The sequence below is a fragment of the Agrobacterium sp. NPDC058088 genome, from assembly GCF_042885035.1.
GTDB lineage: Bacteria > Pseudomonadota > Alphaproteobacteria > Rhizobiales > Rhizobiaceae > Agrobacterium.
The window spans coordinates 226,321-282,215 of sequence record NZ_JBHVSU010000005.1; the positions used below are offsets into that span (position 1 = coordinate 226,321).

Genomic DNA, 55,895 nt, shown 5'->3' on the forward strand with positions numbered 1-55,895 from the left:
GGCTTCCCACCAGTGCTTGGGAACGATCAGCAATTGCCCGACAATCTGCGGCAATTCGCGATTGTTCTTTTCATCGAAAGTGAAGGTAATGTCCCTTTCGCCGCTCACCTCCGCCTTGGTGACATGGGTGTAATAGGTCGCAAGCTGCGGGCTCAAATCCTTGGCCTTTTCGAAGCTGAAGACGACATCCTCCGGCGTCACCGGCTTGCCATCCGCCCATTTCGCCTCCGCGCGCAGCCGGAAGGTGGCTTTCGAAATATCGTCCGGATAGCTCACGCCCTCCGCCAGAAGACCGTAGGAAGCCGACAGCTCCTCTTTCGTCGATTTCATCAACGTATCGAAAACGAGCGAAAGGCCGGTCGCCGCCTCGCCCTTGGCGAGCAGCGGATTGAGGGTATCGAAGGTGCCCGCCGTCGACAGGCGAAGGGTGCCGCCTTTCGGCGCTTTTGTATTCACATAGTCGAAATGATCGAAGCCATCGGGATGTTTCAGTTCCCCGACCGTCGAAATCCCCTTTCGCCATACATCGGCCGATTGTGCGGAGGCCGCCGCCGGTATCAGCAGGGCGGATGCCGCAAGAGCGATGAGGAAGCGGGATTTCAGTGGTGCCAATATCATTGGGGGAATGTCCCTGTTTTCGTGTTTGTTGGAGAGAGCATAAAACAAAGATTGGCAAAAAACAGATGCACTGCCTCACAAGCTCTTTATCGGCGTCTTTATCCTCATGCTTTGGCGCCAGCGGTCGAAACATGGTTTCAACAAAATCCCGTTCCAGTTTATCTTGAGGGGAAGAGAATCATCTGATCGGACGGGCACGACTATATGACGGCGGGATCATCCAGAGTTTTCAAGGCGGCCATGCTGGCGATTTCGGTTGTTTCCGCGGTGCAGCTGCAGGCGCAAACCGCATCGGCTGAAGACAGGCCGGCGAAAGAAGTGTTTGGCCACATGGCTCTGCCTTCCGCCGCAACCTCGCAGCCGATCGGCTCCTATGCCAAGGGATGCCAGTCCGGCGCGATCGCCATGCCGACGGATGGTCCGGGCTGGCAGGCCATGCGCCTTTCCCGCAACCGGCGCTGGGGCCAGCCGCAGCTGATTTCCTTCCTCGAGCAATTTTCGCAGGACGCCCAGAAAATCGGCTGGCCGGGGCTGCTGCTGGGCGATATTTCCCAGCCGCGCGGCGGGCCGATGCTGACTGGCCATGCCTCGCACCAGATCGGTCTCGATGTCGATATCTGGTGGCGGCCGATGCCCACGCCCCGGCTGAGCGTGGAGCAGCGTGAAACGGTGCCTTTCGTATCCATGCTGGACAAGAGCAAGTTTCTGACGGTGGACGACCGCAAATGGTCGCCGCTCAATGCCCGGCTGGTGATGATGGCCGCAAGCTATCCGCAAGTGGAGCGGATTTTCGTCAACCCGGCGATCAAGCAGAAACTCTGCCAGACCTGGACGGGCGACCGCACCTTCATGGGCAAGATCAGGCCGATTTACGGTCACGACGAGCATTTCCACGTCAGGCTCGAATGCCCGCCCGGCGCGCCCAACTGCAAACCGCAGGCGGCCGTGGGCAAGGGTGATGGCTGCGACAAGTCGCTGGCCTGGTGGTTCAGCAAGGAGCCCTGGGCGCCGCCGAAAAAGGATCCGAACGCCAAGCCGGTAAAACCCCGCCCCGTCATGGTTTCCGACCTGCCATCGGCCTGCGCTGCCGTGGCTGCCGCTCCTTCCGCCAATCCGGAGGGTTTTGCCGCCCAGGCCTATTCCCCGGCCCAGGCCGTGCGGCAACAGAGCGTCGAACAGGTCATCCAGAATGCTCCGGCCATTCAGCCGCCTTCAGATATTCCGCTTCCGACCCAGCGTCCGACATTGAACTGATACAGAAATGCGGCATTCAACAGCTTCCCTTTTCAAATGGCGGCAAGCTGTTATAGAAGGCTTCAAATCGATTTAATTCTTTACCGGGAACAGGCTGGGGACATGGCAGGGCAACGCTGTATCGCACTCATCGCTCACGACGAGAAAAAAGACGATATGGCGGATTTCGCACGTCACCATCAAAAGGCGCTGGCCGGATTCAGGATCGTCGCCACCGGCACGACCGGCGGGCGGGTTCAGGAAGCCTGTCCGGGGCTGGATGTCATTCGCCTCAAGAGCGGGCCGCTCGGCGGCGACCAGCAGATCGGCGCGATGATCGCGACAGGCGAAGTGGACGTGCTGATCTTCTTCACCGACCCGCTGACCGCCATGCCGCATGATGTCGACGTGAAGGCGCTGACCCGGCTTGCCACGGTTTATGATATTCCCATGGCGCTCAACCGCGCGACTGCAGAAAACCTGATCGACTTCAATTCCGCCGACTGACCCACACCAACATGGAACAGGCAATGCCGAAGACGTCCGATACCGAATATCTGTCCTTTCCGATCCTTCTTGGCGACATCGGCGGCACCAATGCCCGCTTTTCCATTCTGATCGATTCCTTTGCCGAACCGGTGCACCTCACCACGGTAAAGACGGCGGAATATCCGACAATTGACGACGCTATCCAGCAGGCGGTTCTGGACAAAACTTCGCTTCAGCCGGTCTCGACCATTCTTGCCATTGCCGGCCCGATCGAAGGCGATGAAATTCCGCTCACCAATTGCCATTGGGTCGTCAAGCCAAAGGACATGCTGGCCAGACTCGGGCTGAGGGATGTCATCGTCATCAACGACTTCGAGGCGCAGGCGCTGGCGATCGCGGCTCTCGACGACGACAACCGCGACGGTATTGGCTCCGGCAAAAAGGACGTTTTGGCATCACGGGTCGTTCTTGGACCCGGCACGGGGCTCGGCGTCGCCGGCCTGGTCTATGCCCGCCATATGTGGTTCCCGGTGCCCGGCGAAGGTGGCCATATCGATATCGGTCCGAGAAGCGCGCGTGACTACGCGGTTTTTCCCCATATCGAAACCATCGAAGGCCGCGTCGCCGGTGAGCAGATTCTGTGCGGGCGCGGGCTGGTCAATCTTTACCGCGCCGTCTGCAAGGCCGATGGCATCGAAGCCATGTTTTCCGATCCGGCTGATATTACCGCGCAGGGGCTCTCGGGCCAAAATGCACAGGCCAAAGAAACGCTTTCGCTTTTCAGCACCTATCTTGGCCGCGTGGCGGGCGACCTTGCGCTGATCTTCATGGCCAAGGGCGGCGTTTATCTCGCTGGCGGCATTTCGCAGAAGATCATTCCGGCGCTGAAGAGCCCGGAATTCCGGGCCGCGTTCGAAGACAAGGCGCCGCACAGCGCGCTGATGCGGACCATCCCCACCTTCGTCGTCACCCACCCGCAGGCGGCCCTTTCCGGGCTTGCCACCTATGCGAGAACACCCTCCGATTTCGGCCTTGCGCTGGACGGGCGGCGCTGGCGAGCCTGATCGCTTTCTCCTCAAACGGGCGACCCTTCCGACGGGATACTTGCGAAGCGGGCAGACGGTCTTTAACGTCACCATTGCAAACATCAAACGTCCGATACCGGCGGGTTTCGATCCGCCCGACATGAAAAGTGAGTGAAAACATGGGCAGCGGCATGAAACTGGTTGTAGTCGGTGCGGCAGGCCGCATGGGACAGGCGTTGATCCGCCTTATTCACCAGACGCCGGGTGTCCAGCTGCATGCCGCCGTCGCGCGTGAAGGCTCTGCCGTTGTCGGTCGCGATGCCGGCGAGATTGCCGGTCTCGGCCCGATTGGCGTCGAAATCACCAGCGACCCGTTACAGGCCTTCCTGCATGCCGAAGGCGTGATTGATTTCACGTCACCGGCAACCAGCGTCACCTTTGCCGGTCTCGCTGCACAGGCCCGCATCGTGCATGTCATCGGCACCACAGGCTGCTCCCCCGAAGATGAGGAAAAATTCAAGGCAGCGTCGCGCCATGCCCGCATCGTCAAATCGGGCAATATGAGCCTCGGCGTCAATCTGCTCAGCGTTTTGACGCAGCAGGCCGCGCAGGCGCTGGATGCGCAGAATTGGGATATCGAAATTCTGGAAATGCACCACAAGCACAAGGTGGATGCGCCTTCGGGCACCGCACTTCTGCTTGGCGAAGCGGCCGCCGCCGGCCGCAAGGTCGACCTCACCGCCTCCTCCGTGCGTGTACGCGACGGACATACGGGCGCGCGTGAAACCGGCACCATCGGTTTTGCCACGTTGCGCGGCGGCTCGGTGATCGGCGAACATTCTGTGATATTCGCCGGTGAAGGCGAGCGCGTCGAGCTTTCCCACTATGCCGGCGACCGCTCCATCTTCGCGCGCGGTGCGATTACGGCAGCCGTATGGGCCCTGGACAAGAAGCCGGGCTTCTATTCCATGCTAGATGTGCTCGGTCTTTCGCAGACGGAATAAGCCGGTATTCTAATTTTCGACCGTGAATTCGACCGTATCGGCGGAAAATCGGCTGACCGCATATTGCACCGGCACGCCATCCATATCCGCGTTCAATGCCTGGGTGACGAGCAGGATAGCCCCGGGCGATAGTTCGAGATCGGTGAGATCCTGCGTATCCGCGTGGATAGCGGAAATGACGGTTGAGATACGCACATAGTCCTCCACGCCAAGCATCTTGAAAGCAGCCGTGATCGAGCCGCTTTTCTGATAGGCTTCGCCTATTCCGGCAAACCGATCCGCCGGAAACCATGTGGTCGAGCGGGACACCGGCCGGGTGTCCGCCTTGCGCAGGGTTTCAAGACGGATGAGCGGCGCACCCAACGGCATTTGCAGCCGGGTCGCAAGATCGGCACTTGCCGGCTCGGTGGTGTGAGAAAGAAGCAGCGCCTCCATCTCCTTAACCTGATCTCCGATGCCTGCCGTAAACCGCGTGCGCAGCGAAATGGGAAAGCTCAGACGTTCCTTGCGGGCGATCAACGTGCCGCGACCCTGCATCGGCTCGAGAATGCCTTCACTGGCCAGCGCGGCAATGGCACTGCGGACGGTGTGGCGGTTGACACCGAATTTTTCGGCCAGCGTCATTTCTGGCGGCAACATGCCGGTTTCGTCGTGATCGCCAGCCGCAATCTCGCCTCTGATCCGGTCGGCAATCTGCCGCCAGAGCGCCACGCCGTTCTTTCTTTTCATCGCTGCCGCAGGGCTCATGTCACACGCTTGTCATTCATCGTCGTTAATTGTAACTTATATTGTATAGTTGTCTATATCAATAGACATTAGAGGTCAAGCGATGAATAACGAAGCTGCGAATATAGATAGTGAAAGGAAACGGGTGGCGGCCCTTCTTGCCCGCGCCACCGTTCAAGAACTCGAAACTCTCTGGAACCGGCAGGATGCCAGCCCGCAGACGGAAAACGTGCGCGGGCCTGAAACCGGCCTCGTCATGGTCAAGGGCCGTATCGGCGGCGGTGGCGCGCCCTTTAATCTCGGTGAAACCACCGTAACCCGCGCAACCGTCAAGCTCGCCTCGGGAACCGTTGGCCACGCCCATGTTCTCGGCACCGGTCGCAAGAAGGCCTGGTATGCCGCCGTGTTCGATGCACTCTGGCAGGAAAGCCAGACCCGGGACTTCATCGAGAGTGAGCTTCTTTCACCTGTCGAAAAAAGACTGAGTGAAGAGAAGGCGCGGAAAACAAAGGAAACCGCTGCCACGCGGGTCGATTTCTTCACCATGGTTAGAGGAGAGGATTGATGGGTGTGAAAGCCGAAGCATTGACGGGCGGCTTTTCCAGCGCCGTGTTCGATTCCCAGCGAATTTTCAAGAAGCTGATGGACGGCATGGCCCGTCCCGGCACGCCGCAGACAATCGAAACGGCTGTCGCCCCGCCGCTACCGCTTGCCGCGGCCACCGGTGCGGTTCTGCTCGCGCTTTGCGACCACGATACGCCGGTCTGGCTGAGCGGTGCATTGCGCAAGACCGTAGTGCCGGGCTGGATCGGATTTCACACCGGCGCACCTGTGACGGAAGAAAAAGGCGCTGCGCATTTTGCCGTCATTGAAGCGGGCAGCGCCGTCGCGTCCTTCGGCCTTTTCGCCCAGGGCAGCCAGGAATATCCAGACCGCTCCACGACGCTCATCATCGAATTGTCCGATCTGGACGGTGGGCGGGAATTGCTGCTTTCCGGACCCGGCATCCGCCATATCAACATTATCAGCCCTTCCGGCCTGCCGGATATATTTCCGCGGCTTTGGGCAGAGAACAACGCCACTTTCCCGCGCGGCGTCGATGTCATCCTGACGGCCGGCGATAAATTCGTCTGCCTGCCGCGCACGACGCGCATCAAACCCGTGGAGGCATAAGAGATGTATGTTGCTGTCAAAGGCGGGGAGACCGCCATCGCCAACGCACACCGGCTTCTGGCCGACAAGCGTCGCGGAGACCGTGACCTGCCCGCCATGACCGTTGCGCAGATCGTTTCGCAGCTATCGCTCGCCGTCGACCGCGTGATGGCGGAAGCCTCGCTTTATGATCAGTCGCTTGCGGCCCTCGCCGTCAAGCAGGCGCGCGGAGACATGATCGAAGCCATCTTTCTGTTGCGCGCCTATCGCACCACGCTGCCGCGTTTCGGTTATTCGGTTCCGGTGGATACCGCCGAGATGGCGGTGCAGCGGCGTGTTTCCGCGACCTACAAGGATCTGCCCGGTGGGCAATTGCTGGGACCGACCTTCGACTACACCCACCGGCTACTCGATCCCTCCCTTCTCGAAGACGAGGCCGTCGAAACCGCAAGCCAGCGGGAGGGCGAGCCGGAATACGTCATGCGTGTTTCCGATATCCTTACTCAGGAAGGGCTGATCGAAAGCGACGGCGACATGCCAGATGACCATATTGCCGGCGACCTGACACGGGAACCCATGGAGTTTCCGATGCCACGCGACCTGCGCCTGCAATCGCTGGCGCGCGGCGACGAAGGCTTCCTTCTGGCGCTCGCCTATTCGACGCAGCGCGGTTATGGCCGCACTCACCCCTTCGTCGGTGAAATCCGTATTGGCGAAGTAGAGGTCGAACTTGATGTACCGGAACTCGGCTTTTCAGTCTCGCTTGGCGATATCAAGGTCACCGAATGCCAGATGGTCAATCAGTTCAAAGGCTCGGCCAAGGCACCGCCGCAATTCACCCGCGGCTACGGTCTGGTCTTCGGTCAGAGCGAACGCAAGGCGATGGCGATGTCGCTGGTCGACCGGGCGCTGCGCGCCGGCGAACTCGGCGAAGATGTCGTCGCGCCGGCACAGGACGAGGAGTTCGTCATTTCACATGCCGACAATGTTCAGGCGACGGGTTTCGTTGAGCATCTGAAACTGCCGCACTACGTGGATTTCCAGGCCGAACTCGGTCTGGTGCGAAAGATGCGCGCAGATTTCGAGGCGACCAATGCCAATGGCGCGGAATGGATGGGCGAAGCGGCCGAATAGCTCAGCGGCTGCCCTGCTCCCCAAACCAGTAAGCGCAAAAGACGGTCGATGCTGCAAAAACAGCAAAGAACACGGCTGCAAGAATTCCAATCTCCATGAGCTTGTACTCCTTTTTTCACAAGGCTAACGCGCAATGCTTAAAGAAGTTTCATTTGACGACGGACTGGCCGCCTACAACTTCGCCTATCTGGACGAACAAACCAAAAGGATGATCCGCCGGGCGATCCTCAAGGCAATTGCCATTCCAGGCTATCAGGTTCCCTTCGCTTCCCGCGAAATGCCCATGCCGTACGGCTGGGGCACCGGCGGCGTGCAGGTGACGGCCTCCATCCTCGGTCCTGATGACGTGCTGAAGGTGATCGACCAGGGCGCCGACGATACGACCAATGCCGTTTCGATCCGCGCCTTTTTCCAGAAGGTAGCGAATGTCAATGTCACCACCCGCACCGGCGATGCCACCATCATCCAGACGCGGCACCGGATTCCCGAGGAGGAACTGCATTCGGGCCAAGTCCTCGTTTATCAGGTTCCGATCCCCGAGCCCCTGCGCTTCCTCGAGCCGCGCGAGACTGAAACCCGTGTCATGCACGCGCTCGAAGAGTACGGCCTGATGCACGTCAAGCTTTACGAGGACATCGCCCGCAACGGCCGCATCTCCACCACCTATGCCTATCCGGTGAAGGTTGCCGGGCGTTACGTGATGGACCCCTCTCCGACGCCGAAATTCGACAATCCGAAAATGAATATGTCGGAGGCGTTGCAGCTGTTCGGTGCCGGGCGCGAAAAGCGCATCTATGCCGTACCGCCCTATACCGACGTCGTCAGCCTGGATTTCGAGGATCACCCGTTTGAAGTCCAGCGCTTCGACAAGCCTTGCGCACTGTGCGGCGCGGAGAATGTCTATCTGGACGAAGTGGTGCTTGATGACAAGGGCGGACGCATGTTCGTGTGCTCCGATACCGACCATTGCGAAGACCGCCGCGCCCATGGCCACAAGGGCCACCTGCTGGCGGATGTGAAGGAGGCCGCAGAATGAGCGACGCACCGCTTTTGAAAGTCCGGGACGTTTCCAAATATTACGGCGACCGTGCCGGTTGCCGCAACGTCTCCTTCGAGCTTTACCCTGGCGAGGTGCTCGCCATCGTCGGTGAATCCGGTTCCGGCAAGACCACGCTTCTCAACTGCATTTCCACCCGATTGATGCCAACGGCTGGAAGCGTGGAATATCGCATGCGCGACGGCTCCATGCGTGATCTCTACCACATGGGTGAGGCTGAACGACGTTTCCTGATGCGGACCGACTGGGGTTTCGTGCATCAGAACCCGGCGGATGGCTTGCGCATGGCGGTGTCTGCCGGCGCCAATGTCGGCGAGCGGCTGATGGCTGTTGGTAACCGGCATTACGGTAATATCCGCCAATCGGCCAGCGAATGGCTGGAGCGGGTGGAAATCGGCACCGACCGTATCGATGACCAGCCGCGCGCCTTCTCGGGCGGCATGCGCCAGCGCCTGCAGATCGCCCGCAACCTCGTTACCTCCCCGCGTCTCGTTTTCATGGATGAGCCGACCGGTGGCCTCGATGTCTCGGTGCAGGCGCGCCTGCTCGATCTCGTACGCGGCCTCGTCAACGATCTCGGGCTTGCCGTCGTCGTCGTCACCCATGATCTGGCCGTCGCGCGGCTGCTATCGCATCGGATGATGGTGATGAAGGGCGGCGACGTCATCGAGCACGGTCTGACGGACCGGGTGCTGGACGATCCGCGCGAGCCCTACACGCAGTTGCTTGTTTCCTCCATTTTGCAGGTCTAGCCGCGTTGCTCTGAAAAGTGGTCCCCGGTTTTCGGATAAAGTCACGCGCAGAAAGAAAGAACCTACCATGACGACGCCTCTCATCGTTTCGGAAGTCTTCAAAAGCTTCACCATGCATCTTCGCGACGGTATCGAGCTGCCAGTCGTCCGCGATGTCAATTTCTCCGTTTCGGGCGGCGAATGCGTCGTGCTCGGCGGCCCTTCGGGCATTGGCAAAAGCTCGATCCTGAAAATGCTCTATGGCAACTACGCCATCGACAGCGGCCAGATCCTCATCCGCCATCAGGGTGATGTCATCGATATCGGCAGCGCCTCGCCGCGCACGATCCTCGAAATACGCCACCGCACGATTGGTTATGTCAGCCAGTTCCTGCGCACCGTGCCGCGCGTTCCAGCGATAGACGTCGTCGCCGAGCCGCTTTTTGCCCGCAAGGTTGCGGTCGAGGAGGCGCGCGAGCAGGCAGCGACGCTGCTTTCGAAACTCAACCTGCCGAAGGAGTTATGGTCGCTGCCGCCGGCAACCTTCTCCGGCGGTGAGCAGCAGCGTGTGAATATCGCACGCGGTTTCATCACCGATCACGCGATCCTGCTTCTCGACGAACCCACCGCCTCGCTGGATGCCGCCAATCGGCGGGTCGTCGTCGAGATGATCGCCGAAAAGAAGCGCAAGGGGACCGCCTTGCTCGGCATTTTCCATGATGAGGAAGTGCGCGAAGCCGTGGCCGACCGCATTCTCGACGTCTCGCAATTTTCTCCCCGGAAGGCAGCAGCATGAATTCCAGAGTCGGTCTCGAACCCGTCATCCACGACAGTGCCCGCGTCACCAATTCATCGATCGGCCGCTACACCGAAATTTCGGAGCGCTGCCGGATCGAGGAAGTCGAAATGGGCGATTACTCCTATGTCATGCAGGATGGCGCCATCTGGTGCGCCAGCATCGGCAAATTCGTCAACATCGCCGCTTCCGTCCGCATCAACGCCACCAATCATCCGATGTCACGGGCCACGTTGCACCATTTCACCTATCGCGCCCACAACTACTGGGACGACGCCGAGGATGAAAAGGACTTCTTCGCTGCCCGCCGCGCCAAGCGCGTCGTCATCGGCCACGATGTCTGGATCGGCCACGGCGCAACCATCCTGCCCGGCGTAACAATTGGAAACGGCGCGGTGATCGGCGCAGGTGCGGTCGTTTCAAAAGACGTTGCCCCTTATACCATCGTCGGCGGCGTGCCCGCCAAGCTGATCCGGGAACGCTTCCCGGCTGAACTGGGCCGGAAAATGGATGATCTGAAATGGTGGGACTGGAACCATGCAACTCTGCGTGGCGCTCTCGACGACTTCCGCAATCTGGCGGCAGAGGATTTCGTCGCGAAATATGGCGGATAAAACCTTCCTTTTCTGAAACAGCTAAAAATCCCGGAGTAAAACTCCGGGATTTTTTGTCTTGAGGCCTTTGAGAGATGTGCGGATTCCTGCGCACCGAGATACCTCCTGAAAGCTTTGTCGGCGAACAGGCGCAGGCAGCACCGCGGAAACCTGTAATATTTTATTCATCAAACTGACATTCGCGCTTCACGCACCGCTGTTACGTGGAACCCCGTCAAAAGAAGATTGGACGGGGAAATGAGCTTTCACCTGAAGCAAGTCACGCGCCGTTTCGGCAACCACACTGCGGTCGATTCCGTAAATGTCGAGATACCGCAGGGTCAGATGGTCGGCGTGATCGGGCGCTCCGGTGCGGGAAAATCGACGCTGCTGCGCATGATCAATCGCCTCGTCGACCCTTCCTCGGGCTCCATTCATTTCAACGATACCGAAGTCTCGGCGCTGAAGGGTGCGGCGCTCCGCAACTGGCAGCGCGACTGCGCCATGATCTTCCAGCAGTTCAATCTGGTGCCCCGCCTCGACGTGCTCACCAACGTCATGCTCGGCCGCCTTAATCACCGTTCGACGGCGCTTAGCCTCTTCAACATCTTCACCCATGAGGAGCGGCTGATGGCGATCGCCGCGCTGGAGCGGCTGGGCATCGAGCATGTGGCCATGCAGGCGGCAGGCACTCTTTCCGGCGGCCAGCAGCAGCGCGTCGCCATCGCGCGTGCGTTGATGCAGTCTCCGAAGATGGTCCTGGCCGATGAGCCGATCGCCTCGCTCGATCCCCTCAATGCCAAGATCGTGATGGACGCGTTGCGCGACATCAACGAGCGCGAAGGCATCACCGTCATCACCAATCTGCATACGCTGGATACGGCGCGCAATTATTGCGAACGCATCATCGGCATGTCTCAGGGCCGCGTCGTCTTCGATGGAACGCCCGCCGAGCTCACGGCTGCTGCCGTCACCGAAATCTACGGAACCGATTCTCAAGGCTCCGGCATCGACGAGACAATGACCTCGACCAGCATCAATATTCCCGGCGCGCAGCTTGCCGCGCGTCCGGTGCAGCAATCTGCCGGCCCTGAACCGCTCGCTCTCGCCGGGCTCTGAGGAACCGCTCAGCATCGTTTGTGCCCGCGTCAAGGGCCAATATTTCACAACAAACTCCGGCTCGCCGGGAAACAGGAGAAAGTCCATGTTGAAGAAATTGCTTCTTTCGGCAGTCGCCCTTGGCGTTCTGGCCGGTTCCGCCATGGCTCAGGACGTCAAGGTTCTGCGTATCGGTCTCGACGGTTCCGAAAACGAAGCCGACCAGATCCGCAACACCAAGTGCGTTGCCGATGGCCTCAAGGCTGCGACAGGCGTTTCCGAAGTTCAGGTCTTCCCCTCGCCGGACTATAACGGCGTCATCCAGGGCCTGCTCGGCGGCACCATCGACATCGCCTCCATGGGCGCGTCGTCCTATGCCAAGATCGCTATTGCCGACCCCAAGGCTGTCGATCCGATTCTGACCTACACGGGCTCTGACGGCTCCAGCGGATATTACACCATCATGATTGCCCGTAAGGACAGCGGTATCAAGACGCTGGCCGATGCCAAGGGCAAGAAGATCGGCTTCGCCGACCCGGACTCCACCTCGGGCTTCCTTATTCCGAACGTGGCGATCCCGAAAGAAACGGGCGTCCCGGTGAAGGAATACTTCTCTGAAACCGGATTTGGCGGCGGCCACGAGAACCTCGTTCTCGCCGTTCTCGACAAGAAGTTTGACGTCGGCACCACCTTCGGTTCGGGCGTTGGCAAGTGGGAAGAAGGCTATTCCGGCGGTAACCTTCATCAGATGGTCAAGAAGGGTAACCTCGACATGGACGATATCGTTCAGGTCTGGAAGTCGCCGCTAATACCGAACGGTCCGCTGCTCGTCGCCAACAAGATCGGCGACAACATGAAGCAGAAGGTAGAAGACTTCTTCATGGAACTGCCCAAGAAGGACCTTGCATGCTTCCAGGGCTTCACCCAAGGCAAGAACACTGCCTACATCAAGGTCGATCCGTCTTTCTACCAGACGATCATCGACGCTCGTAAGTCCGTCATCGGCGGCTAATCCTCAGCTCTCATCCGGAGGCGGCGGTGCTTACGGCGCCGCCGCTTTTGCCAATAAAGGAAAAGCGGCATGGCGATCACACTGCACAATGGGACCCACGCGCCCGAGGGCTTGAGCGCATCGTCCAAAACGGTCATGCGTCATTATCAACAGCAGTTGAAGACAAGACGCATTTATACCGTCCTTTCGCTCGTCATCTTCCTCATCGTCCTCGCCGCCTCCCTGAATTTCGCGAACGAAGCAAACTCGGGCAAATTCTTCGAGCGCCTGCCCTATTTCTTCGATTTCATGAAGACCTTCGTGCCGGATAGTCCGCTGGAAATCTTCCGGGCGATGTTCGACCTGCCCTCTCCCTATGCGGATGGTTCGCTGAAATACAACTATGTCGCAGATCGCGTTTACATCGCCGACGGCTTCTACATACCGCACTTCATCTACCAACTAGTCATCACGCTCAATATCGCGCTGGTCTCGACGATCATCGGCACGAGTTTCGCCTTTGTGCTCTGCTTCTTCGCCTCGACCAACCTCGTTGGCGCCGGCCTCGTGCGCTGGGTGGTGCGCCGGATTATGGAGGTGTTGCGCGCCTTTCCCGAAATCGTCGTCGCCGGACTGCTGACTGCCATCCTGTCGATCGGTCCGATCGCGGCCATCATCGCGATTTCGGTCCATACGATCGGTGCGCTGGGCAAGCTCTTCTTCGAAGTCGTGGAAAATGCCGACATGAAACCGGATGAAGGCCTGCGTGCAGCCGGCGCCAACTGGCTGGAGCGGGTGCGCTTTGCCATCGTGCCGCAGGTTTTGCCCAATTTCGTCTCCTATGCGCTGCTGCGCGCCGAAATCAACGTACGCGCCTCCACCATTATCGGCGCCGTGGGCGGCGGCGGCATCGGCGAGGTCTTCCGGCTGTCGATCGGTAACGATCACGCGGCGAAGACCTATGCCATCATCATCCTTCTGCTGATCACCATCATTGCCGTCGACCAGTTTTCCAGCTGGCTGCGCCGCAGGCTGATCGGCCAACAATCCTTCGAATTCGGACGGGGAGCGGCCTGATGTCGTCCAGCTTCATTCTCAACACCGCTGACCGCGAGAGGCTGACGGCTGCACATCCACACGTGTTCAACCGCAGTTTCATGCAGCGATATGGCCTGCTCGTTGGCCTTCTCGCCGTCACCGCCTACCTCATCGGCTGCTTCTTCTTCTTTAATGTCGGCCCGGCTTTCATGCAGGGTCGATGGGATCGCGCCTCCAGCTATATTCAGGACTGGTATTCCTGGCGTGCTCAACCGCGCCTTCGCTTCGAAGACGGCAAGGTTCAGCCACAATGGTCGAGCCGCGGACAATATCCAGCCGACGCCAAGATCGACTGGCTGCAGCCCTTGCCGGATGGCGGTTACAGCGTTTTTTATGCGGGCTCGGACAACCGCCTCGATGTGACGCCGACGCGGGTCGATGTCTATGTCGATGGCAGGAGTTATCCTGTCGTTATCAATGGTGATCAGGCTTTAGCGCCGCAAAACGCACCGGAGGAAATCCGGCAGGACGGCAATAAGGTGCTCGTCCATTACGGCTTTGCGGGTCAGGCCGAGATCCGCACCAGCCAGGTCTATGTGCAGCGCCGCTTTCTCGGATGGGCGAACTTCTTCTTTGACACCCATTCAGAATTCTGGGGCAAGAGCTACGGCCAACTGGCAGCACTGGCTCTGTGGGGAGAGAGGCTCGATCCCGCACGGTCCAATATCGGTCACATGGTGGATGATTTCCTCGATAACAGCGTCTGGCAACATGCGGATATCCTGTCCAAGCTGATGCAGACGCTGGTGATGGCATTTGTTGGCACGCTGTTCGGCACGCTCGTCGCCCTGCCGCTCGCCTTCATAGCGGCACGCAATATCACCGCAAACAAGGCAGCAAACTGGGGCATGAAGCGCCTGTTCGACTTCCTGCGCTCCATCGACATGCTGATCTGGGCGCTGTTCTTCACCCGCAGCTTCGGTCCGGGGCCGATCCCCGGCATTGCGGCGATCTTCTTCACCGATACCGGTGCACTCGGCAAGGTCTATGCCGAAGCGCTGGAGAATGTCGACGACAAGCAGCGCGAGGGCGTCAAGTCGGTCGGTGCATCGCCGATTGCGGTCAATCGCTTCGGCGTGTTGCCGCAGGTCCTGCCGGTCTTCATTTCCCAATCCCTTTATTTCTGGGAAAGCAACACTCGCTCCGCCACCATCATCGGTGCGGTGGGCGCCGGCGGCATCGGCCTGAAGCTGCTGGAAGCGATGGGCACCAATGCCGACTGGGACAAGGTCGCCTATATGGTCCTGCTCATCCTCTTCGTCGTTTTCCTGTTCGACCATATTTCCAATTCGCTGCGTTCGCGGCTTATCGGTAAAACACAGCATTAGGCCTAACGGGCTGGATAACGAAAGTCGCAACGATGTTCGTTATCCCTCGTCCCGAACGTTTACGCAGTCCCGATTTGCGCCGGCCTTATTTCTCCACCATCTTCGTCTGCGCCTTCATCGTGGTGGGAGTATCTGTCACGTTTTGAGTGCGCTTTTTTTCCATCTGCATCATCATTCTGTCACGGAAAGCGATTACTCGCACTCCTGACCTTGCGGGAAGCGGGCGAGTCACGCCAAATAGCTTCTCATCCCTGGTTTTCCATGACACCGAAGAGTGCTTGCCGTGCGCTACGCCATCTATTTTTCTCCGGCTAAAGATCATCCGCTGACTGAAACGGCGTCGCGCTGGCTGGGCCGCAATGCGTTTTCCGGCACGTTGCACGACGACCACCACGACTATGCCGATTTGACGGAGGAACCGCGCCGTTACGGTTTCCACGCGACCCTGAAGGCCCCCTTTGAGCTTGCCGAAAAATACAGCGAAGCGGAGCTTCTCGCGACCGTCAAAGACTTTGCGGCCAATCAGTCCGCCTTCGAGATACCGCGCGTCGTCGTCGGGGCGCTTGGGCCGTTTTTCGCGCTGGTTCCAGACCGTATTTACCAGCCGCTACAGGATTTTGCCGCCGACGTTGTTGATCACTTCGATCGGTTCCGCGCGCCCCTGTCCGAGACCGATATTGCCCGCCGACGGCCGCAGATGCTGACGGAAAGCCAGCGACAAAATCTCTCTCTCTGGGGTTATCCGCATGTGATGGATGACTTTCGTTTTCATATGACGCTGACCGGCCGTATCGATGAAGATGAGCAGCCCGCCATACAAGAGGTTCTCTCGACGCGGTTCGCTGAATTCACCGACCGCCCTCTCGCCATTTCCGGCCTCGCCTTGTTCATTGAAGAAACGCGCGGCGCGCCCTTTACCGTTCATAGCTGGCACCCCCTTGCCCAGCCACCAAAGAAAGATGCGAACCCATGACCGAGCACGCCCTTTCCAATGCCCGTATCGTTCTGGAAGACGATATTATTCTGGGATCTGTTCTGATCCGTGACGGCAAGATTGCTGATATCAGCCAAGGCGCTTCCAAAACCGGAGAAGACCTCGAAGGCGACTTCCTGATCCCCGGTCTGGTGGAACTCCACACTGACCATCTGGAGCAGCATTATTCGCCGCGCCCAGGCGTGATCTGGGACAAGATCGCCGCCATTCAGGCACATGACGCACAGGTGGCCGCCTCCGGCATCACCACCGTGTTCGATTGCCTGCGGCTTGGTTCAGATGAGGATGGCGGCTTCGAGAAGGGCGAAATGCGGGCGATGGCTGATGCCATCGAGGCGGCAGCGGATCAGAATCGTCTGCGGGCGGACCACCTGCTGCATCTGCGTTGCGAAGTGGCCTCTGCCGATGTGCTCGAACATTTCGAGGACTTCGAAACCGATCCGCGCGTGCGGCTTATTTCGCTGATGGACCACTCCCCGGGTCAGCGCCAGTTCCAATCCATGGATCAGTATATCTTCTATTATCAGAAGAAGCGCGGACTGAGCGACGAGGCCTTTGCCGAATTCGTGCGGCGCCGGCAGGCCGCATCGGCGGAATATTCCACCAAGCATCGTGATTATCTGGCTGCCCGCTGCGCCGAGCGTGGTATCACCGTTGCGAGCCATGACGACGCCACCGAAGCCCATGTCGGCGAAGCGATCGGCCATGGCGTGAAACTGGCGGAGTTCCCCACCAGCGTTGAGGCTGCAAAGGCCTCGCACAGCGCCGGCATGAGCGTCCTGATGGGCGCGCCGAATATCGTTCGCGGCAAGTCGCATTCCGGCAATATCGCCGCGCGCGATCTTGCGGAGATCGGCGTTTTGGATGTTCTTTCCTCCGATTACGTGCCTTTCAGCCTGCTCTTTGCACCGTTCCTGCTCGCCGATCAGGTTGAGGCCATCAGCCTGCCGGAAGCATTGCGCATGGTTACCGCCACGCCGGCACGCACGGTCGGCCTCGTTGACCGGGGCCGTATCGCCACCGGATTGCGGGCCGATCTGGTAAGGGTCCACCGCGAAGATGGCGTGCCGGTCGCCCGTTCGGTCTGGCGCCAGGGCAAGCGTGTGGCATGACCACCGATGGAGACGATAGCCGGCGCACATTGTCGCCCGGCACGATGATCGTGATTGTCGGCCCGAGCGGGGCCGGCAAGGATACGCTGATGGACTATGCGGCGGCGCGGCTGTCCGGTCGCCCGGGTTTCCATTTCACGCGTCGCGTCATTACCCGCAGTTGCGATGCGGGTGGCGAGAATCACGATGCCGTTTCGATGCACGAATTCAGCCAGCTGGAGGATGCAGGCGCCTTTGCGGTCTCCTGGCAGGCGCACGGTCTGAAATACGGTATTCCGGCCGCCGTCTATCGCCATCTCGAAGCGGGAGAGGTTGTCATCGCCAATGGTTCGCGCTCGGCCCTTCCCCATTTTGGCGCCGCCTTTTCCCGCTTGAAGGTCGTGAACATCGTTGCGCGGCCGGATGTGCTGGCAAGGCGGCTGGAACAGCGCGGACGGGAAAGCCGGGACGATATCCTGCGCCGGCTGGAACGCAGCTCGCTGGCCGTCGCAGGGGATTTCGATGTCACGACCGTCGACAATAGCGGCGCAATCGAAGACGCCGGAGAAAGCATCATGCAGGTGTTGCAACAAAGCGCCGGTTTCAATCACCCTTAAAATGCCGCAGCCGGGCTGCTCGACAAACACGCTTTCAAGGCTTACCATCAGGCGACAATTTCCAAACATGGTACGCCAAGGCGAGGAATGCCCGAAAAAAGGGTCAGTGACGAGATATCTGTGGTCGCCGGTCTCGCCGCCGGCGTCAGTAATTATGCCCGGTCACGGGGCATCGATATTGTTCCCATCTGCAGGGCTCTGGATATTGATCCCGCCACATTCAGCAGTCTGACGGAACGCATCAGCCTCGACAGATTTTCCCGCCTGCTCGAAACCTGCGCACTGATTTCCGGCGATGACGCCTTCGGCCTGCAATGCGCCGCCACCTTTCCACCCGGTGCATCCGGCGCGTTTGGATATGGGCTGATCAGCGCTCCAACGGTACGCTCGTTCCTGCGTTTTCTTCAGGACCATGTTTATTACGCCACCAATAACAGCAATTTCACCATGGTAACGGATGCCGCGCAGGTGACCCTGTCTTGGTCCTTCGCGCCCGCGATCCCCAAGCGCGATCAATATGTGGATTTGTCGCTTGCCGTTCTGATGCAGCGGCTGCGCGATATTCTCGGAGAACGAGTGAACCAGATCGAGATCGGTCTGGAGCGACAGAAACCAAATAATATTCAGCTATTTAAAGACAGATTGACCAGACGGGTCAGCTTCTCCCAAGCCATTCACACGATGCGACTTCCGGCATCGCTTCTGGATGTTGCCAATCCGAATGCGGATGAACGCCTGTTCGAATTGATGAATCTGCAATGCCGCATGTTGCGGCCGGAAACGTCGGCGGACGCGACCCATTTCATCGATCAGGTGAAACGCTATATGCAGATGCGGCTGTCGGACGCGGAACTTTCACTCGGAGAGATCGCCCCCTATTTCAACCTGTCGGAACGGAGCTTCCAAAGGCGGCTCGCCGAGCTTGGCACCAATCTCAACGAGATAAAGGACGCCATTCGCAAAAATGCCGGTTTCAAACTCCTCGTCGAAAGCGATCTTCCAGTATCCGACATCAGTTACAGGCTTGGTTATTCCACTCCCGGGGCCTTTTCGCGTTCCGTTTCGCGCTGGTTCGGGGCAACACCCACGGATATTCGCAGGAAACACGCGCATCATTCCGCCGGCTGACAGATGTTATCAGCATCAATATTTCGGAAACACCCATAAAAATTAAGAAATATGTCGGCGTTTTTTGAAAGATGTGCCGAAACGTAACAATAGAAATACAAAACTTGGCGCCCGATGTTATTTTATCGGCTCGGAACATCGCTTATTGGAGCACCCCATATCCCCGGGATATGACGAAAAACATTCCAGAGCTTTGAACCTACATTCTGCGCACGACCCGTGATTATGGTCTCGGCAATGGCGCGGCACTTCTCTCAATGCCCCGAAATATCGTCTACACCGGGACCGGCTGGCCGCGAAAGCGGCTTTTTACTGCATAATTCCTGATGCGAGATGAAACCTATTGGCGAAACTGACGTTTCTGTTCGCGTATAAACCGAGCGGTCAATGAGCCGGTTTCGGGGGCGAGATCACCAGATGGTCGTACACCCGGGACAGGTCAATCTCTTTTGAGGCTGAAAGAAAATGTCTTCAAAAATGCCGCATGAACATCATCAGACGCGCGACATCGTCCTTTCGGATCGTGAGCGACATTATCTGGGACTTGTCGCACGGGGTAAACATCCTTCCCACGTCGCTCTGATAACCGGCGCGGACGAAACGGAAGTGAAGGAAACTTTGGAGCGGGTGCGAAACAGACTGGGGGCGGCCAATCTGCTGAACGCCGTCAGCATTGCTCTGCTTCGTGGGCTGATCGAACACGACGCATAATCGATCTTCTGCTTTTTCCCGGCTTACGCGAAACGTCCCCTCCCGTAAGCTGAAAACCGAATGAGCGGCTTTTTTGCGTCAGATCCCTCCATGTCTATGGAGGGATGGCGGACCAAAAGCGGGCTGGACATGATGTCCGGTCCTTTCGACGCAAATGCGAAGCAGCCATATCGGGTTTGCCCGGCGGATCATATTCGATCCGCCGGGTTTTTCTTGTCGCTTCAGAGCGATTGAATCTCGGCGAGGATATCGCTTTCGATTACGATGCCGCTTTCCAAAGCCTGTTTGCGGATGCCCTGGCTGCGGCGACCGGGCAGACGCACATTTTCCTGCTTTTCGATCTCACCGGCGATGAGTGCCAGCCGCTGGGTAAAGGCCGCGCCACCAGAGAATGCCGGGTCTATGGCGATGATCGTGTGGCCGAGAGAGGGCGGCGCGCCCTTGTCGTCCAGGAGGGAAGATGCCTGGAATCCGAAATTTCCACCCGTCACCGCGGCCGCCATGATCTCCACCATCAGCGCCAAGGCAGCCCCCTTGGCTTCACCCGCAGGCACCATCGTTCCGGCAATGGCCTCTTCGGGATCGGTGGTCGGCCGGCCGTTTCTGTCGAGCGCCCAATCGCCGGGAATGGTTTCACCCTTCTGTCGTGCCGCCATGATCTTTCCGCGCGCGACCTTGGACAGGGCCAGATCGATGACCAGCGGATCGGCACCGCCGATAGGCGCCGCAAAGGCGATGGGGTTGGTGCCATAAAGCGGCGTGCTGCCGCCCCAGGGCGCCATGGAGGCCGGTGCATTGGCGAACATAAGCGCGACAAGGCCCATTTCCGCGAACCGCTCGACCGTCAGAGCCATGACACCGGCATGATGAGAGCGATGGATCGCTGCAAGCGCGATACCCTGCTGTCGGGCCATTTCAGGCAATTCGTCCAGAGCGCAGTCGATCGCGGGATAGGCATAACCATGATTGGCATCGATGGAGAGAACGCCCGGCTTCACGCGCTTCACCATGGGACGCGCCTGGCCGTCCACCTTTCCAACCCGCGCCTGGCGAACATAAACTGGGATACGGCGAAAACCGTGGCCGCCCTGACCAGCCGCCTCGGAAGCGACCAGCGCCTTTGCCACCGAACGAGCATTTTGCGGCAGAACGCCATTACGCTCAAAGATAGAAGATACGAGATCCTCCGCCTCTGCGATTGAGAATTTCATGATTTTCGTGATTCCTGTTGGATTGCATGCGATGGGACGGATTGGTCCTACTCTGCGGCATAGGACCGCTGCAAATCAACATGGATAATAAATAAGGCATCCCATCCTTTCCGGAGCTGGGATGCCTGAGATAATCGTTCAGTTCCAGCCTACTTGAAAAGAATCGGCAAGGTAAAACTCGTATTTGCGCCTGGCGGCGGCGGCGAGACGGACGCCTTCTGTATGACGGCCAGAAGCTTCTGGTCCATCGCCGAGTCGCCGGTGGATGAAACAATCCTCGCCCCGCCGACGGATCCGCCGCTGTCAATCTTGAACGAAACCGTAATGGTCATTCCCGATTTTCCAGCTGAACGCACCAGTCGCCGTTGCATCGCCGAGCGCACTTTCGCACCCCAGTCGGCATTTGACATGGACGAAGACGAGAAGAAACCGGCATTGCTGCGCGATGCCGCCGTCCGGTCGGACTGCTGGGCTTCCGCCTTTGCGGTTTCGCGCAATTCCGATGCCTGCTGCGGTTTGGGGCGCTGGCGCTCGACCTTCTTTTTCTCTTCCGGCTCTTTCTTTTCCACCTTCTTTTCGACGGGTGGCGGCGGAGGCCTTACGACTGGCAAGGGAACCTCGACATTTTCGAGCTCCGCCATCATCTGCTCCTGAACGGGATCGATGGGTTCCACGGGTTCGGGAATTTCCTGCGGTTCGACGATCTCCTCGACCGGCGGCTCAGGCGGCTGCACCGGTTCAGGCGGTGGTGGCGGCGTTTCCGCAACCGGCTCCGGTGGCGGCGGCTCTTCCGGGGCGGCTTCTTCCACCGGTTCGCTGCTGTCGCTCTTCACCTCTTCGGCGTCTTCGACATCCTGCGCCGGCGTCGTTTCTTCAGTCTTGACGGCTTCCGGTATCGCCGCCATTTCGATCATGATCGCGGCAGGAGGCGGCCCGCCGGCTTCCTGCTCCTCGGGCTCCTGCATCAGATAATAGGCAAAACCGGCATGAACGCCCAGCATGAGCAGCGCCGCGGCGGACCACAGCGTCACTTCCCCGAGACGGGAATGCCGGGCCTGCGGGTAGCCGTTTTTAGTCATGGCGCGGTTCCCTGCGCTGCCAACGCCACGGGTTGGCCAGTAGCGACGGGCTGCGACGCCGCAGCCGCGTTTTCCAGCCCTACCAGGGCGATCTTCAGATAACCGGCATCTCTCAGCAGGTTCATGATTTCCATGAAGTGGCCGTAGTCGACGGCCTTGTCGGCGCGCAGGAAAATACGCGTATCCTTCTTGCCGCCGGTCTGCCTGTCGATGGCTGCCGCGAGCGCCTCGCGGGCAACCGCATCATTGCCGAGATTGAGCGAGAGATCGTCTTTGACCGTCAGATAAAGCGGCTCTTCCGGCCGCTCCGCCGGTTTGGCGGTGGATGCTGGCAGATCGACATTCACATCGACGGTCGCGAGCGGTGCAGCCACCATGAAGATGATGAGCAGAACCAGCATCACATCGATGAAAGGTGTAACGTTGATCTCATGGTTTTCGGAGAGATCGTCTCCGCTATTTTCGCGAATGCCGCCAGCCATGACCGGTCACCGTCCAACCAGCGATACGGCCGGCTTGCTGGTGCTGCCTGGCGGAACTCGGCGGAAATCGAGATCGCGGCTGACGAGGCGCTCCACACCCGCTGCGGCATCCGCCAGCAGGTGACGATATCCGGTAATCGAGCGGGCGAAGACGTTGTAGATCACCACGGCCGGAATGGCCGCGACAAGGCCGATGGCGGTTGCGAGCAGCGCTTCCGCAATACCTGGCGCGACGACGGCGAGATTGGTGGTCTGCGTTTCCGAAATGCTGATGAAGGAATTCATGATGCCCCAAACCGTGCCGAAGAGGCCAACGAAGGGAGCGGTGGAACCAATGGTCGCCAGAACACCCGTTCCGCGCGACATGCGGCGGCCCGCATGGGTTTCGATCCGCGACAGCGCCGAGGAGACGCGCTCCTTGATACCGCCGCCGTCGGTATGCTCGACCACCGCATCGGAAAGCTGCATTTCGTGGGTTGCCATGCGCAGCATCAGCGCGGCAGGCCCGCCCTTGTTTTCGACGGCATCGGTGGCCTCATCAAGTGTTTTTGCCCGGCGAATGACCTTGAGCGTCGCGCCGGCACGCACCCGTGCACCTGCGAGCTCGATCGATTTCGCCACCCAGACCGTCCAGGTGACGAACGAGGCGAAGGCGAGGCCGATCATGACGCCCTTGACGACCCAGTCCGCCGCCATGAACATGCCCCAAGGAGACAGGTTGTGCGGAATGTCCGCGCGACGTTCGGCACTGGTCGGCTGGGTGCTGACAGGTTCGACCGGGGTGGCAATTTCGCTCGGCGAGGCCGTCTGGTTCGTCTGTACTGGTTGCCCGGTCTGCGCTGGCTGCGGCGCAATGCCTTCAGGTGCCGGCGCGGGATCGCTTGCGGACTGAGCGGGCGCGGCCTGGGGCGATGACGGCTGCGCGGTTGCGGAAGGTTCGGCGGCTGGTGGGCTCGGCGTTGCAGGAGCTGTCGGCGCCTGTGAGGGCTGAACCGTTTCCGCCTGTGGCGCGGATTGAATCTGGGCTTCAGGAGCGGACTGAGCAAAAGCCGCACCGGCACTCAGGCCCGTCAGCAAGGCCACAGTCATGGCAAGGGAGGCATGCCGTATTGCGTTTGCCTTAGTGGAGGGCGCGGAAGAGGTGAAGGTCGCAGCTGACATAGTTTTTATCCCGGATTTCCGTCGATGAACTCATCCGCAGACTGACCGGTCCTGAAAACCGGGGCCATCAACGGACATCGTCGTATAAGCTCGACGTTCCGATAATAAACCTGAGTTCTTTTAACAACTATTATATCGTCAAAAGACGACTCGCAAACTCTTCTTTACGAAAAATTGATCGCCCAGACAGTTTTAGCTGTTTTGTGAAGGCGAAAACTGCGCAACCAGCGCATGCCGGTCCCCGGGATAGCTAACCCGGACACTGGTGATGTAATCTGTCCCGTGCCAGGTGCGGCGATCGATAACCAGACAGGCCGCACCGGAAGCAATACCCAACGCCGTGGCGTTTTTGCGGTCTGCGGAAAGGGCGCTGATGCGATGTTCGGCAGCGCTCCAGGGTACCATTTTCAGCAGCCAGGTTCCCGGTCCGACCTGCGAAAAATCAGCATGTTCCGCCTCGGGAACAGCGGTGACATTGATAATGCGTTCCTCAAGGCAAAAGGGCACACCACCGGCAAAATGCGTGCAGGTGAGCTCCAGAACCGGGTCATCGGCGGCAAGCGCCATGGCGACGCCATCTTCCTTGCCCGCAGGGCGCAGCCGTTGCTTATCAAGACGGTAGCCGTAAACGAGACCGAGCGCCTGCACCTCCCGCTCGATATCGTGGATTTCCAGTACGGCGGATTGCGCATGGGGCTGGCGAACAAAAGTGCCAAGACGCCGGCGCCTTTCTATCAGGCCGCGTTGTACCAGCTCGCCAAGCGCCTTGTTCACCGTCATGCGCGAACAGGCATATTGCCGGGTCATCTCGTGTTCGAAAGGAATTCGATATCCCGGGGGCCATTCGCCCGACATGATATGGCGCTCGACATCGTTACGGATGCGCTCGTGCAGCGATTTTTCCTGAAGATCGGCGCCTGTGCTCCTCATACCGATACGTCTCTCCTCCCCTCTTGCCGGATCAGCTATCCATGGGCAGCAGCGGCAATTGCCTCGCTGCGTATTTCCTCCGTGAGTTTCGCACGCAATTCGGAAAACTCCGGGCTGGCCTTGACGGTATAGTGGCGCGGATGCGGCAGATCGACCGGCGTGATCGACTTGATGCGGCCCGGCCTTGCGGACATGGTTACGACACGCGACGCCATGAAAACGGCTTCCTCGATATCATGGGTGACGAAAATGACCGTCTTCTGCTCGCGCTCCCAGATGCCGAGCAGCAATTCCTGCATCAGGCCGCGCGTCTGGTTGTCGAGAGCCCCGAAAGGTTCATCGAGCAGCAGGATTTTAGGACCGTTCGCGAGCGCACGGGCAATGGCCGTGCGCTGTTGCATGCCCCCGGACAATTGTTTTGGCCAATGGTTTTCGAAGCCGCGCAGACCGACCTTGTCGATATAGCTATCGACGATCTCCCATTTTTCCTTCTCGGCAACGCCGCGTTCGCGCAGGCCGAAAGCGACATTCTCGCGGATCGTCAGCCACGGAAACAGCGTGTAGGACTGGAACACCATACCGCGATCCGCTCCTGGGCCCGTCACCGCTTTGCCGGACAAGAGCACCTCGCCCGTGGTCGGGCGGTCGAGACCAGCGATGATGCGCAGCAAGGTCGATTTCCCGCATCCCGACGGGCCGAGGATGGTGACGAAATCATTACGCGGGATTTCCAGATTGGTTGGCTGCAAGGCCAATGTCGGCTGCCCACCCTGCACGCCTGGAAAGGTGCGGCTGACGCCCTTGATAACGAGTTCGCTCATCAGGCAAGCCTCCAGGCGAAAAGCTTCCGGTTCAATGATTTGAACGCAAAATCCGAAATGAGGCCAATAACGCCGATGACAATGATGCCGAAGATGATCTGCCCGGTCGCCATCAGCGCCTGGCTGTTGATAATCATATAACCGATGCCCGAGGAGGCGCCGATCAGCTCCGCAACGATGACATAGGTCCAGGCCCAGCCGAGGACGAGGCGAAGGATTTCGGCAATGTCGGGCGCATTGGCGGGAATGAGGACACGGCGCACCACACCACGGTCTTTCGCCCCCAGCGTATAGGCGGCCTCCACCAGATCACGCCTTGTGCCGGCAACCGCCACGGCCACCATCAGGATGATCTGGAACACCGCGCCTATGAAGATCACCAGCAGCTTCTGCATCTCGCCTATGCCGGCCCAGAGGATGAGAAGCGGCACAAAGGCTGAAGCCGGCAGATAGCGCGCGAAGGAAACGAAGGGCTCAAGCAGCGCCTCGATCGGCTTATAAGCCCCCATGGCAATGCCGACAGGCACGGCGACGAGGGATGCCAGCACAAAACCGCCCACGACGCGCCAGATCGTCATGCCGATATCGCCGGCAAATCCCTGATCCGTCAGCAGATAGATACCGTCTTTCAGCATGGTGATCGGGTCGGCCAGAAAGGTCGGCGACACGAAACCGCCCAGGGTGGCAAAGCCCCAGACGGAGAAAAACAGCACGAAGAACAGGATGCCGAGAGCAATTCTCGTACTGTTCCTGATGGGTTGAAGAGGTTGCATTCTGTCGCCTGTCCGAAAAACCGGCGCGGCACTTTCGCCGCGCCATCAGAGCGCCTTGCGCCTTTCATGACGCACAATCGACGCTCTCACTCATCTCTGGCCGCGATATTCCCCGCTGGGAATGCGGCGGCTTATTCCGTCACTTGATGAAGGACGTATCCGCAAGCGTCGAAAGATCGGGTTTCGACTTGATCACACCGATTTCCAGCAGCAGGTCGGCCGCTTTTTCAGAGAATGTCTTGAATTCACCCTCGAAGAATTTCTGGTTGGCGGCCTTGTCCTGCCATTCAAGGAATTTCGCCGATGCAGCGAAGGCCTCGCCCGCCTGCTTCACATCCGCTCCCATCGTCTCATAGGACTTTTCCGGTTCGGACTTGATGAGTTCCAGTGCCTGGAAATAGCTGTCCGCCAGAGCCTTGGCCGCCTGCGGATTGGCCTTCAGGAAATCCGGCGTGCAGCCGAACGTATCCATGACAGCCGGATAATCCAGCGTTGTCGCAAGGATTTTGCCTTTGTCAGGGGCGGCACGAACAGTCGAGAGATAGGGCTCATAGGTCATGGCCGCATCGTTCTGGCCGGCGACAAAGGCCTGCGCGGCCGGTCCCGGTTCAAGGTTGACGACCTTGACATCTTTGAGGGTCAGACCGTTTTCCTTGAGAATCCAGGCAAGGAAAAAATAAGGTGACGTGCCCGGCGCAGACGCTGCAATCGCCTTGCCCTTGAGGTCGGCAACCTTTGATACGTCGCTGCGCACGGCAATACCGTCCGCACCGTGCGATTTATCCATCTGGAAAATCTGGGTGGATTTCACGCCGTTGGCGTTCCAGGCAATCCAGGTTTCCACCGTGGTGGCGGCACACTGAATGTCACCTGACGCAAGAGCCAGATGGCGGCTGGCCTGCGGGATCTTCTTGATATCGACCTTCAGGCCGTTCTTTTCAAAAATGCCTGCCTGCTTGGCAAGCGTCAGCGGCGCAAAGCCGGTCCAGCCGGACATGCCGATCGTTACCGACGTCTCGGCATAGGCAGAAGCGGATGAGGCGAGCGCTGCGATGGCGGCGAGAACCCACGTTTTCGTCATGATCTGAACCCCTTTGATTTATTTTTGTGCGATGTTGTTTTTCGCTTTATTTGAGGCATGGTAGGCAGGGATTTTATATTTGTCTAGACAAAATAGAGGCCTCCGAATGCCTCCAGAAAGATTGCAGATGCGCCGTCCGGCATTCTAGAGATAGGATAACACTGCCCGCGCCGGGCATGCTGTGTTTTCATATCGAGCTTTTTCCATGACCCGACAAAGACGTCGCAATATCATCAGGGCAAGACGAACCGGGACCGGAATTGCACTGGTTGCCGCCATTTCCTTTATTGCGGGGATGACTGATGCGGTGGGCCTCCATATTTCCGGCGACTTCGTGTCTTTCATGACCGGCAACACGACGCGCGCCGCAGTCTCTATGGAGGCTGGCCTCTATTCCCATGCTGCGAAACTGCTTCTTGCGATCGTTGCCTTCGTGGCCGGCAATGCCGGCGGCATCGTGGTGGCGCATAAGTTCGACCGGCGCATCTTTGCCGTTCTGATGGCTGTGGGATCGCTCGTGGTCATTTCCGCCTTGCTCGGCGGTGAAGCTTTCGCTCTTGCCCAGTTTTATCTCGTCGTTTTCGCCATGGGCATGGTCAACGCCGCCGTCGAACACATAGAGGGGCTGCCGATCGGGCTTACCTATGTAACCGGTGCGCTTTCCCGTTTCGGCCGCGGCATTGGCCGTTTTCTTCTTGGCGAACGGAGCCTCGACTGGGGCATTCAAATCGTGCCCTGGCTGGGCATGATCTGCGGCGCGATCTGCGGCGCCGTTCTCGCCGCCACGCTGCAAGCGAATGCCCTTTGGGTGGTTGCGGCCATGGTTTTCGCCGTTGCCATCGCCACCTTCCTCATTCCGCGCTCGCTTCGCCAGCGCTACAATCAACGGGTCAAAATCCGGCGGATTACGCCCTGAAAATCGCCGCCGTCACTTTCGTGAAATGGTGACGAATTTCGTGCCGCGCACACGCACCGTCATCAGGCAGGGCTCCTTGTCGGTGCGCTCACAATAACGCGGATGCATCTTCAGCACGAAAACCATGTTGCCGAACCGCTTGATGAAGTCATAACCGTAGATCCGCGCCGTCGCGATCATCAGATAACCGCCCTCTTTTACCTGGACGTAGAAATTATAGGGGCATCCCTCATCGTCGCAGGCGCGGCCTTTTTCGCCGTCGCAATCCAGAACGCCATGATTGACGACAGCATCCATCAGCCCGTCATTGTTTATATCCAGCCGTGTAACAAAATCGTCGCCGAAAGCCGCCACCTTGCACTCGGTGCGGAAATGGTCCTTTTCATAGATTTCGGGGTCGCTCACCAGCTGCTGCTGCGCCGAAAGCACCGCCGGAAACATCAAGAGAACCAGCGCCTGAACAGCGGCAACGAGAGCGATTCGCACGGCATTTTCCTTTGCATCCGTTTGGGTTATGGATGTTGCGATCATCCGGGCGGCCAGCCTAGAGTTTAGTGCTTGCGCGACACTGACGTGTTCGCAGCCCGTATTTCCGGGGGGAACCTTTTCATGACGCTTCTGGGTTTTCTCGATTATGCCGGTGTCGCCGTGTTTGCCGCAACCGGCGCACTCGCTGCCTCGCGCAAGCAGCTCGACTTGATCGGCTTCCTGTTTTTCGCAGCCGCGACCGGCATCGGCGGCGGCACGGTGCGTGATCTCGTGCTCGGCAGGGCGCCGGTGTTCTGGGTGGTAAATCCCACTTATATTCTCGTCTGCGTCTCGGTCGCGGTTCTGCTGTTCTTTACCGCGCATCTCTTCGAATCCCGTTACCGAGTATTGATCTGGCTCGATGCACTCGGTCTTTCCGCCTATTGCGTGATGGGGGCTGCCAAGGGTCTTGCGGCAAGTGGCTCAGCAACCGTGGCCATCGTCACCGGCGTTCTGACGGCGACATTTGGTGGTGTGCTGCGCGATGTTCTCGCCGGGGAACCTTCCGTTCTCCTTCGCCCGGAAATCTACATTACCTGCGCGCTTTTGGGCTCTTCCACCTTCATTGTCGTCTATTTCCTTGGCGCACCGCTTTATGCCGCATCAGCGGCGGGTTTCCTCACGGCTTTCTGCGTGCGAGCGGGCGCGTTGATCTTCGGCTGGACTTTTCCGCCCTATAAAGCCAAGCCCGGCAGGCCGCCGGAAGATGTCATGAAGTGATACAGGAAATGACCGCTGAAAACAGAAATGGCGCCTCATGGGCGCCATTTTCATCTCCGTCATCGGGCAAAAGCTTCAACCGCGCTTGCGGCGAAGGCGGATCACCACGTCCACATGGGCGATTTCCATGCCCTCGGGCGCTTCCGGCAGATTGTCGATCTGGAGATTGTTAACGGGAATATCGAGAACCTCGTTCTCGCCTTCCACGAAGAAGTGGTGGTGATCCGACACGTTGGTATCGAAATAGGTGCGCGCGCCTTCGACGGCGAGAACGCGGATCAGGCCGGCTTCCGTAAACTGATGCAGCGTGTTGTAAACCGTGGCGAGAGAAACGGGCACGCCAGCGGTCACCGCCTCGTCATGCAGTTCCTCTACCGTCAGGTGGCGATCACCCTTTGCGAAAAGAAGATCGCCCAAAGCAACGCGCTGGCGCGTGGGCCGCAGCCCCGAGCGCCGCAGCCTCGTTCCGATATCCAATGTGGCGTCAAATGCCATGCAATCCCATTCCAAACAGGGGTATGAAACCCGTCAATTGCAATAGCATATATCTTTTGCAGGGAATGCTTTCAATAGTTTCAGCGCCGCCGAGTGTCGCAAATGGCTGTAAACCGGCCATTCTTGCAAATTTCCTCTGGTTCCAGCCGGATGCTTCCTGTATGCGGACGGCATATTGAGGTAATGACTTCGGCAAAGAAGGTTATGAAGACAAAGAATGGGGGCGAAACCGCCTCTGCCCTTGCAGCGCTTCATTTTGAACCTAACTTGCTCTAGTGAAGTCGATCAACACCAGTAATTGGGAAGTGAAAGCGGTATGGCAACGAGGCAATCAAGTTACAATTACGAGGAGATCCTGTCCTGCGGTCGCGGCGAATTGTTCGGCCCGGGAAATGCACAGCTCCCATTGCCCCCCATGCTCATGGTCCATCGCATCACCGAAATTTCCGAGACCGGTGGCGCGTTCGATAAAGGTTTTATCCGCGCCGAATACGATGTCAGCCCCGATGACTGGTATTTCCCCTGCCATTTTCAGGGCAACCCGATCATGCCGGGCTGCCTGGGCCTTGATGGCATGTGGCAGCTGACCGGCTTTTTCCTGGGCTGGCTGGGTGAAGAAGGCCGCGGCATGGCGCTTTCCACCGGCGAAGTGAAGTTCAAGGGCATGGTTCGCCCTCACACCAAACTCCTGCAATACGGTATTGATTTCAAGCGCGTGATGCGTGGCCGCCTGGTGCTTGGCACCGCCGATGGCTGGCTGAAGGCGGACGGCGAAACCATCTATCAGGCATCCGACCTGCGGGTCGGCCTGTCCAAGGAAAAGGCTGCCTGAGGCAGACGAAATAGTTCAGACAAACGCCGGACGGCCTTCAGTCGCCCAGCCGAAATCTAAAGAAAAGGTCCCTTTGATGAGACGAGTTGTTGTCACCGGCCTCGGTATTGTTTCCTCCATCGGCGGTGATGCCGCTGAGGTCACCGCGTCGCTGCGCAATGCCAAATCCGGCATTTCATTTTCGCCGGATTTTGCCGAACACGGTTTCAAGTGCCAGGTCTGGGGCAAGCCGTCTCTGGACCCGACCGATCTGGTCGATCGTCGCGCCATGCGCTTCCTGTCGCAGGGCGGCGCGTGGAACCACGTCGCCATGAAGCAGGCGATCGCCGATTCCGGTCTCGAAGAGAGCGATATCAGCGGCAATGAGCGCACCGGCATCATCATGGGTTCGGGTGGTCCTTCCACCCGTACCATCGTCGAAGCTGCCGACATCACGCTGAAGAACAACAGCCCGAAGCGCATCGGTCCCTTTGCCGTGCCGAAGGCCATGTCCTCCACCGCATCGGCCACGCTCGCGACCTGGTTCAAGATTCACGGCGTCAACTACTCCATCTCTTCGGCCTGCTCCACCTCGGCGCATTGCATCGGCAACGCCGCCGAAATGATCCAGTGGGGCAAGCAGGACGTGATGTTCGCCGGCGGCCACGAGGATCTCGACTGGTCGATGTCGAACCTTTTTGACGCCATGGGCGCCATGTCGTCCAAATACAACGAAACTCCCGACGTCGCCTCGCGCGCTTATGACGTGAACCGCGACGGCTTCGTCATCGCCGGCGGTGCGGGCGTTCTGGTTCTCGAAGAGCTGGAGCATGCGAAGGCACGCGGTGCAAAAATCTATGCCGAAATCGTCGGTTATGGCGCGACCTCTGACGGTTACGACATGGTTGCCCCCTCAGGCGAAGGCGCGATCCGCTGCATGCGGCAGGCTCTTTCCACCGTCAAGGGCGACATTGACTACATCAATACGCACGGCACATCGACGCCGGTTGGCGACAGCAAGGAAATCGGGGCGATCCGCGAAGTCTTCGGCGACAAGATCCCGCACATCCAGTCGACAAAATCTCTCACCGGCCATTCGCTGGGCGCGGCCGGCGTGCAGGAATCGATCTACGGCCTGTTGATGATGCAGGAACGCTTCATCGGCGAAAGCGCGCATATTTCCGAGCTTGATCCGGAATTTGCGGGCGTTCCGATCGTTCGCAGCCGCATCGACAACGCCAAGATCGACACCATTCTTTCCAATTCCTTCGGCTTTGGCGGCACCAACGCTACGCTCGTCTTCCAGCGTCATAACGGATAATTGCCCATGAACGGCATCATGCAAGGTAAGCGCGGCCTCATCATGGGCGTCGCAAACAATCACTCGATCGCCTGGGGCATCTCCAAGGCGCTTGCGGCACAGGGCGCGGAACTCGCCTTCACCTACCAGGGTGAAGCGCTTGGCAAGCGCGTGAAACCGCTCGCCGCGGAACTCGGCTCCGACTTCATCGTACCTTGCGATGTCGAAGATATAGCTTCGGTGGATGCGCTGTTTGCGACGATCCGCGAAAAATGGGGCTCGCTCGATTTCGTCGTGCACGCCATCGGCTTCTCCGACAAGAACGAGCTGAAAGGTCTTTACGCCGACACGACGCGCGAGAATTTCAGCCGCACCATGGTCATCTCCTGTTTCTCCTTCACGGAAATCGCCAAGCGCGCCGCAGAACTGATGACCAATGGCGGCTCCATGCTGACGCTGACCTATAATGGTTCGCAGCGCGTCATTCCAAACTACAACGTCATGGGCGTCGCCAAGGCGGCTCTCGAGGCGTCCGTGCGTTATCTCGCCGCCGATTACGGCCCGCGCGATATCCGCGTCAACGCCATTTCGGCCGGTCCGGTCCGCACGCTCGCGGGCGCTGGCATTTCGGATGCGCGCGCGATCTACGCATGGAACCAGAAAAACGCACCGCTGCGGCGGACTGCTGACATCGATGATATCGGTGGATCGGCGCTCTACCTCCTGTCCAGCATGTCGCGAGGGGTGACCGGCGAATGTCACTACGTGGACTGCGGCTATAACATTACCTCCACCCCAACGCTGGAGGTTCTCGCCAGGGCCGACGCGGATTAAGTCTCCGCTTCATCCAATTCCGAGAAAACCCGGCCCTGAGCCGGGTTTTTATTTGGGACGTGCCAAATTCGGAAATTATTAAAGTATAATTTATCGAAGTAACAGAATCTAAACATGGGGTGGTTATGGTCCGCAACAATTCAACTGTTGCGCTTGCCGCATACTCTAGAGATAGACGCCCCATATGCGACTGGCCAGACTGAAGCCATTGCTGGAAAAATTCGGAGTCTCGCGCGACGGGACAGCAGCCATCGAATTCGCGATCCTGGCCATTCCCTATTTCCTCGTCGTTTTTGCGATTATCGAGACCTTCGTCGCCCTCATGGCGGAACAGGTCGTGGCAAACGCCACCGAGACCATGTCACGACGTCTGCGCACCGGGCAGATCAGCAGCTCCATCTCGAAAGAGGATTTCCGCAGGAGTTTCTGCAGTGAAGTCTCCGTGATGATCTCCTGCTCGGCAGATGAGATCCAGAAAGAACAGAAACTCTACGTCGACCTTCGCTCCTTTACTGCCTTCAAGGATATACCGACCACAATTCCTCTGAAAGCCTACGGCGAATATTACGATCTTGATACGGCACAATTCGGCTTCAAGCCGGGTGGACCGGAAACCATCAACATGTTGCGCGTGTATTATCGCTGGCGTGTCGTCGCCGATATCATCCGCCCCTACCTCACCAAAATACGCCCGGCCGATGGATCCATGCCCTCCCATTTCCTCATCGTCGCGACAAGTGCGTTCATGAACGAAAAATACACCACAGGCGGTGGCTCATGATGGAAGGTCTTGTCACCGTCGCGGCGAACGGCAAGCGGCGTCTGGTCGCACTCGTTTCACGCTTTGTCGGAGATCGCCAGGGTGTGGGCGCGGTGGAATTCGCCATCGTCTTCCCGATATTGCTTGCGCTCTATCTGACCTCTTTCGAGTTGACGATCGGCTATAACACCTACAAGCGGGCAAGCAGTGCGGCCGCCACCATCAACGACCTGATATCGAAAACGGGTTCCGTCGACAAAACCTATCTCACAGGCATGCAGGATGTCGCCACTGCGGTTTTTGCGCCCTACAGTACCAAGGGTCTGAAACTGAAGATCAGCGGCATCAAGATCGACGCGCAAAAACAAGCGAAAATCACCTGGTCCTGGGACGAGAAGAATCTGAGGCCCTATGCGGTTGGGTCAGTCGTCACCGTTCCGACCCGTCTGCTGGTGGAAAACAGCTTCCTCATCCATGTCGAACTTTCCGTTCCACATGAGTTGCTGATGTTCATGCCCGACATCGCCTCATCCGGCACGAAGTCGATCACGATCGGCAGGGACTATTTCTTCAAGCAGCGCGACGCCGAGACCGCCTGCACCAATTGCTGAGGCAATCCTAGCTCGGGCGGTCCCCTTTCGGCAGGGTCTAATAGACGTCGCGTAGATAGCGCTTTTCGCGCTTCAGGCGGTTTACATAGTCGCTTGCGGCTTCGGCGGAAATGCCTGCCTCATCGATTATGATGCTGTGCAGGGTGTCGTCGACATCCTTTGCCATACGGGTCGCATCGCCACAGACGTAGAAATAACCGCCTTCCTCAAGCCATTGATAGAGCGCCTTGCCGTTCTGCCGCATGCGGGTCTGAACATAAATCTTTTCCGCCTGATCCCGTGAGAAGGCGAGGTCGAGGCGGGTCAGCACGCCATCGCGGCTCATGTCGCCAAGTTCGTTTTCATAGATGAAATCCGATTGCCGGTGCTGGTCGCTGAAAAACAGCCAATTCTTGCCCTTGGCACCGCGCGCTTGCCGTTCCTGCAAAAAGGCCCGGAAAGGCGCTATGCCAGTGCCCGGTCCCACCATGATGACAGGCGCATTATCATCCTGCGGGACACGGAATGTCTTGTTGGGCGAGACGAAAATGCCGGCACTCTGCCCGGCCTCTACCCGATCTGCGAGATAGGTGGAGCATACCCCACCACGCTCCCGGCTCTCGGCACGATACCGCACGCTGGCGATCGTCAGATGCACGCTGTTTTTCGCAACCAAGGGGCTGGAGGAAATGGAATAGGCGCGGTGCTGCAAGGGTTTCAGAAAGCTCACGAATTCGGCAAGATCGAACAGGGGTTTCCTACCAAGATTGAGCAAGTCGAGAATATCCTTGCTCCAGAGGAAAGCCGCCAGTTGTTCGCGGTCACCATTCGCAAGGATGTGGCCGAGTTCATCATGACCCGCGCGCTTGCCGATTTCAGCCAACAGTTCGCGCGAGGGCGTTGAAATCTCGTAGGCGTTGAGAAACGCGTCGCCGACCGGCTGGTCCAACCCGGCGACTTCGCCGTCTGCGCCTGCTCCGAAATAGTCGAGCAGCGCGCCGGCCAGTTTCGGATCGTTCAGGGGAACGACACCAAGCGCGTCACCCGCCTCATAGTCGAGCCCGCTTTGGGCAAGATCGAATTCGTAGTGACGGATTTCCTTGGACGAGCCTGGACCGGACAGGCGGCGATTGACGCTGACCTTCGCCGAATAGGGGTTCTTGCGATTCCAGCCCGATTTTACCCGTGCGGGCTGCCCGGCAATGTCGGGCATGGTGACAGCGGCTTCTTTGCCGCCATCGACGGCCAGCGCGAGCGGCAGCGTCTCCCCGATCCACGCGGCGGCCGCATCCTCAAAGTCGATATCGCAATCGATACGCGCTTTCATGCGCTTGCCGCCAAGCTGTTCAAAGCGTGTATCGATAAGTTTGCCCGCCTGGCAGAAGCCGTCATAGCCGGTATCGCCCAAGGCGAGCACCGCAAAATTCATCTCCTCCAGCCGCGGTGCACCGTCGGCGGCGAGCGCCTCCCAGAACAGCTGGGCATTGTCAGGCATCTCACCTTCGCCGTAAGTCGAGGTGACCACAATAACCCGCTTCATCGCGCCGAGACTGTCCATCGAAACGTCGTCCAGCGCCGTCACAACCGGCTGCATACCCTGGGTGCGGGCAGCAGCGGCGATGTCCATCGCCAACGCCTCGGCATTGCCGGTCTGGGTGCCGACAAGGATGTTCAGCACACTGGCCGTTGCTTTGGGAGTGGCGGTAGCCACCGAAGTCTCGAGGCCGATGGCAGCGCGGGAATGGAGCCCGGCCAGAAAACCGGCGAACCAGGCGCGCTGGTCGCCGTTGAAGGGCGCATCCTGTGGAATGTAAGGTATCTTCATCATGCTGCCCTGTTCTGGCTGGATGCGGTGGCAAGGTCCGGGATGGCGCGAGCGGCGAACAGCTCCTCGAAGCCTGGCAGGCGACCGATCTTCTCGATGTTTTTCCGGTTCTGCTGGATGATCCAGCCATAGGTGCCGGGGCTGTCCACCGACCATATGTTGCGGCGCGCCAGTGCCTGCTTGTAGTCGTCTAGCCGCTTGGCGGCGATCATCACCGCAAGCTGTTCATCGCTATGGTTGGACAGCGCCTCCCGGGCGTATTTCAGCAGGCGCTGCATCAGCGCGTAATCTTCCGTGAGGATGAGATTACGCACGGCTTTTTCTATTGTCGGGTCGGAAGGACCGGATGCCATCGGCAATCGTTGCAGGGCGATGGCCTGCGCCATGCTCAACACGGTGTAGTTATTGAGCAGCGCATACATGTCTTCCGTATCCGTCTCACCATAACCGGGCACCGTTCCGTTCAGCACGGCTTTGCGGTCTCGATAGGCGAGCTTGAACTTGCGCAGTTGATGAGCGGCAAGTGCGGAGGCCAGCTCCTCCAGCAGCTCCTTGCGGGGCTTGGCTTTGAGGATTTCGTCGCTGTCCTGATAAAGCAGCAGGGCGCGCGGCATGCCATAGACGAAATTATGCTGCTCACTCTCCCAGTTGTCCAGAAGCCATGCCGCCTTGGCCGAGCCGGTCTCTGTGACATGCAGGCTCAGAAGCTGGTGGACTGCCTGATTGTGGATCGCTGCCTGTTCATCTTCACCGGTGATCGAGCCGAGCAGGATGGAATCATGACTGACCTTCTTCGGCAGATCGCCATAGGGATCATACTGATAAACGAAACCGCCGCTCATGCCGTTGCCGAAACCCTTGCCGAAACTGCCAAGGTTCAGAACCGCGCCGTTGGTCATATATTCGCAGGCGAAATCACCCACGCCTTCGACCACGGCGGTGGCTCCGGAATTGCGCACTGCGAAACGGTCACCCGCCTGCCCTTCCACGAAGGTGCGGCCGCCGGTGGCGCCGAACAGCGCGAAATTGCCGACCAGCACATTGTCACCGGCCTCTTGCGAACCGCCGCCGGGCGAGCGCACGACGATGGTGCCGCCGCAGGCGCTTTTGCCGACGCCATCGTTGCAGGTGCCGGTATGCACCATGACCATGCCGTCATTGCAGAAAGCGCCGAATGACTGACCTGCCGAACCTGAGGTATCGATGCGCACCGACCCCGCTTCCAGGAAACGGCGTCCGCGGCTATCGCGCTTAACGGCTGGAAGCGCGTCCAGCTGCTCATCGGAAAGTTCATGGTTCAACATGCGTTCAATATCAACGGCGAGCTGGCCGCCGACGCTCTTGTTGCAATTGTTGAGGAAACGATTGCCACCAAGCTCGATGTTGTCGCGCTTGCTGTCGACCAGCGCCGAACGCACGAGATCGATGAAGGCATCGTCGAGTGCGAAGTCCTTTTCCATATAGACCGGGCTGTCGATCTTCACCTCTTCGACCACGGCAAGCATTGCCCGGAGGTCAAGCTGGCCGACGCTTGCCGGATGATCGAGGAGGTGAAGAAGGTCTGAACGACCACGGGCTTCCCGCAGCGAGGCAACCCCAAGCCCTGCAAGAATTTCGCGCGTTTCATGGGCGATGTTCATGAGATATTGCGCCAGCGCCCGCGGATCGCCGTTGAAGGCTTCCTGATTGGTGGTGAGACCGGCCGGGCACTTGATGTTGCAGTTCTTCGCCATGACGCATTTCAGCATCATCAGCGCCGTGGTGCCGAATTCGAAGCTGTCGCCGCCGAGTAACGCAGACTTCACCACGTCGCTCGCCGTCTGGTGTGCGCCGGAGCAGCGCAGCAGCACCTTAGCGCGCAGGCCGGTGGCGCACAGCGCCTGATGCACCTCGGCTATGCCGATTTCCGCCGCACGGCCGGTATATTTGAGGCTGGTGACGGCCGCAGCACCCGTGCCGCCGGTATTGCCGGCCACGTTGATGACATCAGCACCCGCCTTGGCGACACCGACCGCAATCGTGCCGATGCCTTCCGACGACACGAGCTTGACGATGACGCGTACCCGCGCCGCCTTGGCATCGTGGATAAGCTGGGCCAGATCCTCGATCGAATAGGTATCATGATGCGGCGGCGGCGAGACAAGCTCGACGCCCGGCGTGCCACCGCGCGCCGCCGCTATCTCAACCGTCACCTTGGGAGACGGTAACTGCCCACCCTCGCCCGGCTTTGCGCCCTGGCCGATCTTGATCTCGATCTCTTCCAGCATCGGATCGGCAAGATAACCGGCCCAGACACCGAAGCGGCCTGAGGCGAACTGCTTGATGCGCGAGGCACGGATGGTGCCGTAACGGGAGATGTGCTCACCGCCCTCACCCGAATTGGACATGCCGCCAACCATGTTGGTGCCGTGGGCAACCGCCTCATGGGCAGCGGCGACCAGCGCGCCGTGGCTCATGGCACCTGATGCGAGGGTCTTGGTGATCTCGCTTGCCTTTTGCACGGTCTCAAGCGGAATGCTTTCCGGTGCGGTCCGGATAAGCGACAGATAGGCGGAGGCCTCACCCTTTGCCTGAACCATGAGCGCGCCACCTTCCAGCCAATGGCCGGCGATGTCGTCGCCGAAGCGGTCGAGCAGCGACTGGCCGAGTGTGGCGAGGCGGGCAAGCTCATGACCGTGCGGGCCGGTCAGCTGCAGCCGGAACGCGCCGTCTCCTGCCTTTTCGCAGCGCAATCCGCGCACCATGAAGCTGTTATTGCCTTGCCGGGAAAAACGCCCCATTTCCCGGCGGAATTCTTCGGCCGAACCGGCAAAGGTCACATCGGCCGGCAGGTCGAGAACATCGCGCAGGGCGGCGGGGCGGCGCGCCCTTTCTTCCGCCATCATCCGGGCGAAGGCGCGGTAACCGGGTGTAACCTCGAATGTGTCGATGGCCTCCGGGGTCAACCGGTCGAAGCTGTTGTGATAATAGGCCGCATCGTTGAGACCGAAGGCATCCTCCAGCCGGTTAAGCGGCAGGAGGCGCAGCGCCTCCTCATTTTCGGTTCCCTTGTCGAAACCGATCTTTTCCTCCGTCATGTCCACGAAGCCGCGAACCGCCGTGGTGCCATAAGAATGGCCGGCACCTTCAGCGCGCTCCTTGAAGAGACCGAGCAACGGAATGTCGTTCTCACCCTTCACCGACAACGCTTTCCGATGCCAGTCGGCCACCGCTTGCGCGATGACGGCAAAGGTGACGCCGCCAACCGGGGTCTTCACATTGGGGAAATAACGCTTGAGAACGGGATCGTTGGTATCGAGGAAATTCGGCTCGAAGAACTCACCGCCGATGTAGCTTTCCGCCGTGCACAGGCCGACTTTGCCCATGGTCTTCATCAGCGACTTTTCAGCCGCCTTGGCGAAGCGCTTGAACGCCTTGTCGGCCTCGGCACCGAATTTCTCTTCCGCACGGAACTGTACGCCGAGCGGATAGACCGCCGAAGCACCGAAACCGAGGCCGGCCGCGATATGATGGGAGGACGAAAACTGACCGCTTTCGACGATCAGGGAAACGCGCAGCCGCAGACCTTCCTCAATGAGCCGTTGATTGATGGCGGAAACGACCATGATCATTGGCAAGGCCGCGCGGCCTGCCGAGACATGCCGGTCGGTGATGACGGCAATCCCGCCCTGCTCGGCTGCGAAAGCCGCAACCTCATCGCAAAGGCCGTCGATCGCCTGCCGGAGGGCCGCTTCATTGGCGTCAGCAGCATCAAAGACTGGCGTATAGAGCATTTCAAAACGACGAAGGGGCGTCTCCGACTGTTCGCGAATGCGCAGCATATCGAGGTGGGTGAGGATCGGGGAGCGCACGACGATCTGGCGGGCTTTAGCCGCACCGCTGTTTGGCTTCGCACCGAGCGCCACCCGCAGCGTCATGCCATCGGCCTCACGAATGCTGTCGAGCGGCGGATTGGTGACCTGCGCGAAACGCTGCGAGAAATATTTGGCCACCCCGCCTTCCTGATCGGACAGCGCATTGATGGCATTGCCATAACCCATGGCCGAGATTTTTTCAGCACCGGAGGCCAGCATCGGGTCCATTAGGAACTTGAAGCTTTCCTGATTGTGCGAATAGGCGACATAACGCTGGTGCCGCTCCAGATCGCCATTGTAGCGAAGCGGCGAACCCTGCTTGTCGGCCTGCACCTCCGGCAGATCACCAAGCATCACGCGCGCTTCAGACAGCAGAGACGAATAGTCCCGCTGCGAGGCAAGAAGCTCCAGCGCCTCGACGGTTGAAAAGGCACGACGCTCGGCGTGGTCGTAATAAAGCATGCCGCCCGCTTCGATGCGGCCACGGCGGATGACGCTTTCCGCCGGAAACGCGATCTGCCCGGCCTCCGACATGACACAGAGATAATCGTCCGTCTCAACGGTTCGCAGTGGGCGCAGGCCAAGGCGGTCGAGGCGTGCGCCGATGATCGTGCCATCGCCGAAGATCAGCGCGGCCGGGCCGTCGTTCTTTTCCTCATAGAGCGAAAAATATTCCAGCATCGCCTTTACACCAGGCGAGAGCGTGTCGTCGTTTTCCCAGGCCGGCGGCATCATCGAGACCACGGCGGTGACGAGGTCAAGACCATCCTCCATCACCCGCGCCTGCAATGTCTGGTCCAGACGGCAGCTATCCGACTGGCCCTTGGGCCTGACGATGCTGGCGTTCTTCGCCAGCGCCACGGCCGCTTCCGACAGCCGGTTTTTCTTGTCGGTGTTGAGTTCGCCATTATGCGCCATCAGGCGGAATGGCTGCGCCATGGAGGGGTGCGGATCCGTGTTTGTGGAGAACCGCGTGTGGAAATACATCGTATGCACTTCATGGCGCGGGTCAGTGAGATCGCAGAAATAGGGCATGACCTCCTGGGAGTTCAGACGACCCTTAAGCACCTGCGTGCGGGCGCTAAGCGAGAGCGGGTAAAAACCGGCAAGCTCCGGCACGGTGTAAGCAAGTGCCTCGATGGCGAGCAGCGCCTTGTGGATGCGCCAGTCGAACTCAGCAAGGGTCGCGCATTCCGCTGGTGCCGAAAAGACCCATTGGCGGATCGGTAATTGATAGGGAATGGCAGCAGCGCGGATGGCCGCATCGATGACCGGCACATCGCGGGCTAGCAGAACCGAAAAGCCCTGCTCCTTTAGGGCGCTGCCGATGATACCGACCGCCTCACCGTGGAATGCCGGGTTCTGCGGCAGGAAAAAATTGCCGACACCGAACCGGCCAGCCTGCAGGGCATCGTTGCCCGTCAACTCACGAAAAAAGGAGAGCGACAGGTCCAGCGACACGCCCGCCCCATCACCAACGCCTTCCGCCGACATGCCGCCGCGATGCGGCACGGCACAGAGCGCCTCATGACCGCGCTTCAGCACATCATGCGTCTGCACGCCATCCTTGCGGGTGATGAAACCGACGCCACAGCTGCTTTTCTCAAAAGCCGCATCGTAAAGGCCGAATTTTTGCTCCGTCACACTCAAGGCACTCTCCTCTCGTTGCGCATTTCGCGCGGCATCGCCCTCTTTCCCGAAACCCGGCGCGTCAGCCGGCACTCTGCGGGCGGAGCCGCAGGCGACCTGGCTGCTCCTCATTCTTCTGCTTATCGGCGTTTAATGGCGCGAACCGTCGATTTGCGGCCGTCAAACGGCTTGGCGGCGATGGCCGCTTTCTCGCAAATAATGATCGTCGTCGTTCGCATCGCGTTCCCTGAAGGCCGGCTTTCCGGCGGTGAGATACACTGAATTACGTCAGTATTGCTTACATAATATTTCATGATCGACCGAGTCAAGATTAAAATTGACCCGGCGCAATAAAAAAACAAAAACGCCGCGAAATCCGACAGGATTCCGCGGCGCAATGGCTGCAGGTGTTGTTAAATTGCCTGGATCACTCCGACGGCATGTCCAGCGTTCGGCTGAACCAAAGGGCAACCAGCGTACAGACAGCACCCGACATCAGGTAAATTCCGACGGCAAACAGTCCGAATTTGGACGAAAATCCCAGTGCGACGAGTGGTGCAAAACCAGCGCCGATCAGCCAGGAAATATCCGAGGTAAGTGATGCGCCGGTGTAGCGGTATTCACGGCTGAAACGGGAGGCGAGCGCGCCGCCTGCCTGGCCGAAGGAGAGGCCAAGGAGCGAGAAACCGATCAGGACGAAAAGATAGCGGCCGATATCACCCGAACTAAGCAGAACAGGTGCCACCAGGCTGAAGAGGCCGATGAGAGCTGCGGCGATAGCCAGAAGCTTCCGACGGCCGATCCTGTCGGCCAGAATGCCCGAAATCACGATCATGCCGCCGCAGATGATGGCGCTGATGAATTGCACGAACAGGAAGTCCGAAACACGCTGGCTGGTATTAAGCGAGACCCAGCTCAGTGGAAAGACCGTAACGAGGTGAAAGAGCGCAAAACTTGCCAGCGGCACGAAAGCGCCGGTGACCACGACCGGAAACTGCGAGCGTAACATCTTGAACATCGGGCGCGGCTCCAGCTCATGCTGTTCCAGCATGGCCTGGAATTCCGGTGTTACGATCATGCGCAAGCGGGCAAAGAGTGCCAGAACATTGAGCGCCAGCGCCACGAAGAACGGGAAACGCCAGCCCCAGGCAAGGAACTCGGCATTGGAAAGCTGCGTGACAAAAATGATGAAAAAGGCACTGGCGAGGCCGAAGCCCATGGCCGCACCGATCTGCGGCATCATGGCGTACCAGCCGCGCTGCTTCTGCGGTGCATTCATGGCCAGCAACGACACGAGGCCATCCCAGGCGCCACCAAGGCCAAGGCCCTGACCGATACGGAAGACAGCCAGAAGGATCGGCGCGAGCATGCCTGCTTCCGCATAGGACGGAAGGAAGCTGATCGCCATGGTGGAACCACAGAGCGTGAAGAGCGCCGCCATCAGCTTGACGGCCCGGCCGAACTTGCGGTCGATCTGGAGGAAGATCAGCGAACCGATCGGCCTTGCGATAAAGGCAAGCGAGAATACCGCAAAGGAATAAAGCGTGGCCGTCAGCGGATCGACGAAGGAAAAGAAGACGTGCGGGAAAACGAGCGCAGAGGCGATGGCATAGATGAAAAAGTCAAAGAATTCAGTCATTCTCGCAAGAATGACCGCAATCGTGATGCGATCCGGATCGACGCTCGTGGGACCAGCCCCGTTTGCCTCCGGTGCCTGCCCAAAGGATGGAGCAGCATTCGTATAACTCATAATATCCCTCCTGCGTCATGGACGAACCATTTCCTGTAACGCGCGGGCTCCTCTTCCGTTGCGTTACGATGCGACGGATTGTCACACGCACCCTACGTAACGTCAATTGAAGTTTGACAATAAAGGGTTGCTCAGTCGGCTGACCATGCGATAATGCAGCCGCTCGCCATTAAACGCAGTACTGCCTGGCATATGGTGCATCGCGAAGGCTTCGCTGCACCGCGACAATATACCTCATTTCAAAAATGACCTTCGGCAATTATTCGCGGCCTAATCCAAACTGTACGAGTTCAAAGAACGTGCGCATGATCAAAAAACTCCCATCCGCCCTTCTGGCAATCCCGGCCCTGCTGTTGCTCAGCGGCTGCAACCTCGTCGTCATGAACCCTTCGGGCGACGTGGCGATCCAGCAGCGCGATCTTATCATCACGTCCACGGTCTTGATGCTGCTGATCATCGTCCCGGTCATCGTCCTGACGCTGTTTTTCGCCTGGAAGTACCGAGAGTCGGCCAAGGCCGAAGATTACGATCCTGAATGGCATCACTCCACGCGCCTTGAAATGGTGATCTGGTCGGCTCCCGTCGCCATCATCCTGATGCTCGGCACGGTGACCTGGATTTCCACCCACCGTCTCGACCCCTATCGCCCGCTGGAACGGATCGACGAGAATCGTCAGGTTACCGCCGATATCAAGCCGATCACGGTCGAAGTGGTGGCCATGGACTGGAAGTGGCTATTCTTCTATCCCGAACTCGGCATCGGCAGCGTCAATGAATTCGCCGCACCCGTCGATGTTCCGATCAATTTCAAGATCACCGGCACCACCGCGATGAACTCCTTCTTCGTTCCCGCACTTGCCGGCCAGATCTACGCCATGGGCGGCATGCAGACCAAGCTGCATGCGGTCATTAACAAGGAAGGTGTCTATGACGGCATCTCGGCCAACTTCTCCGGTCCCGGCTTCTCGCACATGCGCTTCAAGTTCCATGGTCTCAGCCAGCAGGGCTTTGACCAGTGGGTAGCCAAGGTGAAAGAAGGCGGTAAGGGTTTCGGCCGGCAGGAATATCTGGAATTCGCCAAGCCTTCCGAGCGTGAGCCGGTGCAATATTTCGCTTCGGTGGATCCGGAACTCTACAGCGCCATCCTCAACCGTTGCGTAGAGCCCAACAAGCTCTGCATGCGCGACATGATGCATATCGACGCCAATGGCGGCGGCGGCAAGGAAGGCATCGACATCGCCAAGGCGCTGAACTCTGTCGTCTGCACCCCGCTTGCGCCCTATGGCGTCGCCAGCGGTCCACAATCCACTCCGGCTGCTATCGAAGGTCAGACTTTCGAACCTGCGGCGCTGCCGGAAACGAAAAAAGTCGCTGGGTGACGATACGTCCCGGCATTCTACGGCGCGGCCTGTCCGCGCCGATCTTACGTTTTTGAATCGCAAGAGGCTAAAATGGTCGTCAACTCCGATCAAACGTCGTTCCTGTTCGGACGGCTAACCTGGGAGTCAATCCCGCTTCACGAGCCCATTCTTGTCGCCACCTTCGCGGCTGTGGCTCTGGGCGGCATCGCCGTCGTCGGCGCGCTCACCTATTTCCGCCTTTGGGGCTATCTCTGGAAGGAATGGTTCACGAGCATCGATCACAAGAAGATCGGTATCATGTACATCATTCTGGCACTCGTCATGCTTCTGCGCGGCTTTGCCGACGCCATCATGATGCGTGTCCAGCAGGCGATCGCCTCCGGCGGATCGGAAGGCTATCTTCCGCCGCATCACTACGATCAGATCTTCACGGCCCATGGCGTCATCATGATCTTCTTCATGGCGATGCCGATGATCACCGGCCTCATGAACTTCGTCGTGCCACTGCAGATCGGCGCCCGCGACGTATCGTTCCCCTTCCTCAACAACTTCTCCTTCTGGATGACCACGGCCGGCGCCGTCATCACCATGATCTCCCTGTTCATCGGTGAATATGCGCAGACCGGCTGGCTCGCCTACCCGCCGCTGTCCGGCATCGACGGCAGCCCGGGGGTCGGGGTCGATTATTATATCTGGGGTCTGCAGATCGCCGGCGTGGGAACGACGCTATCGGGCATCAACCTGATCGTGACGATCATCAAGATGCGCGCACCCGGCATGACCATGATGCGCATGCCGATCTTCGTCTGGACGTCGCTGTGTTCGAACATCCTGATCGTCGCATCCTTCCCGATCCTGACTGCGACGCTCGCACTTCTGACCCTTGACCGCTACGCTGGTACGAACTTCTTCACCAACGACCTCGGCGGCAATCCGATGATGTATGTCAACCTCATCTGGATCTGGGGCCATCCCGAAGTGTATATTCTGGTGCTGCCGGCTTTCGGTATCTTCTCCGAAATCGTCGCCACCTTCTCGGGCAAGCGTCTCTTCGGTTATGCGTCGATGGTTTACGCCACCGCCGTCATCACCATCCTGTCCTACCTGGTGTGGCTGCACCACTTCTTCACCATGGGTTCGGGCGCCAACGTCAATGCCTTCTTCGGCATCACCACGATGATCATCTCGATCCCGACGGGTGCGAAGATCTTCAACTGGCTCTTCACCATGTATAAGGGTCGCATCAAGTTCGACGTGCCGATGCTGTGGACGATCGGCTTCATGATCACCTTCGTCATCGGTGGCATGACCGGCGTTCTTCTCGCCGTTCCCCCTGCCGACTTCGTGCTGCACAACTCGCTGTTCCTGATCGCCCACTTCCACAACACGATCATCGGCGGCGTGGTCTTCGGCGTTCTGGCCGGTATCGTCTACTGGTTCCCGAAGGCTTTCGGTTACCGTCTCGATCCGTTCTGGGGCAAGCTGTCCTTCTGGTTCTGGTTCATCGGCTTCTACTTCGCCTTCATGCCGCTCTACATCCTCGGCCTGATGGGCATCACGCGCCGCCTCAGCCAGTTTGAAGACAACTCGCTGCAGATCTGGTTCGTGATTGCTGCCTTCGGCGCCTTCCTGATTGCGCTCGGCATCGCCTCCTTCATCATCCAGCTCATCGTCAGCTTCCTGAAGCGCGAGCAGCTGCGTGACGTCACCGGCGACCCCTATAATGGCCGCACGCTCGAATGGTCGACGTCTTCCCCGCCGCCGCAGTACAACTTCGCCTTCACGCCGGTCATTCATGACGTGGATGCCTGGCACGACATGAAGAAGCGCGGTTACAACCGTCCGCTGGAAGGCTTCATTCCGATCCACATGCCGAAGAATACCGGTGCAGGCGTGATCATCAGCGCCATCAGCGTGGTGCTCGGCTTCGCCCTGGTGTGGCACATCTGGTGGCTCGCCGCGCTGTCCTTCATCGGCGTCATCGCGGTCTCCATCGCCCACACCTTCAACTACAATCGCGATTATTACATTCCCGCATCCGACGTTTCGACCGTCGAGGCGGAGCGTACGAAGCTGCTCGCGAAACAGGCGTAACGGAACATGGCTCATACACCTGCACAAAGCGTCGACGGCGCTGAACCACCGGTCTTCTACCTGAAGGAAGACCACCACCCGGAAAACGGCACTTCGATCGGTTTCTGGCTTTATCTGATGAGCGACTGCCTGATCTTCGCCGTGCTCTTCGCCACCTATGCCGTTCTCGGCCGCAGCTATGCGGCCGGTCCTTCGGGCGCGGATCTTTTCGATCTCAAGCTCGTGGCCATCAACACCGGCTTCCTGCTGTTCTCCTCCATCACCTATGGCTTCGCCATGCTGGAAATGGAAAAGCAGAAGGTGAAGTCGACGCTGGTGTGGCTCGGCATCACCGGCCTCTTCGGTCTCGCCTTCCTTGCCGTCGAACTCTACGAGTTCCATCACCTGATCGAGGAAGGTGCCGGCCCGCAACGTTCGGCGTTCCTTTCGGCTTTCTTCGCTCTGGTCGGCACCCACGGTCTGCACGTCACCTTCGGTACCATCTGGCTCATCACGCTGATGGTACAGGTGGCAAAACATGGCCTGATCGCCGCAAACAAGCGCCGCCTGATGTGCCTTTCGATGTTCTGGCACTTCCTTGACGTCATCTGGATCGGCGTCTTCTCCTTCGTTTACCTCATGGGAGTTCTTTGATGAGTTCCGAAGCACACGCACATCACGACGCGCATGGCGACGACCATCATCATCATGATGGCGCAAGCCACGGCACGTTCAAAAGCTACATGATCGGCTTCATCCTGTCGGTCATTCTGACGGCTATCCCCTTCTGGCTGGTCATGGGTGGCGTTCTTGAAAACAAGACCCTGCTCGTCATCGCGATCATGGGTCTCGGCGTCATCCAGATCTTCGTGCACATGATCTACTTCCTGCACATGGACACCAGATCCGAAGGCGGCTGGACCTTCATGGCGCTGATCTTCACCGTCGTAGTTCTCCTGATCACGCTCTCCGGCTCGCTTTGGGTCATGTACAACATGAACAAAAACATGATGCCGCTGCACATCGAAGATGTGAAAAACCTGCCCTGAGCAGCAAAAATCAACGGCCCGCCGGACAGCCGGCGGGCCGCCTTGCGCGTCAACACATAACCCCATGAATCGTGGCGCGATTTATGGGGTTATTTGCTGGAGGAAGCGCATGCGGGCGCAACTTGGCCCGCCGGAGCAGATGATCTCTCTGCCGTGGCGCTTCGCAAGGACCGTGAAATGAGCGAAATCGCACCCCAAAAACGGCGCATCCGCCCCGCGGCAATCGTCGTCCTGTTTTTAACCGTTGTCCTGACGGGCTGCCTGCTGGCGCTTGGAACATGGCAGGTTCAGCGCCTTTTCTGGAAACTTGACCTGATCGAGCGCGTTGACGCCCGCGCCCATGCCGAGCCCGTCAATGCTCCTGCCGCCAGCGAATGGCAGGCACTCACCGATCCCGCCGATTATGAATATCGCCGTGTGAAACTGTCCGGTACACTCCTCAACGACAAAGAGGTTCAGGTCTACACGGTCACGGATCTCGGCCCCGGTTATTGGATCATGACGCCGTTGCGGCGCGACGATGGCTCAAGCATCATCGTCAATCGCGGTTTCGTGCCCTCCGACCGGCGCGATCCATCCTTGCGCCAGGAAGGCGAACCGACCGGAAACGTCGAGATCGTCGGACTGATGCGCGCACCGGAAACCGGCGGGCTTTTCCTGAGGACCAACGACCCGGCAAATGGCCGTTGGTACTCCCGCAACATCCCGCAGATTTCACAGGCTTCCGGGCTCTCACAGGTCGCGCCCTTTTATGTCGACGCCGATGCAACCCCCAATCCGGGCGGGCTGCCAGTGGGCGGCAAGACCATGCTCACCTTCCCCAACAACCACCTCTCCTACGCCGTGACATGGTATATTCTGGCGGCCATGGTGGTGGCGGCCGGCTGGTATGTCATGCGCAATCTCAATGCGCCGAAATCAAAAAGGGATGCGGCGTGAACGGCCGGTTTTACCGGATGGTTCATAAAAGCACTTCCTTCTTCACGTTTTGCTGATCTATAACGACAGTTCGGCCTGACATTGCCCGTCGGCGCAATTTTGTTTCGGTGAGTTATGGCAAGAGCATTTCTTCTCGTTCTGGATTCCTTCGGTGTCGGCGGCGCACCTGACGCGGAGCACTATGGTGATCTTGGTGCAAATACGCTCGGCCATATCGCGGAATTCTGCGCGGCAGGTGCGGCGGATAGAGCCGGGCTTCGGGCCGGGCCGCTGAAGCTGCCGAACATGTGTTCGCTCGGCCTCATCGAGATCGCAAGGCAGGCAAGCGGCGACATTCCCGCTGGCATGGAGCCTCCCGAGCGGATTTTCGGTCTGCACGGCTCTGCCAGCGAAATCTCCAAGGGCAAGGACACCCCTTCAGGCCACTGGGAGATCGCCGGCACACCCGTGACGTTCGACTGGGGATATTTCCCGACGGAGGGCGACGCCTTTTCTCCGGAGCTGGTTGAGGCGATCTGCGAGGCGGCCGACATTCCCGGCATCCTCGGCAATTGCCACGCTTCCGGTACCGAGATCATCGCTGCGCTCGGTGAGGAACATATCAGGACCGGCAAGCCAATCTGCTACACTTCTTCCGATTCCGTGTTCCAGATCGCCGCCCATGAAACCCATTTCGGTCTTAAACGGCTTATCGCTCTCTGCGAAACGGTGCGCAAGCTGCTCGATCCGCTGAATATTGGCCGTGTCATCGCCCGCCCGTTCATCGGCGAGACGGTCGCGACCTTCGAACGCACCGGCAACCGCCGCGACTTCTCCGTTCTGCCGCCGGAGCCCACCCTGCTCGACCGGCTGGTGGAAGCGGGGCGCAAGGTGCATGCGATCGGCAAGATCGGCGACATCTATGCCCATCAGGGCGTGTCGCGGGTCATCAAGGCAAATGGCAACGCTGCCTTGATGGATGCGACGCTGCAGGCCATCGACGAAGCAGAAAACGGCGATCTCGTCTTCACCAACTTCGTCGATTTCGACATGCTTTACGGCCACCGCCGAGACGTAGCCGGTTATGCGGCGGCGCTGGAGGCCTTCGACGCGCGTATTCCGGAAATTCATCGCAAGATGGCGCCTGGCGATATAGCGCTTCTCACCGCCGACCATGGTTGCGATCCTACCTGGCGCGGCACGGACCATACACGCGAAAGGGTGCCAATCATGGCATTCGGCCCGGGCATCCGTTCCCGCGATGTCGGCATCCGTACAAGCTACGCCGATATCGGCGAAAGCATCGCTCACCATCTAGGCATTGACGCCGGTTCACACGGCAGGAGCTTCATTTGACATCGCATTTGCTGAAAGCGGAAATTCACTGCCACCTCGAAGGTGCGGCACCGCCTGCCCTCGTTGCCAGACAGGCGGAGAAATACGGCATAGACACCAGTGGCTTCCTGCGCGACGGCCAATATGTCTGGTCGGATTTTGCGCAATTCATCCAGTGCTACGATGCGGTGGCGCAGGTGTTCAAGACCGATGAGGACTATGCGGTCCTGACGGAAACCTATCTGACGGAACTGGCAGAGGCCAACACGATCTACAGCGAACTGATCATCTCGCCGGATCATGGCGACCGCATCGGGCTAGGTGCTGACGCCTATCTCGCCGGCGTTGCCGAGGGCATTCGCATCGCCAAGGACAAGACCGGCATCGAAACCCGCATCATCGTCACGGGCGAGCGGCATTTCGGCCCGGAGCGGGTGGTCGCGGCGGCTGAATATGCGGCGCGAGCCCGGCATCCGCTGGTAACCGGCTTCAACATGGCGGGCGAAGAGCGCATGGGCCGCGTTGCCGATTACGCCCGCGCTTTCGATATCGCCCGCGATGCGGGTCTTGGGCTGACGATCCATGCGGGTGAGGTTTGCGGGCCTGAAAGCGTTGCCGACGCGCTTGATCTCGTCAAACCGTCGCGTATCGGCCACGGCGTGCGCGCCATCGAGGATGCCGCTCTCATCTCCCGGCTGGTCGAGATGGGAACTGTTCTTGAGGTCTGCCCCGGCTCGAATATCGCGCTCCGCGTCTACCCCGATTTCGCCAGCCATCCGCTGAAAGCGCTGAGCGATGCCGGCGTGCGTGTCTGCATCAGTTCTGACGACCCGCCGTTCTTCTTCACCTCGCTTGCGCGGGAATATGCGCTCGCTGCGGAGGCTTTCGGTTTCAGTGATGCCGAGATCAACGGCATGACCCGCACCGCGCTGGAATGCGCCTTTGTGGACGAAGCCACCCGCGCGCGGCTGCTCGCCCGGATCGATCAGTCCTGAGCTGTGTTGACAGGGTAAAACCGCGAAGAAGGCTTGCGGAAAACGTGCTTTCGGTGAATTACAGGGCATAAGATAAAAAGGAAGGCCAGTTTCATGGACGGCGTCACAGTCATCGAACATCCGCTGGTGCGGCACAAACTCACCATCATGCGCAAGAAGGAAACTTCCACGGCCGGCTTCCGCCGTCTGCTGAGAGAGATTTCGACGCTGCTCTGCTACGAGGTGACGCGCGATCTTGAAATGACGATGGAAACCATCGATACGCCGCTCGAGACCATTCAGGCACCGGTGCTGGAAGGCAAGAAGCTGGTTTTCGCCTCCATTCTGCGCGCCGGCAATGGCCTTCTGGAAGGCATGCTCGAACTGGTGCCTTCGGCGCGCGTTGCCCATGTCGGCGTCTATCGCGACCACGACACGCTTGAAGCCGTCGAATATTATTTCAAGGCTCCCGAAAGCCTCGATGCCCGTCTGGTCATCGTTGTCGACCCCATGCTGGCGACCGGCAATTCCTCCATCGCCGCCGTGGAAAAGCTGAAGGAGCGTGGTGCGAAGAACATCCGCTTCCTGTGTCTGCTGGCAGCACCCGAAGGCATCAAGAATTTCCGTGAGGCGCATCCCGATGTGCCGATTTATACCGCAGCAATCGACAGGCACCTGAACGAAAAGGGATATATCGTTCCGGGCCTCGGTGATGCCGGTGACCGCATGTACGGCACCAAATAACACCGTTCATCATTGCTTAACCGTTTGAGCCATTCGCCGCACGTAACGCGGCGGATGGCTTTTTATTTTAAGATTTCAGTATGTTTTACGCCTATGCTGCACAGGGTTAACCTTTGCCCATGAGGAGCAATCACTTGCTGGCGCGTGCGATTTTTCTGCTTGTCGGTCTTTCGGTCAGCGCCACACAGATTCCCGCGCTGATGGAAAAATTCCAGCCACGCCCGGAAATCAGCGCGGCAAAATCCGGCGACACCGCCGAAGTTTCCAGACCGCAGCCGGTTTCACTGGGCAATATCAGTCTGAAGGCGGATGCACGCGGTCACTTCAATGCCACCTTCCGCATCAACGGCAAATCATTCGACGGGCTTGTCGATACCGGTGCTTCCATGGTGGCGATCAATGAGACAATGGCGCGCCGGCTCGGTTACGGCGTCAACAGCCTCGATTTCAAATATGCGATCTCGACAGCCAATGGGCAGACCCTGGCGGCGCATGTAAAACTCGACCGGGTGGAAATCGGCGCGATCCGCGTTCAGAATGTAGATGCCATGGTGTTGAAGGACAACGCGCTAAGCAGCATGCTGATCGGCATGAGCTTTCTGAAACAATTATCGTCCTTCAAGGTATCCGGTGGCGAGATGCGGCTGGTCAGGTGATCCGCTCAAGGATGGGTTCCGCGATTTCAGGGCCACTATCCGCAATACCGTAACAGTTCTCTATCCTCGTGATCGCACGTTCCGCGTCTTCTCCGGAAGCGGCGTGAACGACCGCGATCGGCTCGCCCTTCTTCACCCTTGCGCCGAGCGGCAGGATATCCGAAATACCGACGGCCGGATTGATGGTGTCCGATGGCTTTGTTCTTCCGCCGCCGAGTTCGACGACAACCATGCCGAGATCACGCGTCGCGCAGGATGCGAGCCAGCCGCTTCGTGCAGCGGGAACCGGGAGGATGACCGGCGCAGAGGCGAGGTAACGGGATGGATTCTCGACAAAATCCGACGGGCCGCCCAGTGCCGAAACCATTCGCGCAAAGACCTCCATGGCGTGACCGGAGGAAAGGGCCGCCGACGCCAGCGCCTCGCCCTCCTCCAGCGTTGCCGCTTTCCGAGCCTGCACCAGCATTTCCGCCGCGAAGGAAAGGACGACTTTTTCCAGACGGGTGCCGGCCTTGTGACCGGCCAGAAACGCCAGGCAATTGACGATTTCGACGGCATTGCCCGCCGCATCGCCAAGCGGCTGGTTCATGTCCGTTATCAGCGCCGTTGTCGGCAGGCCCGCACCAACAGCCACATCGACCAGCGCGCGCGCGAGAATGCGGGCGTCCTCCAGGCTTTGCATGAAAGCGCCGTTGCCGACCTTTACGTCGAGAACGAGCGTCTCAAGCCCAGCCGCGAGCTTCTTTGAGAGAATGGAAGCGGTAATCAGCGGAATGGAATCAACCGTCGCCGTCACATCCCTGATAGCGTAGAGGCGTTTATCTGCGGGGGCGAGATCGCCGGTCTGGCCGATGATGGCGCAGCCGACCGACTCCACCGTCCGGCGAAACAGAGCCTCGTCAGGCATGACATTATAACCGGGGATGGCTTCCAGCTTGTCGAGCGTGCCGCCCGTATGGCCAAGGCCCCTGCCGGAAATCATCGGTACTGCAAGACCGCAGGCGGCAACGATGGGAGCGAGCATCAGGGAGACATTGTCGCCGACACCACCGGTGGAATGCTTGTCCGCCACCGGCCTGCCAATATCGCGCCACGACAGCACATCGCCGCTCTCCCGCATGGCAAGCGTCAGCGCCACCATCTCGTCCCGGTTCATGCCACGGAAAAACACCGCCATGGCAAAAGCGGCCGCCTGGCCCTCCGATATGCCGTCTTTCGACAGCGCTTCGATGAACGCGGCAATCTCCTGCGGCGTTAGCGACTGGCCATCGCGTTTGCGGCGGATGATCTCCTGCGGGATCAAGCTCAATACCCGCTGGCGGCCTTGGCCGGTTCGCCACCGGCCAGCACGTTGAGCACATCATCGAGAATGCCCGAAGCGCCGAAACGGAAAGTGGATGGCATGGCCCAATTGGGAGCCATGATGGTTTCCGCCAGTCGCAGGTAAAGCGTCGCATCCTCCACCGTGCCGATACCGCCGGCGGGTTTGAAGCCGACTTTCTGCCGGCTATCGCGGATCGCCTGAAGCATGATGTCTGCCGCCTCCAGCGTGGCATTGATGGCAACCTTGCCTGTGGAGGTCTTGATGAAGTCAGCGCCCTCCGCGATGGCTATTTCGGAGGCGCGTCGGATCAAGGCCTTGTCCTTCAACTCGCCGGTTTCGAGAATGACCTTGAGCAGAACGGGCGCGACGCAAGCCTTGCGCACGGACGCTACCATTTCGGCCACCGCCGATTCATCACCTTCCATGAATTTACGATAGGGGATGACAAGATCGATTTCATCGGCACCGTCACGGATCGCTGCTTCGGTTTCCGCGACGACAGTCGCGACATCAAGATCGCCCGAGGGAAAATTGACGACGGTGGCGATGCGAATCCCGTGTTCTTTTCCGAAGGCAGCGCGGGCCTGCGCGACGAAACGCGGCCAGATGCAGATAGCGGCCGTGTTGCCAAACTCCGTATGCGCCCGCTGACACAGGGCAGCAATCTGCTGCGGCGTGCAGTCTTCCCTGAGATTGGTCAGGTCCAGCAAGGACAGAGTGAGGGCAGCCGCTTCGCGCGGACGCTGGAGTTCCATGGTCACGCTCCTCCTGAGATCATTTCTTTCAGAATAGCGGCAAGTCTCTTGCCGCCCACCGGAGCCATATCCTTGGTTTCCTCATGGCTCAGTTCCGCGCCGCTCATGCCGGCGCCGTAGTTGGTAATAACCGATGCGGCGGCAACGCGCATCCCGAAAAAGCGGGCAAGAATGACTTCCGGCACGGTGGACATGCCAACGGCATCCGCGCCGAGAAGCCGCGCCATGCGGATTTCCGCTGGCGTTTCGAAGCTCGGACCGGAAAACCACATATAGACGCCGCCAAACAAAGGCACCGTCGCGCGGATCGCGGCATTGCGCATGGCGAGCATCAGATCCGGATCGTAAGCCGTGGTCATGCCGACGAAGCGACGGTGGCTTTCTTCGCCGATTAGCGGATTCATGCCGGAATAGTTGATGTGATCGGTGATCTGCATGACGGAGCCGGGCGGCATATCCTGTCTCACCGAACCCGCCGAATTGGTGAGGATGAGCGATTGCACGCCGAGACCAGCCAGCGCCTCGATGACCGGGCGCATCGCCGCCGGATCGCCCTTTTCGTAGAAATGCACCCGGCCAGACAGCATCATGACGGGCTCGCCGCCGAGATAACCGGCCACCAGTTCTCCAGCATGGCCGGAAACGCCACCCGCGGGAAAGCCGGGAAGATCGGCATAGGGCACACGGATCGGGTCGCTGACTTCTTCCACCAGCGAGCCCAGCCCGGAGCCGAGGACGATGGCAACGCGCGGCATCAGGCCGTTCAGGCGCTCCACCAGAATATCGATCAAACCATCCATCATCAGGGCAGCTCGGTTTTGAAGACGGAGGGCAGCAGCTCCTCCATGGTCATGACCTTCTGAACGCCGGTTTCGTCGCAGAGATAAATCTTCGTCTCCGGCGTGGCGAATTCGGCAATCTTCTGGCGGCAGCCGCCGCAGGGAGAGCAGAGCGGCAGCTTTTCAGCGATCACGGCCACTTCGCTGATCTTTTTAGCTCCGCCCATGATCATGGCGCTGATGGCTGATGGTTCCGCGCACCAGCCCTGCGGGAAGGAGATGTTCTCAATATTGGCGCCCTTGTAGATTTTGCCGTCTTCGGCGCGGATTGCCGCACCGACGGGAAATTTCGAATAGGGCGCGTAGGCGAAAGTCATGGCCTCCACTGCGGCTTCGAACAGGGCGTGAGACTTTGGATCGGAGGACATGGGTTTAACGCTCCTTCGCATAGGCAACGCCACCGGCCTTGGGGGGCTTGGCGACGCCGATGAAACCGGCAAGCAGGATGCAGGTGAGGATATAGGGCATGGCCTGGAAAATCTGCACTGGCACCTCGCCGATGCCAGGCACGGATTTGCCCTGCATGAAATTGGCGAAAGCATCCAGAAAACCGAAAAGCAGGCAGGCGAACATGACCGGCACCGGCTTCCATTTCGCGAAAATCAGTGCCGCAAGCGCTATATAACCCTTACCAGCCGACATGTTGGCGATGAAGGCGGCCGACTGCGCGACAGCGAGATAGGCACCGGAAAAACCGCAGAGG

At 59.2% G+C, this 55,895-nt stretch carries 56 protein-coding genes (2 of these 56 only partly in view); 36 read left to right on the forward strand and 20 right to left on the reverse strand.

Going from position 1 to position 55,895, the window contains the following annotated elements:
- Positions 1 to 618: the beginning of an extracellular solute-binding protein gene (locus ACFVTJ_RS16195; protein WP_386909026.1), read on the reverse strand. It extends 1,227 nt beyond the left edge of the window; only the first 618 of its 1,845 coding nucleotides appear in the window; its start codon is at positions 616 to 618; the stop codon falls past the left edge of the window.
- Between the two features lie 204 nt (positions 619 to 822).
- Between ACFVTJ_RS16195 and mepA the strand changes: the two genes are divergently transcribed.
- From mepA to dapB, 4 genes are all read left to right on the forward strand, one after another.
- Positions 823 to 1,872 carry a penicillin-insensitive murein endopeptidase gene (gene mepA, locus ACFVTJ_RS16200; RefSeq protein ID WP_386909028.1) on the forward strand — a complete coding sequence of 350 codons (1,050 nt, stop codon included), beginning with the start codon at positions 823 to 825 and terminating at the stop codon, positions 1,870 to 1,872.
- Positions 1,873 to 1,974: 102 nt separating this feature from the next.
- Positions 1,975 to 2,358, forward strand: coding sequence for a methylglyoxal synthase (locus ACFVTJ_RS16205; protein WP_386909030.1), 384 nt, complete (start codon positions 1,975 to 1,977; stop codon positions 2,356 to 2,358).
- Positions 2,359 to 2,381: 23 nt separating this feature from the next.
- Positions 2,382 to 3,404 (forward strand): glucokinase, encoded by a 1,023-nt coding sequence (locus tag ACFVTJ_RS16210; protein WP_386909032.1) that lies wholly within the window; start codon positions 2,382 to 2,384, stop codon positions 3,402 to 3,404.
- A gap of 140 nt (positions 3,405 to 3,544) precedes the next feature.
- Positions 3,545 to 4,369, forward strand: coding sequence for a 4-hydroxy-tetrahydrodipicolinate reductase (dapB, locus tag ACFVTJ_RS16215; protein ID WP_386909245.1), 825 nt, complete (start codon positions 3,545 to 3,547; stop codon positions 4,367 to 4,369).
- Positions 4,370 to 4,378: 9 nt separating this feature from the next.
- On the opposite strand, the gene phnF is transcribed toward dapB, so the two are convergent.
- Complete coding sequence (phnF, locus tag ACFVTJ_RS16220; RefSeq protein ID WP_386909034.1) at positions 4,379 to 5,116, reverse strand: phosphonate metabolism transcriptional regulator PhnF; 738 nt, start codon at positions 5,114 to 5,116, stop codon at positions 4,379 to 4,381.
- Positions 5,117 to 5,198: 82 nt separating this feature from the next.
- On the opposite strand from phnF, the gene phnG reads away from it, so the two are divergent.
- The 16 genes from phnG to ACFVTJ_RS16300 all read left to right on the forward strand — a co-directional run bounded on the left by phnG (position 5,199) and on the right by ACFVTJ_RS16300 (position 19,614).
- Positions 5,199 to 5,660 carry a phosphonate C-P lyase system protein PhnG gene (gene phnG, locus ACFVTJ_RS16225; protein WP_386909036.1) on the forward strand — a complete coding sequence of 154 codons (462 nt, stop codon included), beginning with the start codon at positions 5,199 to 5,201 and terminating at the stop codon, positions 5,658 to 5,660.
- Positions 5,660 to 6,268 (forward strand): phosphonate C-P lyase system protein PhnH, encoded by a 609-nt coding sequence (gene phnH, locus ACFVTJ_RS16230; RefSeq protein ID WP_386909038.1) that lies wholly within the window; start codon positions 5,660 to 5,662, stop codon positions 6,266 to 6,268. Before phnG ends, phnH begins: the two co-directional genes overlap by 1 nt.
- A gap of 3 nt (positions 6,269 to 6,271) precedes the next feature.
- Positions 6,272 to 7,381, forward strand: coding sequence for a carbon-phosphorus lyase complex subunit PhnI (locus tag ACFVTJ_RS16235; RefSeq protein WP_386909040.1), 1,110 nt, complete (start codon positions 6,272 to 6,274; stop codon positions 7,379 to 7,381).
- A 133-nt stretch (positions 7,382 to 7,514) separates the two neighbouring features.
- On the forward strand, positions 7,515 to 8,417 hold the full coding sequence (locus ACFVTJ_RS16240) for an alpha-D-ribose 1-methylphosphonate 5-phosphate C-P-lyase PhnJ (RefSeq protein ID WP_386909042.1): 903 nt from the start codon (positions 7,515 to 7,517) through the stop codon (positions 8,415 to 8,417).
- Positions 8,414 to 9,190, forward strand: coding sequence for a phosphonate C-P lyase system protein PhnK (phnK, locus tag ACFVTJ_RS16245; protein WP_004439249.1), 777 nt, complete (start codon positions 8,414 to 8,416; stop codon positions 9,188 to 9,190). Before ACFVTJ_RS16240 ends, phnK begins: the two co-directional genes overlap by 4 nt.
- A gap of 67 nt (positions 9,191 to 9,257) precedes the next feature.
- Entirely contained in the window at positions 9,258 to 9,965 is a 708-nt protein-coding gene (gene phnL / locus ACFVTJ_RS16250; protein WP_386909044.1) for a phosphonate C-P lyase system protein PhnL, read from the forward strand.
- Complete coding sequence (locus tag ACFVTJ_RS16255) at positions 9,962 to 10,579, forward strand: DapH/DapD/GlmU-related protein (protein WP_386909046.1); 618 nt, start codon at positions 9,962 to 9,964, stop codon at positions 10,577 to 10,579. The genes phnL and ACFVTJ_RS16255 overlap by 4 nt, the downstream gene beginning before the upstream one ends.
- Positions 10,580 to 10,816: 237 nt before the next feature.
- Positions 10,817 to 11,677 carry a phosphonate ABC transporter ATP-binding protein gene (phnC, locus tag ACFVTJ_RS16260; protein ID WP_077984535.1) on the forward strand — a complete coding sequence of 287 codons (861 nt, stop codon included), beginning with the start codon at positions 10,817 to 10,819 and terminating at the stop codon, positions 11,675 to 11,677.
- An 85-nt stretch (positions 11,678 to 11,762) separates the two neighbouring features.
- On the forward strand, positions 11,763 to 12,668 hold the full coding sequence (phnD, locus tag ACFVTJ_RS16265) for a phosphonate ABC transporter substrate-binding protein (protein ID WP_386909049.1): 906 nt from the start codon (positions 11,763 to 11,765) through the stop codon (positions 12,666 to 12,668).
- 69 nt (positions 12,669 to 12,737) lie between these two features.
- Positions 12,738 to 13,724, forward strand: coding sequence for a phosphonate ABC transporter, permease protein PhnE (phnE, locus tag ACFVTJ_RS16270; protein WP_386909051.1), 987 nt, complete (start codon positions 12,738 to 12,740; stop codon positions 13,722 to 13,724).
- Positions 13,724 to 15,073 (forward strand): phosphonate ABC transporter, permease protein PhnE, encoded by a 1,350-nt coding sequence (gene phnE / locus ACFVTJ_RS16275; protein WP_386909053.1) that lies wholly within the window; start codon positions 13,724 to 13,726, stop codon positions 15,071 to 15,073. Before phnE (ACFVTJ_RS16270) ends, phnE (ACFVTJ_RS16275) begins: the two co-directional genes overlap by 1 nt.
- Before the next feature lie 283 nt (positions 15,074 to 15,356).
- The gene (locus tag ACFVTJ_RS16280) at positions 15,357 to 16,046 is read left to right on the forward strand and encodes a DUF1045 domain-containing protein (RefSeq protein WP_386909055.1); all 690 of its coding nucleotides are present in this window, start codon (positions 15,357 to 15,359) and stop codon (positions 16,044 to 16,046) included.
- On the forward strand, positions 16,043 to 17,179 hold the full coding sequence (locus ACFVTJ_RS16285) for an alpha-D-ribose 1-methylphosphonate 5-triphosphate diphosphatase (RefSeq protein WP_386909057.1): 1,137 nt from the start codon (positions 16,043 to 16,045) through the stop codon (positions 17,177 to 17,179). Before ACFVTJ_RS16280 ends, ACFVTJ_RS16285 begins: the two co-directional genes overlap by 4 nt.
- A complete protein-coding gene (gene phnN, locus ACFVTJ_RS16290) occupies positions 17,176 to 17,775 on the forward strand; it encodes a phosphonate metabolism protein/1,5-bisphosphokinase (PRPP-forming) PhnN (protein ID WP_386909059.1) in 600 nt (199 codons plus the stop codon). Before ACFVTJ_RS16285 ends, phnN begins: the two co-directional genes overlap by 4 nt.
- A gap of 87 nt (positions 17,776 to 17,862) precedes the next feature.
- Complete coding sequence (locus ACFVTJ_RS16295; protein ID WP_386909061.1) at positions 17,863 to 18,903, forward strand: AraC family transcriptional regulator ligand-binding domain-containing protein; 1,041 nt, start codon at positions 17,863 to 17,865, stop codon at positions 18,901 to 18,903.
- A gap of 465 nt (positions 18,904 to 19,368) precedes the next feature.
- Positions 19,369 to 19,614 carry a transcriptional regulator gene (locus ACFVTJ_RS16300; protein ID WP_386909063.1) on the forward strand — a complete coding sequence of 82 codons (246 nt, stop codon included), beginning with the start codon at positions 19,369 to 19,371 and terminating at the stop codon, positions 19,612 to 19,614.
- A gap of 221 nt (positions 19,615 to 19,835) precedes the next feature.
- Here ACFVTJ_RS16300 and ACFVTJ_RS16305 read toward each other — a convergent pair whose 3' ends face one another.
- The 8 genes from ACFVTJ_RS16305 to ACFVTJ_RS16340 all read right to left on the reverse strand — a co-directional run bounded on the left by ACFVTJ_RS16305 (position 19,836) and on the right by ACFVTJ_RS16340 (position 27,152).
- Positions 19,836 to 20,825, reverse strand: coding sequence for an Ldh family oxidoreductase (locus ACFVTJ_RS16305; RefSeq protein ID WP_386909065.1), 990 nt, complete (start codon positions 20,823 to 20,825; stop codon positions 19,836 to 19,838).
- A 149-nt stretch (positions 20,826 to 20,974) separates the two neighbouring features.
- The gene (locus tag ACFVTJ_RS16310) at positions 20,975 to 21,904 is read right to left on the reverse strand and encodes an energy transducer TonB (protein WP_386909067.1); all 930 of its coding nucleotides are present in this window, start codon (positions 21,902 to 21,904) and stop codon (positions 20,975 to 20,977) included.
- Positions 21,901 to 22,386: a TonB system transport protein ExbD gene (gene exbD, locus ACFVTJ_RS16315; RefSeq protein WP_386909069.1), complete on the reverse strand. Its 486-nt coding sequence runs from the start codon at positions 22,384 to 22,386 to the stop codon at positions 21,901 to 21,903. Before exbD ends, ACFVTJ_RS16310 begins: the two co-directional genes overlap by 4 nt.
- A 6-nt stretch (positions 22,387 to 22,392) precedes the next feature.
- A complete protein-coding gene (gene exbB, locus ACFVTJ_RS16320; RefSeq protein ID WP_386909071.1) occupies positions 22,393 to 23,547 on the reverse strand; it encodes a tonB-system energizer ExbB in 1,155 nt (384 codons plus the stop codon).
- A gap of 192 nt (positions 23,548 to 23,739) precedes the next feature.
- A complete protein-coding gene (hutC, locus tag ACFVTJ_RS16325) occupies positions 23,740 to 24,477 on the reverse strand; it encodes a histidine utilization repressor (RefSeq protein ID WP_386909072.1) in 738 nt (245 codons plus the stop codon).
- 35 nt (positions 24,478 to 24,512) lie between these two features.
- Positions 24,513 to 25,298 (reverse strand): ABC transporter ATP-binding protein, encoded by a 786-nt coding sequence (locus tag ACFVTJ_RS16330; RefSeq protein ID WP_020011222.1) that lies wholly within the window; start codon positions 25,296 to 25,298, stop codon positions 24,513 to 24,515.
- Entirely contained in the window at positions 25,298 to 26,071 is a 774-nt protein-coding gene (locus ACFVTJ_RS16335; RefSeq protein ID WP_386909074.1) for an ABC transporter permease, read from the reverse strand. The genes ACFVTJ_RS16330 and ACFVTJ_RS16335 overlap by 1 nt, the downstream gene beginning before the upstream one ends.
- A gap of 139 nt (positions 26,072 to 26,210) precedes the next feature.
- Complete coding sequence (locus ACFVTJ_RS16340) at positions 26,211 to 27,152, reverse strand: ABC transporter substrate-binding protein (RefSeq protein ID WP_386909076.1); 942 nt, start codon at positions 27,150 to 27,152, stop codon at positions 26,211 to 26,213.
- Between the two features lie 205 nt (positions 27,153 to 27,357).
- On the opposite strand from ACFVTJ_RS16340, the gene ACFVTJ_RS16345 reads away from it, so the two are divergent.
- Positions 27,358 to 28,068 (forward strand): YoaK family protein, encoded by a 711-nt coding sequence (locus tag ACFVTJ_RS16345; protein WP_386909078.1) that lies wholly within the window; start codon positions 27,358 to 27,360, stop codon positions 28,066 to 28,068.
- 12 nt (positions 28,069 to 28,080) lie between these two features.
- On the opposite strand, the gene ACFVTJ_RS16350 is transcribed toward ACFVTJ_RS16345, so the two are convergent.
- Positions 28,081 to 28,599 (reverse strand): hypothetical protein, encoded by a 519-nt coding sequence (locus ACFVTJ_RS16350; RefSeq protein ID WP_386909080.1) that lies wholly within the window; start codon positions 28,597 to 28,599, stop codon positions 28,081 to 28,083.
- Between the two features lie 78 nt (positions 28,600 to 28,677).
- On the opposite strand from ACFVTJ_RS16350, the gene ACFVTJ_RS16355 reads away from it, so the two are divergent.
- Positions 28,678 to 29,316: a trimeric intracellular cation channel family protein gene (locus ACFVTJ_RS16355; protein WP_386909082.1), complete on the forward strand. Its 639-nt coding sequence runs from the start codon at positions 28,678 to 28,680 to the stop codon at positions 29,314 to 29,316.
- A gap of 75 nt (positions 29,317 to 29,391) precedes the next feature.
- On the opposite strand, the gene irrA is transcribed toward ACFVTJ_RS16355, so the two are convergent.
- A complete protein-coding gene (gene irrA / locus ACFVTJ_RS16360; protein WP_003507276.1) occupies positions 29,392 to 29,811 on the reverse strand; it encodes an iron response transcriptional regulator IrrA in 420 nt (139 codons plus the stop codon).
- 316 nt (positions 29,812 to 30,127) lie between these two features.
- On the opposite strand from irrA, the gene fabA reads away from it, so the two are divergent.
- The 5 genes from fabA (at position 30,128) to ACFVTJ_RS16385 (ending at position 34,127) form a co-directional block, all read left to right on the forward strand.
- Entirely contained in the window at positions 30,128 to 30,643 is a 516-nt protein-coding gene (gene fabA / locus ACFVTJ_RS16365) for a 3-hydroxyacyl-[acyl-carrier-protein] dehydratase FabA (protein WP_063949381.1), read from the forward strand.
- Between the two features lie 76 nt (positions 30,644 to 30,719).
- Entirely contained in the window at positions 30,720 to 31,943 is a 1,224-nt protein-coding gene (fabB, locus tag ACFVTJ_RS16370; RefSeq protein WP_020011229.1) for a beta-ketoacyl-ACP synthase I, read from the forward strand.
- A gap of 6 nt (positions 31,944 to 31,949) precedes the next feature.
- Positions 31,950 to 32,756: an enoyl-ACP reductase FabI gene (gene fabI, locus ACFVTJ_RS16375; protein WP_386909085.1), complete on the forward strand. Its 807-nt coding sequence runs from the start codon at positions 31,950 to 31,952 to the stop codon at positions 32,754 to 32,756.
- Between the two features lie 184 nt (positions 32,757 to 32,940).
- Positions 32,941 to 33,537: a TadE/TadG family type IV pilus assembly protein gene (locus tag ACFVTJ_RS16380; RefSeq protein ID WP_386909087.1), complete on the forward strand. Its 597-nt coding sequence runs from the start codon at positions 32,941 to 32,943 to the stop codon at positions 33,535 to 33,537.
- A complete protein-coding gene (locus ACFVTJ_RS16385; protein ID WP_386909089.1) occupies positions 33,534 to 34,127 on the forward strand; it encodes a TadE/TadG family type IV pilus assembly protein in 594 nt (197 codons plus the stop codon). Before ACFVTJ_RS16380 ends, ACFVTJ_RS16385 begins: the two co-directional genes overlap by 4 nt.
- Positions 34,128 to 34,164: 37 nt before the next feature.
- Here ACFVTJ_RS16385 and ACFVTJ_RS16390 read toward each other — a convergent pair whose 3' ends face one another.
- The 3 genes from ACFVTJ_RS16390 to ACFVTJ_RS16400 form a co-directional block, all read right to left on the reverse strand.
- Entirely contained in the window at positions 34,165 to 35,934 is a 1,770-nt protein-coding gene (locus ACFVTJ_RS16390) for a sulfite reductase flavoprotein subunit alpha (protein WP_386909091.1), read from the reverse strand.
- Positions 35,931 to 41,435 carry a glutamate synthase-related protein gene (locus ACFVTJ_RS16395; protein WP_386909093.1) on the reverse strand — a complete coding sequence of 1,835 codons (5,505 nt, stop codon included), beginning with the start codon at positions 41,433 to 41,435 and terminating at the stop codon, positions 35,931 to 35,933. The genes ACFVTJ_RS16390 and ACFVTJ_RS16395 overlap by 4 nt, the downstream gene beginning before the upstream one ends.
- A 406-nt stretch (positions 41,436 to 41,841) precedes the next feature.
- Positions 41,842 to 43,164, reverse strand: coding sequence for an MFS transporter (locus ACFVTJ_RS16400; RefSeq protein ID WP_386909095.1), 1,323 nt, complete (start codon positions 43,162 to 43,164; stop codon positions 41,842 to 41,844).
- Between the two features lie 305 nt (positions 43,165 to 43,469).
- Here ACFVTJ_RS16400 and cyoA point away from each other — a divergent pair, with 305 nt between their 5' ends.
- The 9 genes from cyoA to ACFVTJ_RS16445 all read left to right on the forward strand — a co-directional run bounded on the left by cyoA (position 43,470) and on the right by ACFVTJ_RS16445 (position 52,274).
- A complete protein-coding gene (gene cyoA, locus ACFVTJ_RS16405; protein ID WP_386909097.1) occupies positions 43,470 to 44,543 on the forward strand; it encodes a ubiquinol oxidase subunit II in 1,074 nt (357 codons plus the stop codon).
- 72 nt (positions 44,544 to 44,615) lie between these two features.
- Positions 44,616 to 46,619, forward strand: coding sequence for a cytochrome o ubiquinol oxidase subunit I (gene cyoB, locus ACFVTJ_RS16410; protein ID WP_386909099.1), 2,004 nt, complete (start codon positions 44,616 to 44,618; stop codon positions 46,617 to 46,619).
- A gap of 6 nt (positions 46,620 to 46,625) precedes the next feature.
- Positions 46,626 to 47,252, forward strand: coding sequence for a cytochrome o ubiquinol oxidase subunit III (gene cyoC, locus ACFVTJ_RS16415; protein WP_386909101.1), 627 nt, complete (start codon positions 46,626 to 46,628; stop codon positions 47,250 to 47,252).
- A complete protein-coding gene (cyoD, locus tag ACFVTJ_RS16420; RefSeq protein WP_386909103.1) occupies positions 47,252 to 47,647 on the forward strand; it encodes a cytochrome o ubiquinol oxidase subunit IV in 396 nt (131 codons plus the stop codon). The genes cyoC and cyoD overlap by 1 nt, the downstream gene beginning before the upstream one ends.
- A 177-nt stretch (positions 47,648 to 47,824) precedes the next feature.
- Entirely contained in the window at positions 47,825 to 48,586 is a 762-nt protein-coding gene (locus tag ACFVTJ_RS16425; RefSeq protein WP_386909105.1) for an SURF1 family protein, read from the forward strand.
- A gap of 114 nt (positions 48,587 to 48,700) precedes the next feature.
- Positions 48,701 to 49,921: a phosphopentomutase gene (locus ACFVTJ_RS16430; protein WP_386909107.1), complete on the forward strand. Its 1,221-nt coding sequence runs from the start codon at positions 48,701 to 48,703 to the stop codon at positions 49,919 to 49,921.
- Positions 49,918 to 50,895 (forward strand): adenosine deaminase, encoded by a 978-nt coding sequence (locus tag ACFVTJ_RS16435; RefSeq protein ID WP_386909109.1) that lies wholly within the window; start codon positions 49,918 to 49,920, stop codon positions 50,893 to 50,895. Before ACFVTJ_RS16430 ends, ACFVTJ_RS16435 begins: the two co-directional genes overlap by 4 nt.
- 93 nt (positions 50,896 to 50,988) lie before the next feature.
- Positions 50,989 to 51,618 (forward strand): uracil phosphoribosyltransferase, encoded by a 630-nt coding sequence (gene upp, locus ACFVTJ_RS16440; protein ID WP_004439188.1) that lies wholly within the window; start codon positions 50,989 to 50,991, stop codon positions 51,616 to 51,618.
- Positions 51,619 to 51,752: 134 nt separating this feature from the next.
- Entirely contained in the window at positions 51,753 to 52,274 is a 522-nt protein-coding gene (locus ACFVTJ_RS16445) for a TIGR02281 family clan AA aspartic protease (RefSeq protein ID WP_386909111.1), read from the forward strand.
- Here the strand turns inward: ACFVTJ_RS16445 and deoA are convergent.
- The 5 genes in view from deoA to ACFVTJ_RS16470 are tightly spaced (at most 4 nt apart) and all read right to left on the reverse strand, a layout consistent with a single transcriptional unit that may run on beyond the window.
- Complete coding sequence (gene deoA / locus ACFVTJ_RS16450; RefSeq protein WP_386909113.1) at positions 52,267 to 53,583, reverse strand: thymidine phosphorylase; 1,317 nt, start codon at positions 53,581 to 53,583, stop codon at positions 52,267 to 52,269. The two genes, ACFVTJ_RS16445 and deoA, sit on opposite strands and share 8 nt — an antisense overlap.
- Positions 53,580 to 54,353: a deoxyribose-phosphate aldolase gene (gene deoC, locus ACFVTJ_RS16455; RefSeq protein ID WP_386909115.1), complete on the reverse strand. Its 774-nt coding sequence runs from the start codon at positions 54,351 to 54,353 to the stop codon at positions 53,580 to 53,582. The genes deoA and deoC overlap by 4 nt, the downstream gene beginning before the upstream one ends.
- A gap of 2 nt (positions 54,354 to 54,355) precedes the next feature.
- A complete protein-coding gene (locus ACFVTJ_RS16460) occupies positions 54,356 to 55,156 on the reverse strand; it encodes a purine-nucleoside phosphorylase (RefSeq protein ID WP_386909117.1) in 801 nt (266 codons plus the stop codon).
- The gene (locus ACFVTJ_RS16465; RefSeq protein WP_386909119.1) at positions 55,156 to 55,560 is read right to left on the reverse strand and encodes a cytidine deaminase; all 405 of its coding nucleotides are present in this window, start codon (positions 55,558 to 55,560) and stop codon (positions 55,156 to 55,158) included. The genes ACFVTJ_RS16460 and ACFVTJ_RS16465 overlap by 1 nt, the downstream gene beginning before the upstream one ends.
- 4 nt (positions 55,561 to 55,564) lie before the next feature.
- Positions 55,565 to 55,895, reverse strand: partial view of an ABC transporter permease gene (locus tag ACFVTJ_RS16470; RefSeq protein WP_386909121.1) — the 3' portion only. It continues 641 nt past the right edge of the window; the window shows 331 of its 972 coding nt (coding positions 642-972); the start codon falls outside the window, past its right edge — the gene reads right to left on this strand; its stop codon occupies positions 55,565 to 55,567.

Excerpts from the sequence above, each read along its gene's own strand:
- mepA (WP_386909028.1), top strand. The coding sequence starts at position 823 with ATGACGGCGGGATCATCCAGAGTTTTCAAGGCGGCCATGCTGGCGATT.
- ACFVTJ_RS16205 (WP_386909030.1), top strand. The coding sequence starts at position 1,975 with ATGGCAGGGCAACGCTGTATCGCACTCATCGCTCACGACGAGAAAAAA.
- ACFVTJ_RS16210 (WP_386909032.1), top strand. The coding sequence starts at position 2,382 with ATGCCGAAGACGTCCGATACCGAATATCTGTCCTTTCCGATCCTTCTT.
- dapB (WP_386909245.1), top strand. The coding sequence starts at position 3,545 with ATGGGCAGCGGCATGAAACTGGTTGTAGTCGGTGCGGCAGGCCGCATG.
- phnF (WP_386909034.1), bottom strand. The coding sequence starts at position 5,116 with ATGAGCCCTGCGGCAGCGATGAAAAGAAAGAACGGCGTGGCGCTCTGG.
- phnG (WP_386909036.1), top strand. The coding sequence starts at position 5,199 with ATGAATAACGAAGCTGCGAATATAGATAGTGAAAGGAAACGGGTGGCG.
- phnH (WP_386909038.1), top strand. The coding sequence starts at position 5,660 with ATGGGTGTGAAAGCCGAAGCATTGACGGGCGGCTTTTCCAGCGCCGTG.
- ACFVTJ_RS16235 (WP_386909040.1), top strand. The coding sequence starts at position 6,272 with ATGTATGTTGCTGTCAAAGGCGGGGAGACCGCCATCGCCAACGCACAC.
- ACFVTJ_RS16240 (WP_386909042.1), top strand. The coding sequence starts at position 7,515 with ATGCTTAAAGAAGTTTCATTTGACGACGGACTGGCCGCCTACAACTTC.
- phnK (WP_004439249.1), top strand. The coding sequence starts at position 8,414 with ATGAGCGACGCACCGCTTTTGAAAGTCCGGGACGTTTCCAAATATTAC.
- phnL (WP_386909044.1), top strand. The coding sequence starts at position 9,258 with ATGACGACGCCTCTCATCGTTTCGGAAGTCTTCAAAAGCTTCACCATG.
- ACFVTJ_RS16255 (WP_386909046.1), top strand. The coding sequence starts at position 9,962 with ATGAATTCCAGAGTCGGTCTCGAACCCGTCATCCACGACAGTGCCCGC.
- phnC (WP_077984535.1), top strand. The coding sequence starts at position 10,817 with ATGAGCTTTCACCTGAAGCAAGTCACGCGCCGTTTCGGCAACCACACT.
- phnD (WP_386909049.1), top strand. The coding sequence starts at position 11,763 with ATGTTGAAGAAATTGCTTCTTTCGGCAGTCGCCCTTGGCGTTCTGGCC.
- phnE (WP_386909051.1), top strand. The coding sequence starts at position 12,738 with ATGGCGATCACACTGCACAATGGGACCCACGCGCCCGAGGGCTTGAGC.
- phnE (WP_386909053.1), top strand. The coding sequence starts at position 13,724 with ATGTCGTCCAGCTTCATTCTCAACACCGCTGACCGCGAGAGGCTGACG.
- ACFVTJ_RS16285 (WP_386909057.1), top strand. The coding sequence starts at position 16,043 with ATGACCGAGCACGCCCTTTCCAATGCCCGTATCGTTCTGGAAGACGAT.
- phnN (WP_386909059.1), top strand. The coding sequence starts at position 17,176 with ATGACCACCGATGGAGACGATAGCCGGCGCACATTGTCGCCCGGCACG.
- ACFVTJ_RS16295 (WP_386909061.1), top strand. The coding sequence starts at position 17,863 with ATGCCCGAAAAAAGGGTCAGTGACGAGATATCTGTGGTCGCCGGTCTC.
- ACFVTJ_RS16300 (WP_386909063.1), top strand. The coding sequence starts at position 19,369 with ATGTCTTCAAAAATGCCGCATGAACATCATCAGACGCGCGACATCGTC.
- ACFVTJ_RS16305 (WP_386909065.1), bottom strand. The coding sequence starts at position 20,825 with ATGAAATTCTCAATCGCAGAGGCGGAGGATCTCGTATCTTCTATCTTT.
- ACFVTJ_RS16310 (WP_386909067.1), bottom strand. The coding sequence starts at position 21,904 with ATGACTAAAAACGGCTACCCGCAGGCCCGGCATTCCCGTCTCGGGGAA.
- exbD (WP_386909069.1), bottom strand. The coding sequence starts at position 22,386 with ATGGCTGGCGGCATTCGCGAAAATAGCGGAGACGATCTCTCCGAAAAC.
- exbB (WP_386909071.1), bottom strand. The coding sequence starts at position 23,547 with ATGTCAGCTGCGACCTTCACCTCTTCCGCGCCCTCCACTAAGGCAAAC.
- hutC (WP_386909072.1), bottom strand. The coding sequence starts at position 24,477 with ATGAGGAGCACAGGCGCCGATCTTCAGGAAAAATCGCTGCACGAGCGC.
- ACFVTJ_RS16330 (WP_020011222.1), bottom strand. The coding sequence starts at position 25,298 with ATGAGCGAACTCGTTATCAAGGGCGTCAGCCGCACCTTTCCAGGCGTG.
- ACFVTJ_RS16335 (WP_386909074.1), bottom strand. The coding sequence starts at position 26,071 with ATGCAACCTCTTCAACCCATCAGGAACAGTACGAGAATTGCTCTCGGC.
- ACFVTJ_RS16340 (WP_386909076.1), bottom strand. The coding sequence starts at position 27,152 with ATGACGAAAACGTGGGTTCTCGCCGCCATCGCAGCGCTCGCCTCATCC.
- ACFVTJ_RS16345 (WP_386909078.1), top strand. The coding sequence starts at position 27,358 with ATGACCCGACAAAGACGTCGCAATATCATCAGGGCAAGACGAACCGGG.
- ACFVTJ_RS16350 (WP_386909080.1), bottom strand. The coding sequence starts at position 28,599 with ATGATCGCAACATCCATAACCCAAACGGATGCAAAGGAAAATGCCGTG.
- ACFVTJ_RS16355 (WP_386909082.1), top strand. The coding sequence starts at position 28,678 with ATGACGCTTCTGGGTTTTCTCGATTATGCCGGTGTCGCCGTGTTTGCC.
- irrA (WP_003507276.1), bottom strand. The coding sequence starts at position 29,811 with ATGGCATTTGACGCCACATTGGATATCGGAACGAGGCTGCGGCGCTCG.
- fabA (WP_063949381.1), top strand. The coding sequence starts at position 30,128 with ATGGCAACGAGGCAATCAAGTTACAATTACGAGGAGATCCTGTCCTGC.
- fabB (WP_020011229.1), top strand. The coding sequence starts at position 30,720 with ATGAGACGAGTTGTTGTCACCGGCCTCGGTATTGTTTCCTCCATCGGC.
- fabI (WP_386909085.1), top strand. The coding sequence starts at position 31,950 with ATGAACGGCATCATGCAAGGTAAGCGCGGCCTCATCATGGGCGTCGCA.
- ACFVTJ_RS16380 (WP_386909087.1), top strand. The coding sequence starts at position 32,941 with ATGCGACTGGCCAGACTGAAGCCATTGCTGGAAAAATTCGGAGTCTCG.
- ACFVTJ_RS16385 (WP_386909089.1), top strand. The coding sequence starts at position 33,534 with ATGATGGAAGGTCTTGTCACCGTCGCGGCGAACGGCAAGCGGCGTCTG.
- ACFVTJ_RS16390 (WP_386909091.1), bottom strand. The coding sequence starts at position 35,934 with ATGATGAAGATACCTTACATTCCACAGGATGCGCCCTTCAACGGCGAC.
- ACFVTJ_RS16400 (WP_386909095.1), bottom strand. The coding sequence starts at position 43,164 with ATGAGTTATACGAATGCTGCTCCATCCTTTGGGCAGGCACCGGAGGCA.
- cyoA (WP_386909097.1), top strand. The coding sequence starts at position 43,470 with ATGATCAAAAAACTCCCATCCGCCCTTCTGGCAATCCCGGCCCTGCTG.
- cyoB (WP_386909099.1), top strand. The coding sequence starts at position 44,616 with ATGGTCGTCAACTCCGATCAAACGTCGTTCCTGTTCGGACGGCTAACC.
- cyoC (WP_386909101.1), top strand. The coding sequence starts at position 46,626 with ATGGCTCATACACCTGCACAAAGCGTCGACGGCGCTGAACCACCGGTC.
- cyoD (WP_386909103.1), top strand. The coding sequence starts at position 47,252 with ATGAGTTCCGAAGCACACGCACATCACGACGCGCATGGCGACGACCAT.
- ACFVTJ_RS16425 (WP_386909105.1), top strand. The coding sequence starts at position 47,825 with ATGAGCGAAATCGCACCCCAAAAACGGCGCATCCGCCCCGCGGCAATC.
- ACFVTJ_RS16430 (WP_386909107.1), top strand. The coding sequence starts at position 48,701 with ATGGCAAGAGCATTTCTTCTCGTTCTGGATTCCTTCGGTGTCGGCGGC.
- upp (WP_004439188.1), top strand. The coding sequence starts at position 50,989 with ATGGACGGCGTCACAGTCATCGAACATCCGCTGGTGCGGCACAAACTC.
- deoC (WP_386909115.1), bottom strand. The coding sequence starts at position 54,353 with ATGGAACTCCAGCGTCCGCGCGAAGCGGCTGCCCTCACTCTGTCCTTG.
- ACFVTJ_RS16460 (WP_386909117.1), bottom strand. The coding sequence starts at position 55,156 with ATGATGGATGGTTTGATCGATATTCTGGTGGAGCGCCTGAACGGCCTG.
- ACFVTJ_RS16465 (WP_386909119.1), bottom strand. The coding sequence starts at position 55,560 with ATGTCCTCCGATCCAAAGTCTCACGCCCTGTTCGAAGCCGCAGTGGAG.